The organism is Protofrankia symbiont of Coriaria ruscifolia, assembly GCF_900634745.1.
GTDB classification, from domain to species: domain Bacteria; phylum Actinomycetota; class Actinomycetes; order Frankiales; family Frankiaceae; genus Protofrankia; species Protofrankia californiensis.
On record NZ_CAAAFR010000184.1, the window covers coordinates 1 to 51,181 of the forward strand.

Sequence of the window (51,181 nt, forward strand, 5' to 3'; positions counted from 1 at the left end):
CATCCCAAAAAGGATCATTACCTTGGGGAGGCGCGCCGACCTTTTCAGCGGTCTCCTAGGGATCGCTCTTTGAGCGTACAGCGTCTGACCACGTCGTGGCGCCTTCCGCACCTGATGTTGGTGCGTCTCCCGGCCGGGTGCCGGGGGACCGGAGGAAGGACGCGCTGTGACGCTTCCTGCACTGGCGGCCCCGGGCTCGCCGGACGACAACCCGCACGACCTCTACGACCTCGTCCAGATCGCCCCGGCCGAGGGCCGGCCGGCGGAGACGGTGACCACGGCGGAGGACACCGCTGATGAGGTGTTGGCGGTCTGGGCGGCGGCCGGGGACGCCGCGGCGTTCGCGGAGCTGTACCGCCGGTACACCCGGATGATCGCCTCGCACCTGTACCGCCGCCGTGTCGACCCCGGTGACGTGGACGACCTCATCCAGGAGGTGTTCACCACCGCGCTGGAGCTGCTCCACGGCGGGTCGTTCCCCGACGGCTCGTTCCGCTACCGGCTGCTCGGCTATGTGATGGTCCGGGTGCTCAACGGCTACTTCGGCAAGCGGTGGCGGCACGAGGAGACCGTGGGCAAGGCGACGCTCGCCGCGAGCATGCCTCGCCCCGACAGCACCCCGCCGCCCGGCCTGTCCGCAACGTTCGTCGCGGCGCTGGCCACATTGACGCCGCAGTGCCGGCAGGTCACCAAGCTGCGCTACCTCGAAGGCCAGTCGGTCGCGACCACGGCACTGGTCGTCGGCATCGAGGAGCGCCGGGTGGCGGATGTGACCCGGATCGCCGTGCGGGACCTGCACCGGGCGCTGACCGGCACCGACCGGCCCCGTCGGCCCAAAGCGGCACCGCTCGCCGAGCTGCTGCCGATCGCGCTGGAGGTCGCCACCGAGACCCTGGCCGCCGGGGACCGGTGGGGGCTGCGAACGCTCAAGGCCGGTTTCCAGGCCCGGAAGATCCCGCTGAGCACGACCCGCGCGCAGGAACTGACCCGCGCGGTTCGTGCGGTCATGCCGGAGACCGGGACCGGTCGGCCGACCGACCGGTCTGGTCCGCCGCAAGGCGAAGGGCGGTGCCCGCTGATGTCGCACGCCCCGACGATCGAGGCCCGTTCCTCCTCGCAGCGTCAGACCGCCGCCCTTCGGGCCGGGATCACCCTGCTCGCCATGGTCGGTGAGGCCCTGGACGCCACCGGCGCGCACCTGTACCTGGCCGCTTCCGGCGTCGGCGACCGCCCCACGCTCACCGCCGACGTGTTCGGCCCCGGTAATCCCTCCGACCCCGGCGAGGCGCCGGTGATCCGGGCCGGTCTCGTCGCGGTGGTCGGCGCGCTCGGGCTGCCGCTGACCGTCGACTACGACCGCCCGAACTCTCTCGGGTTGTCCGTGGAAGCCACCTTCTCCGGGGTCCGGGTCCAGGTCTTCGCCCGGTTCACCGCCCCCGACACCATCGCCGCCGCCCGCAACCTTCTCACCCCGGTCCGAACAGGAGTCTCCCGATGACCACGCCCACCGCGGCCGGCACCGCGACCACCGGCCCGCACCTCGACCCCGCCACCCCGGCCGACCCGTTGGCCGGGCTCACCCCGCTGATCTCGGTCGAGACGGCCGCGGAGGTTCTCGGGTTCTCCCGGGCGTCGGCGTACCGGTACGCCAAGGCCGGGCAGCTCCCGGTCCGGCGGATCGGGGGGCGGGTGTACGTGGTGACCGCCGAGCTGCGTGCCCTGCTCACCCCGGACAGCCCGACAGCGGGAGGTGGGGTGTGAGCCGCGAGGACCGTCATCCCCGCCGGCTGGGTCGGGCGTTGGATGCCGGTCTGTGGTTGGTGGCCGGGCTGGTCGCGGTGTACAGCCTGGCCAACGTCCACCAGGTCGTCCGCGGGCACGGCACCGCCGACCCCCAGGCGTGGCTACTCGCACCGATCGTGGACATCGCCCTGTTCGTATCGATCACCGCGGACAGTGCGCTGTCCCGCTACCCAGGGGTGCGCCCATCCGGCTGGGGCACCGGGTTGCGCTGGTTCTGCGGGATCGCGACCTGGACGCTGAACGTGTGGGCCCCGCTGGTCGGTGTCACGCCGTCGACCGTTCGTAACCATCTGTCAGCGCTGCGGCGGGCGGAGGTGACCCCGCGATGAAACCCGACATCCGCGCCGAACTCCGCGTGCTGCCCCTGTGGGCGGCCGCCGCCGTGGTCGCGGTGGCCGTCGTCGTCCTGGTCCTGCGCATCACCGGTCTGATCGTCGTGGCGATCGTCGACGCGGCCGAACGGGTCGACGTGGCCGTGTCCACGACGCTCGGGATATCCCCGCTGGGCGCCTCGACTCTCCTGCTCCCGGCCGACTGGACGCCTGGCGGGGGGTGGGAGCGGTGACCGCGCCCGTGCGCCTGAGCAAGGAGAACCCCGACGTGGGTGATGTTGTCCCGCTCCGGCCGTGGACTCCGGCGGTACCGGCAGCCGGTGGCGATGACGCGGTCATCAACCCGAGCCAGAGCCGGAGCCGGAGCGTACGTGGTTGGAGCACGCACGCGACTTCGCCGACCTGAAGTGGTGGAGCGCGGCGCCGAAGTCGCGGGCCACGATCGCCGACGCGCTGACGACCGTCACCCCGGCGCTCCTGACCGCCGACCCGTCGGCCGTGCATGCCGAACTCGTCCGGGAAGCGCTCTACGCGTTGGTGTTCCGCACCGGGACACGGACTGCGGATGCCGGCCCGCATCGCCCCCGGGTCGAGCTGGAGCCACCCGAGCACCTGGCCGCCACGCTCGCATGGCTCGCTGAGCACTCTCGGCCGCTCACCGACTTGGCCGAACCGGACATCGCCCGCAGTGCGTTGGATCGGATAGCCCGGAAGCTGGACGGTCGGCCGGCCGCCGCGAACACAGTGATGCGCAAACGCGCGGTGTTCTTCGGCGCGCTCGACTACGCGGTGGAACGGCGCGACCTGGACGTCAACCCGCTCCCCGGGTTGACGTGGACAGTGCCGAAGCAGGTGGAACAAGGTCGACCGCCGGGTGGTGTGCAACCACCAGCAGGCCCGGGCGCTACTGGATGCGGTCAGCCGGCAGGGGGATGTCGGTCGACGCCTGGTCGCCTACTACGCCGTGGCCTACTACGCCGGGCTCCGCCCGGGGGAGATCAACGCCCTGGACGAAGACACCGTGGAGCTTCCCGGCGAGGACGCGGAAGACCAGTGGGGGGCGCTCCGGCTGGCGACATCCCGGCCTGGGACCGGCGCCGGCTGGCTCGACGAACAGCTGCCTGACGGTCAGGAGATCGCGCCGGCCCGGCAGTTGAAGCACCGGGCGATCGGGGACACCCGCCCCGTCCCCACCTGCCCGCCGCTGGTCGCGATCCTCCGCCGGCACATCGCCGATTTCGGGTTCGCCGCCGACGGCCGTCTGTTCACCGGGATGCGGGGAGGTGAGGTCAGCGATTCGGTGGTCGGGCGGGTGTGGGCCGCCGCGCGGGCCGACGCCCTTACCTCGGCGCAGGCGGCAGGGCCGCTCGCCCGTCGGGTCTATGACTTGCGTCATGCCTGCCTGTCGGGGTGGTTGAACGCCGGAGTCTCGTCGCAGCAGGTAGCCGAGTGGACCGGGCACAGCGTGGCCGTCCTGCTGAAGGTCTACGCCAAGTGCGTGGATGGCGACGACATCGCGGCCCGCAAGCGGATTGAGGCGGCACTGACCCTCGGCGTCGACCGATGATCGTGTCCACGTATTGTCCACGGCCAGCCGGCAGAAGCCGGGACCGACCGCGGGCATGAGAAAGGCCCCGGAGCGCCTCCAGGGCCTTTGCCGCAGCATGTTCCGGGTGAACCCGGGGGGCGGTGGCAGGTGTTGGGTTCGAACCAACGTAGGCTGAGCCGGCGGTTTTACAGACCGCTCCCTTTGGCCACTCGGGCAACCTGCCGTTGGTGGACAGCATACGGGATGGAGCACGTGCTTCGACGCACCCTCCCGTCTACGGACGCTCCCTTCCAACCCACGTGGCGCCTCGGGGATCTGGACCTCTGTGGAGAAGCATGATCGCTCTGCCTTTGGCCCTCGGGCCACAGATATGCCCCACGCTGGAGTCTGGGCAGACTCGGGGGCGGGCGTCGCAGGCACGCGCGACGCACGGATACGAAGATCTGCGCCAGGTGCGCGGGCAACCGAGACAACAAGGAGGCGCTTCGTCGTGGCGGACCCGTCGTTCGACATCGTGAGCAAGGTCGACCGTCAGGAGATCGACAACGCGATCAACCAGACCGCCAAGGAGGTGCGGACCCGCTTCGACTTCCGCGACACGGGAGCGTCGGCAGCGTGGTCAGGTGAGTCCATCCTGCTCACCGCGAGTACCGAGGAACGGGTCAAGGCGGTGCTGGACGTGCTGCAGGAGAAGTGGGTCAAGCGCGGCATCTCGCTCAAGGCCCTGCAGCATGACGAGCCCACGCAGGCCGGCAAGGAACACAAACTGGTCGTGACCGTCCAGCAGGGCATCGCCGACGACAAGGCCAAGGCGATCTCCAAGAAGATCCGGACCGACGGCCCGAAAGGCATCCAGGCCCAGATCCAGGGAGACCAGCTCCGCGTCACCGGCAAGAAGCGGGACGATCTCCAGCGGATTATCCAGATACTCAAGGAGGACGACTTCGGGCTGCCTCTCCAGTTCGTCAATTACCGCTAGTAGCGTCAGAGGACCGGCCAGGTACTCACGCGTCCTGTTTCGATCAAGAGATTCTGATCAAGAGATGAGTGCGAAAACGGCTGCTGTCACGACCGTCCACTCCTCATTTTCGTGATTCGACGATTTTTGATCATGAATTCTTGGTCGACTTCGAAATGGATCTGCGCTGCTTGACCGACGCTCCACGAGCGGATGTCCCGCCAGGGCGGACGCCGGACCGGTGGCGTCAGGCCCGGCCGCAGGTACTGGACGGGTACCGGAAGCGATGGGTACGCCGGCGGCCGACCCAGGCGGTCGGCGCAGCAGCGTAGCCACTTCCCTCCCAGCCGGCCAAAGGACCAAAGGACCAAAGGACCGGGATCATGCTTCTCCCGTCGGCGGAGGCCCAGGTCCCCGGGTCGCGGCCGGGCACAGGGTGGCCCGGCCGCCTGGAACATATTCCACAAAAAGGGTGCACCCCGCCCGATGGGGGGTTTCGGGCGGGGTGCCGCACGGCGAGGCCTGGGGGTTTGCCCCGCCGCGAGTCTGAGGTTCCGCGGCCGCGAGGTCTGAGCCTGAGGTTCTGGGCCTGCGGCTCAGGCCTTTTCAGAATACGACTTCCTCGCGAGGATTCAACGGTAAGGGTCGATCCGGGCCATCCCCTCCAGCCGCTCGATCCGGCGCTCCATCGGCGGGTGTGTGCTGAACATCTGGCCGACGCCACCACCCCGGAACGGATTGGCAATCATGAGCGCGGACACGGGCGCCAACTGGGAGCTCTGCGGCAGCGGCCGGGCAGTCGCGGCGGCCTGAAGCTTGCGCAGCGCGAGCGCAAGGCCCAGGGGGTCGCCGGTCAACGTGGCGCCGGAGGAATCGGCCTGGTACTCCCGGGCCCGGCTGATGGCGAGCTGGATGATCGCCGCCGCGATCGGCCCCAGCACGATGAACAGCATGATCTCCAGGATGCCCGGACCGTCGTCGTCGTCCCCGCGGCCTATCCCGAAGATGGCCGCGAACTGGGCGAAGTGCGCCAGGTAGACGATGACGCTCGCGAGCGCGCCGGCGACGGAGGCGATGAGGATGTCCCGGTTGTGGACGTGGCTGAGCTCATGGCCCAGGACCCCGCGCAGCTCACGATCATCCATGATTTCCAGGATTCCCGCGGTACAGCACACCGCGGCGTTGCGCGGGTTACGGCCGGTCGCGAATGCGTTGGGCGCCGCGGTCGGGCTGATGTAGAGCCGCGGCATCGGCATCCGCGCCCGGGTCGCGAGCTCGTGGACGATCGCGTACAGACGTGGCTGTTGGATCTGGCTGACGGGATAAGCCCGCATCGCGCGCAGGGCCAGCTTGTCCGAAAAGAAGTATGAGACCCCGTTGATACCGAGGGCGAAAATGAGAGCGATTAGCAGGCCACGGCTCCCGAACAGGGAACCGACAAACAGAATCACCGCGGACAGTACGCCCAGCAGGACCGCGGTCTTGAGCCCGTTGAGGTAGCGGTGGGACATGGCGTCGGTGTCCTGTCGTCTCGAGGGTTGCGCCTGTAGCAACGCCCGGATCGACCGGGAGCGTTCCCGCCCCATATGGTCACCGATTGCAACAGCATACTCACTTGACGACTGAGGCTCCGCTGATCCAGCGGGGATCCCCATCAGTGATCCCTACCGGCGATCCTCGGCCGGACCGTTGACCAGGGCCCCTATCCGCCGGCTGTGCCGAGAACGTCCCGGATGCCCGCGGCCAGTTCGACACCGGCCAGTCCTGCCCGCTCGAGCTGGTCGACGGTGAGGGCCGCCAGGGCCGCATACGCCGACGCCGCACTCTGATCAAGCGCCGCGAGAGCACCCAGATGCGCCCGCACGGTCTCGGTGTCCCCGCGCCGGACCGGACCGGTCAGCGCCGCCGGACCACGCTCAAGGGCGTTGCGCAGCGACTGCTCCAGCAGCGGCGCGACAGCGTCCGCCGGCTGCCCGACGCCGAGGGTTTCCAGCAGCTCGAGGGTGGCTGTGACCAGCGTCGCCAAGTAGTTGGCTCCCAGGACGACGGCGGCGTGGTAGGCCGTCCGTGCCTGCTCGGGCACCGAAACGACCCGGCCGCCGACAGCGGTCACGAGCGCGTTGACGACCGGCTGCGCGCCCGGGTCGGCGGTCACCCCGAACCCGGCTCCCGCCAGCCGGCCCGCGTCGTCGGCGGCACCGCTCAACGTCATGATCGGATGTACTGCCGCACGGAACGCCCCACTGGCGAGAACGGGATGCAGGACGTCCGTACCGTGCCGTCCGCTGGCATGCACGACAACCTGCCCTGCCCGCAGGGCACCGGCACTCGCGATGTCGCCGGCGACGTCCCGAATCATATCATCGGAAACTGTGAGAATAGCCACATCGGATGCTTCGGCCACCGCCGCCGGCGTCCCGACCCACGCTGCTGGGAAGCGGACACGAGCACGCTCCAATGCTGTGACGGAGCGCGCATGCACCGCCACCACCGGATAGCCGGCGTCCGACAGCGCCGTCCCGAGTGCGCTCCCCGCCCGTCCGAGGCCGACGATCCCGACTCGCGGCTTCCCTCCCGCGCACGCCGTCCGGACCACAGGTCGTTGCGCGGCGGCGTCGACGCCTTTGGCAGTATCCGCGTCCCCGGCCACCAGGCCATGGTCTCACCGGAGGTCCCGCCCAACCCCACCGGCTGTAAGGTCCCCACCGGCCGTACACCTCTTTGTCCCCACCGGCCGTAAAGCCCCCACCGGCCGCGGGACTCTTTCTCCTCCGCGCGTTCCCCACACGACCGGCACGGCACGGACTCCTGGTAGCATTCAGGAAGCTGACGGACACGTCTGATCACGCAATGTTTACGCAATGTTTGCGGGTATTCTGGTGAGAATCCTCGCTTTTTACCGCATGCGCCGGAAGATGCCCGCGCGTTTACCGCCGGTCCCCACTCGACGACCGGCGAGCCGCTCCGGTCAGCACGTGTCATATTCATCACACAGACCTGACCCCGTCGGGACGTTGCGCCCCACGCCAATAGTCCGACCGGTACGCTCAAGTGGTACCCGAGGAGGTCACACAACGTGTCAGGCCAGGTCAGGGACCGTCAAATCCATCGACTCGACCGGGTTGTCATCCGGTTCGCCGGTGACTCAGGCGACGGGATGCAGCTCACCGGGGAGCAGTTCACCAGCGAGACAGCGGCGTTCGGCAACGACTTGTCCACCCTGCCGGACTTTCCGGCGGAAATCCGCGCCCCAGCCGGCACACCGGCCGGCGTGTCAGGATTTCAGCTGCATTTCTCCGATCACGATATTCTGACGCCCGGGGACGCCCCGAACATGCTGGTGGCGATGAATCCGGCAGCGCTGAAATCGAATCTGAAGGACCTGCCGAACGGCTCCGACCTCGTCATCAACACCGATGCCTTCACCGGCGCCAACCTGAAAAAGGCTGGATATTCCTCCGACCCTCTCACCGACGGCACGCTGGACGAGTACCGAGTGCACCGGGTGCCCCTGTCGTCGATGACCATCGACGCGGTGAACGCGCTGGAGAGCAGCGCCGGAACCGTCAACAAGAAAGAGGCCGAGCGGGCAAAGAACATGTTCGCCCTCGGCCTCATGAGCTGGCTCTACCAGCGGCCCACCGACGGCGTCGTCGCATTTCTTGAGAAGAAGTTCGCAAAACGCCCCGAGATCGCCGCCGCGAACATCGCGGCGCTGCGCGCCGGCTACAACTACGGTGAGACGACCGAGGCCTTCGCCGTCGTCTACGAGGTTGCGCCGGCCCGGATGAAGCCGGGCAAATACCGTCGCGTCTCCGGGAACCTCGCGCTGTCCTACGGGCTGATCGCCGCCGCCGAGCTCACCGAACTGCCGCTGTTCCTGGGCTCCTACCCGATCACCCCGGCCTCCGACATCCTGCACGAGCTGAGCAAGCACAAGCGCTTCGGGGTGCGGACCTTCCAGGCCGAGGACGAGATCGCCGGTGTCGGTGCCGCCCTCGGAGCCTCCTTCGGTGGTTCGCTCGGTGTCACCACGACGTCAGGACCTGGCCTGGCCCTGAAGACCGAGACCATCGGCCTCGCGGTGGCCCTCGAGCTCCCGCTGGTCATCGTCGACATCCAGCGAGGTGGACCGTCCACCGGGCTGCCGACCAAGACCGAGCAGGCAGACCTCAGCATGGCCGTGTACGGCCGTAACGGCGAGGCGCCGCTGCCCGTGATCGCCCCCCGCTCCCCGACGGACTGTTTCGACGCCGCCATCGAGGCCGTACGCCTGGCGACGAAGTACCGGACACCCGTCATCCTGCTGTCGGACGGCTATCTCGCCAACGGGTCCGAACCGTGGCTGCTGCCTGACCGTGCCGACCTGCCCGACCTTCAGGTGGCGTTCGCGACCGGGCCGAACCACACCGGCGACAACGGTCCGGAGTTCTGGCCATACCTTCGCGACAGCGAGACGCTCGCCCGGCCGTGGGCAGTGCCCGGCACCCCCGGGCTGGAGCACCGCATCGGCGGTCTGGAAAAGGCCGACGGCTCCGGTGGCATCTCCTACGACCCGGCGAACCACGACCGCATGGTGCGCCTGCGCCAGGCGAAGATCGAGGGTATCGCGCGCGACATCGCCGCCCTTGAGGTGGACGATCCCTCCGGTCAGGCTCGGGTGCTCGTCCTCGGCTGGGGTTCGACCTACGGGCCGATCGCGGCCGGATGCCGGCGCGTCCGCGCGAAGGGCCTGCATGTCGCCCACGCACACCTGCGCCACCTTTTCCCGTTTCCCGAGAACACCGGCGAAGTGCTGCGCGCCTATGACAAGGTCCTCGTTCCCGAGATGAACCTCGGTCAGCTCAGGGCCATGGTCCGAGCGGAATTCCTGGTCGACGCCATCGGCTACAACCAGGTCCGCGGGCTTCCGTTCAAGGCCGCCGAACTGGCGGGTGTCCTGGAGGACGTGATTAACCAGTGACCGTCACGACGAACCAGGCCGGTATCACCAACCGGCTGCTCGATCTCATCCCCGTCGCGGACCGACCGCAGACCCGCAAGGATTTCACCTCCGACCAGGAGGTCCGCTGGTGCCCCGGTTGCGGTGATTACGCCATCCTGGCCACCGTCCAGGGATTCCTGCCGGAGCTCGGGATCGCCCGCGAGAACATTGCGTTCATCTCCGGCATCGGCTGTTCCTCCCGTTTTCCGTACTACCTGAAGACCTATGGGATGCACTCCATCCACGGTCGGGCCCCGGCCATCGCCACCGGTCTCGCGGTCTCGCGGCCGGACCTGTCGGTCTGGGTTGTCACCGGAGACGGTGACGCACTGTCAATCGGTGGCAACCACCTGCTCCACGCGCTCCGCCGCAACGTCAACATCAAGATTCTGATGTTCAACAACCAGATCTACGGGTTGACCAAGGGGCAGTACTCACCCACATCAGAAGTGGGAAAAATCACAAAGTCGACCCCGTACGGCTCGCTGGACCGGCCTTACAACCCGATCTCGCTGGTGCTCGGCGCCGAGGCGTCCTTCGTCGCCCGGTCGATCGACTCCGAACGCGCGCACCTGACCTCGGTGCTGCGTGCGGCCGCCGCCCACCCCGGCTCGGCCTTCGTGGAGATCTTCCAGAACTGCAACATCTTCAACGACGGAGCGTTCGACAGTCTGAAGGACCGCTCGTCCAAGGACGACGCGACCCTGCGTCTCAACCACGGCGAGCCGCTGGTGTTCGGCGCGGAGAGCGACAAGGGCATCCGCCGTGGCCCCACGGGCGAGCTGGAGGTGTGCGCCGCGACCGATGACGGTGTACTGGTCCACGACGCCCACGCGACCGAGCCGAGCCTGGCGTTCGCGCTGTCGCGGGTCACCGGCAGCTCCACCGGAGTCACGCCGATCGGGGTCTTCCGGGACGTGGACGTCCCCACCTATGACGAGCAGCTCAACAGCCAGATCGCCGACGCACAGACCCGCCAGGGCAAAAGTGACCTGATGCAGCTGCTGGGCAGCGGCGACACCTGGACGGTTTCCTAGAACGCCGGTCGATTCCCAGCGGGGCCGAAGAGCGCGCGATCGTGACTTCTCGCGCGCTCGCAGGCCCCGGGAGCCCAGCCGGCCGAAGAGCACGTGACCGTGGTTTTGCGCACACTCGGAGACTTCAGGGAACTCCGCGGGCCGAAGATTGCGTAGCCATGATTTTTCACGTCCGGGTCGCCTGAAGGTCGCCCTGCGGTCGAATAGCACCTTTGACGGAGCGTTGTCTGCATATCGTCGGAATATCCGCGACTCGTACGTTAGGATCCGTACCACGTCTGGCATCCCGAATCCGCCTTTCTGGATCTCCGTACCGGTCGGGCGGGTGCTGGGGCTCGGGGGCTACCGTGAGCTACCGATCCGGAGGAACAGTGCAGGACAGATCGTCCCATTGCCGGCAGACCCGACGGACTTCTCCCCGGGTATCACTTCCCACGGCAGGCGAGGTGGGCCGTGGGTAACCATTCCGCCGGCCGGCACTCACGGAAGCAGGCGGCAGCCGACCCACACCGAACCGGTTTCGACCGTGCGCCCGCAGTCGCCAGCGCACCGAGCAGCAGGCGGGCGGCTGTCAGTGAAATGGCCCCCGACAGCTCCACGGTGACCGAACCCGTCAGATCGCCACGAATCTTCCGGAAACGCGACGCCCGTCCGAAATCGCAACCGGTCACACCGACGTTCCCCGAGCCGGTGCCGCCACGGCCGGGAGCGATGTTCATCCCTCGTCAGCAGCTGAGGAACTCCGGCGAACTGGACACGCTGAGCGGGCCGATCCCGTTCAGCGCCTCGGCGCGGCGCAGTGACTGGACCACGGGGCGCACCACGTCCGGCATCCAGAGGATCGGGGGGCGTGAGGCGCGGACGGCGATCCGCTCCGTGGGACGCACGACGGGCACGCCGGTGCCGGAGACATTCGACTCTGGCACCGGCGGAACGCAGTCGGATAACAGGCGCTCGTCTGGCACGCGCCGTGGCGCACATCGGGACGTCGCCGCCAGGCAGGGTCGCAGCCGCTTAGTCGTCACGGGTACCGCTTCCATCGCCGGGATCTCCGCCCTGCTGACCGGCATGGCCCTGGCCAGCAGCCATGATGAGCAAACCGTCGAGCTCGGGGCAGCCGCCGCGGCACCGTCCGTCGGGCTGGGGGACACACCGTCGGCTTTCAGGCCGACGGCTATCAGGACTCCTCGTGACGCTCACAGGCCGTGGGCACGGCTGGCTGCTCCGCCGCAGACCGCCGCCACGCCCAACTCGGGCATCCCTGAAACAGGCTCCACCGGGAACGATCTACTCTGGGCAGCCGGTGTTCTCGACTCCACCGGGATGGATCTCCCGCAGGCTTCCAGCACCTATCCCGGCACCACCACCAGTGGGATCGACCCGCCGGCCCGCCCGCTCGCGCCGTCGACACAACCCGGCGTCGATCAGCCGCCGTCCACGGGTGGGGCGGCAGCGGAGCCGGTCGACAACGGTCAGGTCGGCGAACCGGCCGGTGAACCGAGCGTGACAACGTCGAGGGAGCCCGGGGCAGGTCAGACGCCCTCAGCGGAGGTGCCTGCCAGCACCCCGGCAACCACCAGTCTGGCAACCACCACCCCGCCGGCGACCCCGCTACCGGCCCCGTCGGCGACCGGCGGGGGCAGCGCGCCAGCCAGGCAGCTGCCGGAGAATGCCGCGGCTGCAGGCGCGGCAAACTCGGGCACGGCCGCTGCGCCGGCTGCCCCGGAGCCCTCCGCCGGAGAGGCCAGGGCAGCCACCGACAATCCCACCAAGCTGGTCGAGTTCTACGATCCCCCACCGGTCTCGCCACTGAGCAGGTAGCAAGTAGCAGATAGGGACGGACCGGGAACAGCCCAGGTGCACACGGAGTAGGAGCTGCGCGAGCAGTGCGGCTCCCAGGGCCTGTCTGATGGATAGTTGAAGATTCACCAGACAGGCCCTGGCACCGGTTATCCGGTGCGATCGATCACGTAGTCGGCGAGCGCCTCCAGCGCGGTCCTGGCTGGACCCTTCTCCAACGAGGTCAGGCAGTTGCGCGCCTGCCCCGCCCAGCGCGCCACCTCACGACGGGCACGTCCCATGGCCGGGTGACCGCGCAGCAGGTCCAGCGCCTCGGCGAGCGCTCCTTCCACGGCGAAGCCGTCCCGCATGAGGCTGCGCAGCCGGGCTGCGGCAGCATCGTCCTCCTGGAGCGCGTAGAGCACCGGCAGCGTGGGAATTCCCTCGAGCAGATCGGTGCCGGGTGTCTTACCGGATGCGGACGGGTCGGAGGCGACGTCGATGAGATCGTCGGAAAGCTGGAAGGCCACCCCGAACCGTTCACCGAAAGTAGCAAGGGTGTCCACGGTGAAGGGATCGGCACCGGCGAGCATCGCACCGAGCCGGCCTGACGTGGCAATCAGTGACGCGGTCTTTTCGCTGATCACACGAAGGTAGTGGTCGACGGGGTCCTGTCCCGGCACCGGCCCGACGGTTTCCCGGATCTGACCCTCGCACAGGGTCGCGATCGTGCGGGCCAGGATGCGGGTTGCCTCCGGCCCCAGATCGGCGGTGATGTCCGAGGCCCGCGCGAACAGGAAGTCGCCGGTGAGGATCGCGATCGTGTTGGTCCATCGGACGTTCGCCGAGGCCGCTCCCCGTCGCAACGGCGCTTCGTCCATGACGTCGTCGTGGTACAGCGTCGACAGATGGGTGAGTTCGATCGCCACCGCGGCCGGCAGCACGCCGATGGCGTCCGGGTCGCCGAAATGGGCCGCGAGCAGCACGACCATCGGTCGAAAGCGCTTGCCACCGGCGTCCACGAGATGCCGGGACGTCTCGGTGACGAACGGCACGTTGCTACGGACGGTGTCGCGCAGCATCCGTTCGACCTCGTCGAGGCCACGACGAATAGCCTGCTCCAGATCAGGGTCGGCCCTGATTCCCGCAAGATCCAGCCCCGTTGTGCTCATGTAGGTTCCTTGGGGCCTCCGAGCGCGCGAAACAACCATGATCGCGCACTCTTCGGCCAGCTAGGCGTCAGCGTACGAAGCCGGACGTGGCCGCGGTACCGGCAAGCTCGAGTAGAGGCTGTGGTGCAACTCCCAGCAGGAGCGTCATGATCGCGCCGATACCGACAGCCGCATAGGTAAGTGTCGGACGAGTGACAATTATGGGGCCGTCCGCACCCGGTTCCTGGAAGAACATCAGAACGATCACCCGAACGTAGAAGAAGGCGGCGATCGCGCTGGTGATCAGCGCGACGACCACCAACGGAGTCGCGTCACCGGCGACAGCAGCCTGGAAGACGGCGAACTTCCCGGTGAATCCGCTGGTGAGCGGGATGCCGGCAAGTGCGAGGAGCAGGAAGGCGAAGATGCCCGCGAGCACCGGGGACCGCCGCCCGAGCCCCTGCCACTGGGACAGATCGCTCGCCTCGCCGTCCCCGGTACGGACCATGGTGACCAGGCCGAACGCGGCGATCGTCGTGAAGCCGTAGGCGACCAGGTAGAACAGTGATCCGCTCAGCCCGTCGCTGTTGGCCGCGGCGAGGCCGGTGAGCAGGAAGCCGGCATGAGCGACTGCCGAGTAGGCCAGCATCCGCTTGATGTCGCGCTGGGTCAGCGCCAGCACCGCACCGACGACCATGGTCAGGATCGCGATGATCCAGACCATCGGCCGCCAGTCCCAGCGCAACCCACCGAAGGACACGTAGAACACCCGCAGCAGCGCACCGAACGCCGCCACCTTCGTACCCGCGGCCATGAAAGCCGTGATCGGGGTCGGTGCGCCCTGGTAGACGTCCGGTGTCCAGGAGTGGAACGGCGCAGCACCGATCTTGAAGAACAGGCCGATGCCGAGCAGGGCCATGCCCAGGTAGAGGTAGGTGTCGTTCGCGCCGACCTTACCCGCGGCATCGGCGATCCGGCCGAGGTTGACGCTGCCGGCATAACCGTAGATAAAAGCCAGGCCATAGATAAAGAATGCTGACGAGAAGGCACCGAGCAGGAAATACTTCATCGCCGCTTCCTGCGACAGCAGGCGATGGCGGCGGGCCAGGCCGGCGAGCAGGTACAGCGGCAGGGACAGGATCTCCAACGCGATAAACATGATCAGAAGCGTGTTCGAGGAGACGAACAGCAGCATCCCGGCCACCGAGAACGCCATGAGCGGGTACACCTCGGTCTGTACCTCGGCGGAGGAGCGTTGGGCGGCCGCCCCCGGCGATCCCGGTGTGATCGCCGCCGACGCCACGATCGCGCCGCCGGAGGAATCCAGCCGCCGCTCGGCGACCAGTAGCACCGCGAGCAGGGCGAACGCCAGGATGGCGCCTTCCATGAACAGCGTGGGGCCGTCGATAGCCAGCGACCCCGCCGCCAGCACCTGTCGTCGGGTGTGCAGCAGGACGACCGCCACGAACGCGGCCACGAACCCCGCCGCGGCCAGCAACGGCTGGATCCCCCGACGGGCCTTGGCCGGCGCGAACGCGTCGATGAGAACACCCGCCAGCGCCACCCCGAAGACGATGATGATCGGGCTCAGCGCGCTGTACTGGATCGTCGGGACGTCGATCGTCCCCTGTGTGCTCTGGGCCAGGATGTGCTGGGCCAGCGCGTCCTGGCCGGCGATGGCGGATGCTGTGGCACTCACGAGTGGCCTCCGGGCTGGCTTGCGTTCACGGGGGCGGTTGGTGCGGGATCGGTATGCCCGGCGTCTTCGAACGTGGCCGTGACGGTCGGCCGGATGATGTCGATGAGCGGCTTCGGGTAGACACCGAGAGCGACGATCAGGGCAACCACCGGTGCAACCACGATCTTCTCCCGGACGCTGAGGTCGAGCACCCCACGAGCATCCTCATGTACCAGCGGACCTGTCATCGTCCGCTGGTAGAGGTAGAGGATGTAGATCGCGGCGAGCACGATGCCGCAGGTGGCCACGATGGCCAGTGCCCGGTACTGGGTGAACGTCCCGACCAGCACCAGGAACTCGCTGACGAAGCTGTTCAGGCCGGGCAGTGCCAACGACGACAAACCCGCGACGAGGAAGACACCGGCCAGTATCGGTGTGACCTGCGCCATGCCGCCGTAGGCACCCACGTCCCGGCTACCGCGCCGGGCCACCAGGAAGCCGACGACGAGGAAGAGCAGGCCCGTCGAGAGCCCGTGGTTGACCATGTAGAGGACGGCGCCGGTCCCCGCCTGCGACGTCAACGCGAAGGTTCCCATCGCGATGAAGCCGAAGTGGGCCAGCGAGGTGTACGCCACCAGGCGTTTCATGTCCCGCTGGCCGATGGCGAGCAGCGCGCCGTAGAAGATTCCGATCACCGCCAGCGCGAGCACCATGGGCGCGAAGTAGGACGAGGCGTCCGGGAACAGCGGGATGCAGTACCGGATCAGCCCGAAGGTCCCGACCTTGTCCAGGACGCCCACCAGCAGGATCGCGCCGCCTGTCGGCGACTGCGCACCCGCGTCCGGCAGCCACGTGTGGAAGGGGAACAGCGGTGCCTTGATGGCGAAGGCAATGAAAAAGCCCAGGAAGAGCAGCTTCTGGACACCAGGTGTGATGTCCATCTGGCGGAGGGTGGCGAAGTCGAAGGTGCCGGTGCCGAGCTGATCGGCTGAGACAACGTACAGACCGATCACCGCGGCGAGCATGAGCAGCCCACCGAACAGGCTGTACAGCAGGAACTTCACTGCCGCGTAGGATCGCTGCGCCTGCTCCTTCGCCAGCCCGTAGCTCCCGATCAGGAAGTACATCGGGATCAGCATCGCCTCGAAGAAGACGTAGAACAGGAAGACGTCGGTGGCGGCGAACACACCGATCATCCCCGCCTCGAGCGCGAGCAACAGGGCGAAGAACGCCGGGACGCTACGCCTGCCCGCAACGGACGTACCCGGCTGGCCGGCGTCGCTGACCTCGTCCCAGGAGGCGAGGACGACGACCGGCACCAGCAGCGTCGCGAGCAGGATCAGCACCAGCGAGATCCCGTCGGCTCCCACCGAGTAGGACACGCCGAACTGCTTGATCCAGGAATACTTCTGAGCGAACTGGAACCCGGCCCGCGACGGCTCGTACGCGATGGTCGCGAGCAGCGCCAGCACGAACTCGACGAGCGTGACCGCCAGAGTGATCTGCTTGGCCAGCGTGCCCAGCCCCCGCGGAACGGCCGCGACGACGACCGCCGCGGCAGCCGGGAGAACGAGCAGGAATGTCAACCACGGAAAACTGTTCACGTCATCCGACCCTTGCCACCAGCACCGCCGCAACCACGAGGACGGCACCTCCCAACATCGATAGCGCATAGGAGCGGACGAACCCGGTCTGGGCGCGGCGCAGCCGTCCGGACAGACCGCCGATCCCGGCGGCGGTGCCACGGACCACCCCGTCCACCCCGACCGTGTCCAGCCACACCAGGAAGCGGGTGAGGTACTGACCCGGGCGCATGAACACGGTCTCGTTGAACGTGTTGGCATAAAGATCGTGCCGCGCGGCCACGGTGACCAGCCCGACCTCGGAGTCGGGGCGGGCGACGGCATCCACCGGACGGAGCTGGTAGCGCAGATAGGCACCGGCGAAGCCCCCGGCGGCAACCAGCAGGGTCAGTGCGGTGAGGACTGCCGGGGAGATCGTGTGGACGCCTTCCTCGACGCTCTCACCGAGCACCGGTGACAGCCAGTGCTGCATGGAACCTCCAAGGACGAACAGCCCACCGGCGAACACCGAGCCCACAGCCAATACCGTCATCGGCCCGGTCATCACACTCGGGGACTCGTGGGGATGCTTGGCCTGCAGGCCCGAGGTCGACCAGCGGCGTTCACCGTGGAAGGTCATGAAGAACAGCCGAGTCATGTAGAAGGCGGTGATACCCGCGCCGAGCAGCGCGATCGACCCCAGCAGGTATCCACTGGTACCGCCCTTGTCGAAGGCCGCCTCGATAATCTTGTCCTTGGTGAAGAAGCCTGACAGCGGGGGCAGGCCGATGATGGCCAGATAGCCGAGGCCGAAAGTGACCCAGGTGATCGGCATCAACCGCCACAGACCACCGTATCTTCGCATGTCCTGCTCGTCGTCCATCGCATGGATCACCGAGCCGGATCCGAGGAACAGACCGGCCTTGAAGAACCCATGCGCCAGCAGGTGCATGATGCCGAGCGCGTAACCCGCCGGGCCGAGACCCACCGCAAGGAACATGTACCCGATCTGGCTCACCGTCGAGTAGGCGAGGACCTTCTTGATGTCGTCGTAGGCACAGCCGATGACACAGCCGATCAGGATCGTGACGGCGCCGATGATGACGACCACCGTCCGGGCGGCCTGGGTTTCGGTGAAGATCGGGCTGGCGCGGGCGATGAGATAGACCCCGGCAGTCACCATGGTGGCGGCGTGGATGAGCGCGGAAATCGGGGTCGGGCCCTCCATCGCGTCCGGCAACCACGCCTGCAGCGGAAACTGGCCGGACTTTCCGCAGGCGCCGAGCAGCAGCAGCAGGGCGATCGCGGTCAACGTGCCGTAACCGATGACATCGGCCGCGGCGGCTCCGAACACCGAGTCGTAGTTCGTGCTGCCCACCGTGGCGAACATCAGCATGATGGCCAGGGCAAGCCCCACGTCGCCGACCCGGTTCATGTAGAAGGCCTTGTTGCCCGCGGTTGCCGCGGCCGGCTTGTACTCCCAGAACTTGATCAGAAGGTAGGACGAGAGCCCGACCAGTTCCCAGCCCGCGTACAGGACGAGGAAGTTGTCACCGAGGACGAGCAGCAGCATGGACGCCAGGAACAGGTTCATGTAGGCGAAGAACCTGCGCCGTCCGGGATCATGCGCCATGTAACCGATCGAGTAAACATGGATCAGCGTCCCCACACCGGTGATCAGCAGAACGAAGACCGCTGACAACTGGTCGAACAGCAGACCGGCGTCCGCCTGGAAGCCGTTGACCGGAATCCAGGAGAACAGGTGCTGGGCGACCGCCCGGTCCTCACCGCCACGGCCGCGCAGCGCGAAGAACAGCACCAGCCCCAGGACGAAACTCGCGGCGGAGGTCGCGGTACCCAGCAGATGACCCCAGCGGTCCGTACGGCGCCCGCCCAGCAGCAGGATCGCCGCCCCCGCCAGCGGCAGCACCAACAGCAGCCACATCGCCGAGAACGAGCCGCCGGCCGTCGCGTATCCCACCTCATGCGGCATGGCGTACCTCGTCATCGAGCAGATGGTCGTCGGATGCACGGCCATCGGATGCCCTACCGCCGGATGCATCGACACTACATGCAACGACACGGTGTGCATGGCCATGGGGTATATGCGTCACTGCACTCATCGTCCGTTCTGCCGTGACCGGAGTTCCGGTCACCACGTCTCACCGGCGACTGGCGGCGGTGAGATCACCACCGGTGGTATCCGAAGAACTGGCTGTTTCCCTCGGGCCTCCGGCGATGCGCCGCACATGATCGCATCGCCTTTGGCCGTGTCACTGACGATGGCCTCCGGCGATGCGCCGCACATGATCGCATCGCCTTTGGCCGGCTAGTACTTGAGTAGGTTCACGTCGTCCACCGAGGCGGAGCGGCGAGTTCGGAAGATCGTAAGAATGATTGCCAGGCCGATGACCACCTCGGCGGCGGCCACCACCATCACGAAGAAGGCGATGATCTGACCGTCCAGGGTTCCGTTGATCCTGGAGAAGGTGACCAGGGTCAGGTTCGCCGCGTTCAGCATCAACTCGATGCACATGAAGACGACAATGGCGTTGCGACGCAGCAGGACGCCGACCGCACCGATCGTGAACAGCAGCCCGGCCAGGATCAGATAGTTTGCGGGATTCACCGGTTCGTCCCCTTCCCGGCCCCGACCGGGTGCGGATTCTTGTCGTCCTGCGCGCCGGAACCGTTGTCACCTTCGACGTCCGCGGGCTCGGCGCCCACACCGGAGTCGGGAAAACCGCCGCCGTACGGCGGTGTCTCCCCGGGCCCAGCAGAACCGCCGGGCAGTTCCGATGGAACCGATGGAACCCCGGCGGCCTGGGGCCGGGCATACACCGCGGGCCCGGGGATCGGGGTGACCCGGCCGCCCGCGGCAAACCGCCGCCGCAGCATCTCCTTCTGCGTCACCTTGCCGTCGACCCGTTCGCGGTGCCCGAGAATCATGGCCCCGACCGCGGCTATGATGAGCAGCGCGGAAACGATTTCGAACGCGAGTACGTAGTCGGTGAACAACAGGCGGGCAATCGCCTGGATGTTGCCGCCGTCATTGGCGGCCGTGAGCCCGGCGGCGGTGGTGCCTTCGATCACCCCACCGATCGGGAACACCAGCAGCCCGGCGAACCCGATCCCCAGGACGATCGCGGTCACCCGTTGGCCCCGCAGGGTCTCCACCAGGGAGTCGGAGGAGTCCACCCCGACCAGCATGAGCACGAACAGGAACAACACCATGATTGCCCCGGTGTACACGATGATCTGTACGAAACCGAGGAACGGTGCATCCTGGAGCAGGTAGAAGACGGCCAGGCAGAAAAGGTTCACGACGAGCAGCAGGGCCCCGTGCACGGCATTGCGGGCAAGTACCATACCCAGCGCGGCGAGCACCGCCACCGGGGCGAGAACCCAGAATGTCGCGGCCTCGCCGGTGGACGTCCGGGTGAACTCCCCCGCCGCCTGGACCAGGATCTGCGTGCTCATCGGACCGGCTCCGGTTCGGTGTCCCGATCGGCCACGTCGACAAAACCGGAGGCGTCGAAGGGACCCGTGCGGTTCGGGTCGAACCTGTAATAGTCCGTCTCGCTGTCACCGAGGAACAGCGGATGCGGTGGCGCCGTCATCCCGTCGCCCAGCGGGGCGAGCAGCTGCTCCTTGGTGAAGATGAGGTCGGAGCGGCTGTCGTCGGCGAGCTCGTAGTCGTTGGTCATGGTCAGCGCCCGGGTCGGGCATGCCTCGATGCACAGGCCGCACAGGATGCAGCGCAGATAGTTGATCTGGTAGACGCGTCCGTAGCGTTCTCCGGGAGAATAGCGCTCCTCGTCGGTGTTGTCCGCGCCTTCCACGTAGATCGCATCAGCCGGACAGGCCCACGCGCACAGCTCGCACCCGACGCACTTCTCCAGCCCGTCGGGATGCCGATTGAGCTGGTGCCGGCCGTGGAAGCGGGGCGCGGTCTCCTTCTTCTCCTCCGGATACTGCTCGGTCGTCGGCTTCTTGAACATGGTCGAGAAGGTGACACCGAATCCCTTGTACGGGTCGAGAATCCCCATGGCTCAGCTCTCCTGCCGCGGTCCACCCGCGACGATGACGGTGGCGGACGACGGTCGGTTCGGACCGGTGGCGGGTGACGGTCGGTTGGCCGCGCTGGCAGGCGGCGGCCACGGGATCCGGTCCAGACTGGGCGCGTTGCTTATACGCTCCCGCTCGGCGGCCTCCAGACGTTCCTGGTGTCTGCGCGCACCGGGATCGATGATCGTGATAATGAGCAGGATGCCGGTGGCGATTCCGAAACCGATCAGCCACGGCGTCCGGTCGGTCACGTTCTCCCGGTAGACCTTGAAGGTCGCCACCGCGAGCAGCCAGACCAGCCCGACCGGAATCAGGACCTTCCAGCCGAACGCCATGAACTGGTCGTACCGCAGCCGGGGCAATGTACCGCGCAGCCAGATGAAGACGAACAGGAACACCAGCAGTTTCAACACGAACCAGATCACCGGGAACCAGCCCGTGTCGAAGTGCGAGAGGAACGGGATCGGCGGCGGCTGCCATCCGCCGAGGAACAACGTCGTCGCCACCGCGGACACAGTCACGGTGTTGATGTACTCGGCGAGGAAGAAGAACGCGAACTTGATCGAACTGTATTCGGTGTGGAAACCGCCGACCAGCTCGCCTTCGGCTTCGGGCAGGTCGAACGGCGTCCGGTTCGTCTCGCCCACCATCGCGATGCAGTAAATGATGAAGGACGGCACCAGCACGATGTTCCACCAGTGGCTCTGGCCCTCGACAATGCCTGACGTGGACAGCGTCCCCGAGTTGAGGAAGACCGCGACGAAGGACAATCCCATCGCGACCTCGTAGGAGATGATCTGGGCTGCCGAACGCAACGATCCCAGCAGCGGGTAGGTCGACCCGCTCGCCCAGCCCGACAGGATCAGCCCGTACACACCCAGCGACGACGCGGCCAGCACGAACAGGACCGACACCGGCAGGTCCGCGAGCTGCAGGGTGGTGTGCTCACCGAAGATGGAGACCTCGGGCCCGAACGGGATCACCGCGAACGCGAGGAACGCCGGGATCGCCGAGACGATAGGGGCGAGGATGAAAACCGGCCGGTCGGCGAGAACCGGGATGATGTCCTCTTTGAGCATGAGCTTCACGCCGTCGGCAAGGCTTTGCAGCCAGCCCTTGGGACCGTGCCGGTTCGGGCCGACGCGCTGCTGCATCCGGGCCACGACCTTGCGTTCGAACACGATCGCAAAAAGCGTCGTGAGCAGCAGGAAGGCGAAGACGGCCACGGCCTTGAGCAGGATCAGCCAGAACGGGTCGTCACCGAAGACGGACAGGTCCGGGTCACCGGCGCTGGCCGCCAGCGCCGGTGCGAACGAGGGTGCGTAGCTCATGACCGGCCTTCCGAGGTCCGCCCACCGGCGGCGTCGACGAGATCGCGGCCGCCGCCCGGAGCGCGGACAGCCACGCTGACATTCACCACTTCGCCGGCACGCCCGGTGAGCGAAGCACGGACATGGGAGCCGGGTGAGAAGGTCGGCAGCCACACCACCCGGTCCGGCATTGAAACGATCTCCAGAGGAAGGGTGACGGTTCCGCGACCAGTGGTGACGCTGACGGGCTCGCCGTCGACAGCGCCGATCTCACCGGCTGTCACCGCGGACAGCCTGGCCCTGGGTGGGCGGGCTGTGCCGGCGAGGTAGGGCTCGCCGTCCTGCATCCGGCCATCGTCGATCAGCTGGTGCCAGCTGGCGAGCACCGCCTGGCCCGACGCCGGTTCGGGCAGCGCGGGTGGCTCGGCCGACGGCGCGGGAGCGCGGTTGACCTCGGCACCGGCACGGCCGAACCTCGACAGTTCGCGGGTGGCCGCTCCGGGGTCATCGACGCCCAGGGCAATCCCCATCCCGGCGGCCACCATGTGCAGCACCCGCAGGTCCGGCAGTGCCGGGGTGTCCAGGGCCCGCTGGAACGCGCGCAGGCGCCCTTCCCAGTTCACGAAGGATCCCGCTTTCTCCGCCACCGGCGCGACCGGCAGGACCACGTCGGCGACCTCGGAGACCGCGGACCTGCGCACCTCCAGGGACACGCAGAACGGCACCGACCCGATCGTGTCCAGGGCGGCAGCCGGGTCGGGCAGGTCCCGGACGTCCACCCCGGCGACGACAAGCCCGTCGAGCTCACCAGCGGCCGCGGCGGCGAGGATGGCCGCGGTGTCCCTGCCGGGCTCGGCCGGCAGGGCGGCACCCCAGACCTCCTCGGCCTCGGCGCGGGCCACCGGGTCCGCCACCGGGCGCCCGCCCGGCAACAGCGAGGGCAGGGCACCGGCTGCGAGCGCGCCACGCTCCCCGGCCCGGCGCGGCACCCAGGCCAGGCGCGCGCCGGTCGCCTCGGCCAGCCGCAGCGCCGCGGTCAGCGTCCCGGGAGCCTGCGCGGCACGTTCCCCCACGAGGATCACCGCCCCGGGGGTCCGCAGCGCGGTGGCGACCGGCGACTCGGCCCCGTCCCCGTTCACGTCCAGCAGAGCGGACAGGGCGGCGGCTTCGGCGCCGGGGACGACCGGCAGCAGCGTTCCAGAGATCTTCGCCAGCCCGCGGGTGGCCAGCGGCGCGAGTGAGAAAACCGCCGTGCCCTGCTTGGTCGCGCCCTTGCGCAGCCGCAGGAAGATCGTCGGCGCCTCCTCCTCGGGCTCAAGCGCGACCAGCAGGACGCCGGGCGCGGTCTCAAGGTCCGCGTGGGTCACCCCGATGCCGGTGCCGGCGACCGCGTGGGCCAGGAACGCCTCCTCCTCGGCCGAGTGCGGCCGGGCCCGGAAGTCCACGTCGTTGGTGTGCAGGGCGAGCCGGGCGAACTTGGCGTAGGCGTAGGCGTCCTCGCGGGTGAGCCGGCCGCCGGCCAGGACGCCGACACCGTGGCGGTCCCGGCACTCCGCCAGCCCTCGGGCGGCGAAAGCGAGCGCCTCGGTCCACGACGCCTCGACCAGCTCCCCGGTGGAGTCGTCACGGATCAGCGGTGTGCGCAACCGGTCGGCGCCGCCCGCGTAGGTGAAGGCGAACCGGCCCTTGTCACAGTTCCACTCCTCGTTGACGGCCGGGTCCTCGGCGGCGAGCCGACGCATCACCTTGCCGCGGCGGTGGTCGGTCCGCAGTGCGCATCCGCCCGCGCAGTGCTCGCAGGCGGTCGGGGTGGACACGAGGTCGAACGGACGGGCCCGGAAGCGGTACGCCGCGCTGGTGAGCGCCCCCACCGGGCAGATCTGCACGGTGTTGCCGGAGAAGTAGGACTGGAACGGCTCGTTCTCGCTGACCGCGACCTGCTCGTTGGAGCCACGCTCGAACAGCTCGATGAAGGGGTCGCCGGCGATCTGCGCGGAGAACCGGGTGCAGCGCGCGCAGAGCACGCAGCGTTCCCGGTCGAGCAGGATTTCGGTGGAGATGGCAACCGGCTTCGGGAACGTCCGCTTGGGCTCCCGGAACCGGGAGACGGACCCGCCGTTGGCCATCGACTGGTTCTGCAGCGGGCACTCGCCGCCCTTGTCGCAAATCGGGCAGTCCAACGGATGGTTGAGCAGCAGGAACTCCAGCGTTCCCGCCTGCGCCTTCTTCGCGACAGGTGAGGTGAGCTGGGTGCGTACGACCATGTCGGCCGTGACCGTCGTCGTGCAGGAGGCGACCGGCTTACGCTGGCCCTCGACCTCGACGATGCACTGCCGGCAGGCGCCGACGGGATCGAGCAGCGGATGGTCGCAGAACCGCGGGATCTCGATCCCGAGAAGCTCGGCCGCCCGGATGATCAACGTCCCCTTCGGGACGCTCACCGCGATGCCGTCGATGGTCAGGGTGACAAGATCCAACGGCACGGGCTCGGCCGGGGGCTGCGAGGCGCTGCTCTTCGACACGGTTGTCATAGTGATCAGTGAGCTCCCGCGAAGGCGTCCGGCGTACCGGCGACGCTGTCGGTGGCGGCGGAGTCTGCGTCGCCGGTGCGGCCGGCGGCGGTCGGGCCGGTGGAGATCAGCCCCCCCGTCGGGTCGGTGGGCGCAGCTGGGACGAACTCGTCCCGGAAGAACTTGATCCCGGAGACGATCGGCGAGGTCGCACCGTCGGCAAGCGCGCAGAAGGCCCGACCGAAGATGTTGTCGCAGGCGTCGACGAGGGTGTCGACGTCCTCGGCGTCACCGTCGCCGCGTTCGAGCCGGGAAAGGATCTGGACCATCCACGTGGTGCCCTCGCGGCACGGTGTGCACTTGCCGCAGGACTCGTGCGCGTAGAACTGGGTGAGCCGCCGGACGACCTTGAGCATGTCCACGGTTTCATCCATGATCATGATGGCGGCCGTACCGAGCAGGGAACCGGCCTCGGCGACGCCCTCGAAGTCCAGCGGGACGTCGAGATGGTCCGCGGTGAGCATCGGCGTCGAGGAACCGCCGGGTGTCCACGCCTTGAGCCGCCGTCCCCCGCGGATGCCACCGGCCATCTCCAGCAGCTCGGCAAGGGTGGTCCCCATCGGGGCCTCGTACTGCCCCGGGCGGGTCACGTGCCCGGACAGGCTGTAGATCTTCGGCCCCGGCGAACGCTCCCGGCCCATCGACCGGAACCACTCGACCCCGTGCCGGATGATGAAGGGCACGGTGGCAATGGTCTCGACGTTGTTGACCACGGTCGGGGACGCGTAGAGCCCGTGTGTCGCCGGGAACGGCGGGCGCAGCCGGGGCTGGCCGCGGCGGCCCTCCAGCGAGTCGAGCAGCGCCGTCTCCTCGCCGCAGATGTAGGCACCGGCACCGGAGTGGACGACCAGGTCCAGGTCGAAGCCGCTGCCGAGGATGTCGCGGCCCAGGTAACCGGCCTGGTACGCCTCGGCGACCGCGGCGCGCAGCCGGCGTCCGCAGTGCACCAGCTCCCCGCGCAGGTAGATGAAGGCGCGGTGGGCCCGGACCGCGTAGGAGGCGATGACGATGCCCTCCACCAGCGAATGGGGGTCGGCCATCATCAGCGGCGCGTCCTTGCAGGTGCCGGGCTCGCCTTCGTCCGCGTTGATGACCAGGTAGTGCGGTTTGTCGTCGCCCTGCGGGATGAAGCTCCACTTCATGCCGGTGGGGAAGCCCGCGCCACCGCGGCCCCGCAGCCCGGAGTCCTTGACAATCTTGATGATGTCGTCCGGGCTCATCGCGAGGGCCTGGCGCAGCGCCTGGTAGCCGTCGGTGCGCTCGTAGACGGCGAGCGTCCAGGACTCGGGGGTGTTCCACCGTCCGGTGAGGACCGGGGTAACCGGCATGATCAGCTCCCCTTCGTCGGATCGTCGGTCTGCGGGGTGGCGCCCGGGACGCCGTCGACGGGGGCTCCGTCGACCGGAACACCGTCGCTGGAGACAGCAGCCTCGGCGAGTGCGTCCGCGACCAACAACCCGGCCACGGACGGTTCGCCCACGCCTGGGCCGGCAACCGCCTCGGGCCGCGGGTCGGGGAGACCGGCGAGCTGCTGTGACGCCTCGGCGAACGTGCACAACGGCGCACCCCGGGTCGGGGCCGGTCGCTCGCCGCGCCGCAGCGCGTCCACGATCTCGCTCGCGGACTCCGGGTCCACCTGGTCGAAGAACTCGTAGTTGACGGTCATCACGGGCGCGTAGTCACACGCCGCCAGGCACTCGGCATGCTCGAGGGTGATCGTGCCGTCCGGTGTGGTCTGGTCGTGCCCGACCCCGAGACGCTGCGAGAGGCGGGCGTAGACCTCCTCGCCGCCGAGCAGCGCGCAGGAAAGGTTGGTGCACACCGACACCAGCCAGTCGCCGACGGGCCGGCGCTTGTACATCGTGTAGAAGGTCGCGACCGCGCTCACCTCCGCCTGGGTGATACCGAGTACGGAGGCGCAGAACTCCACACCCTCGGATGTGACACAGCCGTCCTCGGCCTGCACGAGGTGCAGCATGGGCAGCAGTGCCGACCGGGAGCGGCCGGGTGGGTACCGCGCGATGATGTCCGCCGCGGCGGCGCGGGTCTGTTCGGTGAGCGGCACTACCGGTCAACTCCCCCCAGGACTGGGTCGACGGAGGCCACGCCGACGATCACGTCGGCGACCTGCCCGCCTTCGGTCATTGCCGGGACCGCCTGCAGGTTGACAAAGCTGGGTTCCCGGACGTGGACGCGATACGGCCTGGTGCCGCCGTCGCTGACCACGTGGTAGGCCAGCTCCCCCCGAGGCGACTCCACGGCCGTGTACACCTGCCCGGCCGGCACCCGGAAGCCCTCGGTGACCAGCTTGAAGTGATGGATCAGGGCCTCCATCGAGGTACCCATGATCTTGCGGATGTGGTCGAGGGAGTTACCCATCCCGTCGGTGCCGATCGACAGCTGCGCCGGCCAGGCGATCTTCTTGTCCGCGACCATCACCGGGCCGGGCTTCAACCGGTCGAGGCACTGTTCAACGATCTTCAATGACTCGCCCATCTCCTCCAGCCGCACAAGATAACGGGCGTAGGAGTCGGCATCCAGCGAGGTTGGGACGTCGAACTCGTAGGTCTCGTAGCCGCAGTACGGCATGGTCTTGCGCAGGTCCCACTCGAGCCCGGCCGCACGCAGCACCGGGCCGGTCACGCCGAGTGCGATGCAGCTGGCCGCGTCGATGTAGTTGACGTCGACCATGCGCCCCTTCCAAATCGGCTGCCCCGACAACAGAGCGTGATATTCTTTGATCCTTTTGGGCATGTCGAGGAGAAACGCCCGGATGTCGGGTACGACGCCGTCGGGAAGATCCTGGGCCAGCCCACCGGGGCGGACATAGGCGTGGTTCATCCGCAGGCCAGTGATCGTTTCCAGGAGATCGAGGATCTTCTCCCGCTCACGGAAGCCGAAGATCATCCCTGTGGTGGCCCCGATCTCCATGGCTCCGGTGGCGAGCCACACCAGGTGCGAGGCGATCCGCTGCAGTTCCATCACCAACACACGGATGATCGTGGCCCGCTCGGGGATCTCATCGGTCACGCCAAGTAGTTTTTCCACCGCCAGGCAGTAGGCCGTCTCGTTGAACAGCGGCGCGAGATAGTCGGCGCGGGTGAGGAATGTGACCGCCTGTGTCCAGGTGCGGAACTCACAGCTCTTCTCGATCCCGGTGTGCAGGTAACCGATGACGACCTGGGTCCGGGTGACCGTCTCACCCTCGATCTCCAGGACGAGGCGCAGCACCCCGTGCGTGGACGGGTGCTGGGGACCCATGTTGACGGTGAGGCGCTCGGAATAGTCCTCGCCGCCCAGCACCTGCTCCCAGTCGCCGCCGGTGACCGTGTAGACCCGTCCCCCCGCCGACTCGGTGAAACCGGCTTCGTAGGCGTCGCCGTACGCGGGAACGTCGTCGACCGGTGGTCCGGCGGATGCCCTGGACCCTGCCGGAGCAGTGAATGCGGCTGACGTGTCGGACGTTTGAGTCATAACGAACCTCGTAGTGGCTCAGGAGCCTGAGCCTCCGGCAGCGCGAAAAAACCATGATCGCGCCGCCTTTGGCCATGCGACTCGAAAACCGGAGCCTCCGGCAGCGCGAAAAAACCATGATCGCGCCGCCTTTGGCCATGCGGACAAAGACGACACAGATAGGGGCGGCGCCACGGTGAGCCACCGGGCACGCCGGAAAGGCTGAGCACACCGGCCAGGCCGGTCATGAGTAGCTCCGACGCGTGTCCGGTGCCGGTACCTGAGCGCCCTTGTAGTCGACCGGCACGCCGCCGAGCGGATAGTCCTTGCGCTGCGGGTGGCCGACCCAGTCGTCCGGCATCATGATCCTCAGTAGTCCGTCACGGCCGGAGAAGACGATGCCGAACAGGTCGTAGGTCTCCCGCTCGTGCCAGTCCGCGGTCGGCCAGACGTCCATGACGCTGGGGACGACCGGGTCGTCGTCGGCAAGGGAGACCTCTACCCGGATGCGACGGCGCCAGGTCATCGACATCAGGTGGTAGACGGCGTGCAGCCGGCGCCCGGTCGGATCATCGGGATAGTCCGCGCCGGAGACCCCGGACAGCAGCTCAAAGCGCAGGCTCGGGTCGTCCCGCAGGATCTGGGCGACCGAGAGCAGATGATCGCGCCGGACGTGCAGGGTCAGCTCCCCGCGGTCGACGACCACCCGCTCGAGGGCGTCGGTGAGCTGCGGGAAGGAGCGCTCGAGGGCGTCGTAGAGGTTGTCGGCGTCGGTGTCGCCGAACGGCCGGGAGGTCGAGGCGAGGATCGGTGGGTTACGGACCAGACCGCCGAAACCGGACGTGTCACCGGAACCGGACGCGCCGAAGGCGTCATGCCGGCGCGGTCCGCCCTTGCCCGACGCCGCGCCTGATGCCGGTACGAGCTCGCTCATGACGCGGCCTCACCGGCGGGATCGACGTCCAACGGGTTCGCGGTGGGCCGGGCGGTCCCGGAGCGCGACTCGTCGGCCGGCCCGCGGTCGACCGGTCCGCCGTCAGCCGGCGGCCTGCCATCGACCGGCCCGGAAGCCGGTGGCAGGCGCTTGGTCCGGCTGAAGACCGAGTCCGGGGCGATGGCAGCCGGTCGCCGGTCGTCCAGTGACGGCTCGACCGCTCCGGCCCCGGCCGGCGCCGGAGCACCCGCGGGAAGGCGGAACCGCTTGCGGTCGTTGACCGACAGCGTGCTGGTGTCGATGGCGCCTGCCGGCAGACCGGCCCGCGCCGTGGCCACCTCGATCGGCTTCGGATAGGGCGACTCGCCGATCTTCGTGTACGCGACCTTACCGGTGACCGTGCCAGCCAGGATCTTCTCGTGCAGCTTCAGGATCGCGTCCATAAGCATCTCCGGACGCGGCGGGCATCCCGGCAGGTACATGTCCACCGGGACGATGTGGTCGACGCCCTGCACGATGGCGTAGTTGTTGAACATCCCACCGCTGCTCGCGCAGACGCCCATGGACAGGACCCACTTGGGTTCGGGCATCTGGTCGTAGATCTGGCGCAGCACCGGAGCCATCTTCTGGCTCACCCGACCCGCAACGATCATGAGATCGGCCTGCCGGGGGCTGGCCCGGAACACCTCCATCCCGAACCGGGCGAGGTCGTAACGGCCGGCACCGGTCGACATCATCTCGATCGCGCAGCAGGCCAGGCCGAACGTGGCCGGCCACAGGGAGGACCGCCGTGACCAGTTGGCCATCTTCTCGACGGTGGTGAGCAGCAGGCCGCCGGGTAGCTTCTCTTCTAGTCCCATTCAAGGCCTCCCCGCCGCCACACGTAGGCGTAGGCGACGAAAACGGTCGCGACGAACAGCACCATCTCGACAAGCCCGAAGATCCCCAGACTGCCGAACGCGACCGCCCACGGATACAGAAAAATGATCTCGATGTCGAAGACGATGAACAGCATCGCCGTCAGGTAGAACTTCACCGGAAAGCGGTGTGGACCAACAGGCTCGCGCGACGGCTCGATTCCGCACTCGTATGCGTCGAGCTTGGCGCGGTTGTACCTCTTCGGGCCGACCAGCGCGCCTATGATCACAGATCCGATCGCGAACGCCGACGCGATCACTAAAAGTACGAGGATCGGCACGTAGTTCGACAGCATGCCGAGCTCCTCTCTGCAGGTCTGGTGCGGGACGTGGCAGTTTTCGGTTGGCAGTTAGCAGCTATCGGTTCGCGGTCGGAGTTGACCGTCGGCTACCGGTTCACGGTTGACCGCCGGTTCACGACTGGCCGCCGGTACGCGGTTGGCACGGCAGGGACGACCGGATCACGCCGTCGATGCCGGCCGCGGTCACCGGTTATGCCGAATCCGGCGCCGGTGACGCCAGGGAGCCTACGCGACGTCCGACCCGGAAGTTCGAACCGGTTTCCCGGTGGTGGTCCGGGGGCGGAAAAGGCATGATCACGTAGCCCTTGGTCCTCCAGAACGAACGGGCGTCCACGCACACCCGCCGCATGTTTCAGCCCAAGCCGATGCCGTCGACACGTCCGCCAGTTGGTTCACCGAGCGGAACCCGCATTCCGGAAAACCCGTGACCCCGCTTTCGCCAGTGCCGCCACCGCATGCTCAGGTTGCGGGCGCGAGCCGGGACATAGCGTTGATCAGGCGGTCCAGCGCATCACCTCCCCGTGGATCGGTGAGATTCGCCAGCAGCTTCAGAGTGAAGCGCATGAGCGTCGGCCGTGGCAGCCCGTAACGAGTCACCGTCCGCATCACGGTCGGGTTTCCGATCAGTTCGACGAACACCCGCCCGAGCGTGTAGTAGCCGCCGTACCGCTGGCGAAGGACGTTCGGGTATGCCTGCAACGCCCGTTCCCGCGACGGTCCCTGGGACCGGGCCAGTGCCTGTACGGTCACTTCGGCCGCAAGCCGTCCAGACTCCATCGCATAGGCGATTCCCTCGCCGTTGAACGGATTGACCACGCCACCGGCGTCCCCGACCAGCAGCAGACCGTCACGGTAGTGCGGTGCGCGGTTGAAGGCCATCGGCAGAGCGCCGCCGCGAACAGGCCCGGTGGCGTTCTCCTCGGTGTAACCCCACTCCGGCGGGAGCCCGTTGAGCCAACGCCGCAGCAGATCCTTGTAGTCGGTGTTCTGGAAGGCGCTGGTGGTGTTGAGCATGCCGAGCCCGACGTTGCTCGTTCCGTCACCCACACCGAAGATCCACCCGTAGCCGGGGAGCAGCCGGGACGCGCCGGGCTTGCCTTCCCACAGTTCCAGGTGGGATTCCAGGTAGTTGTCATGTGTGCGGGGACTGCGGTAGTACTGGCGCACCGCGACGCCCAGCGGCCGGTCCTCCCGGCGGCGAATGTTGAGCGACAACGCCATCCGCGCGCTGTTCCCGTCCGCGGCGATCACCAGTGGGGCGTGGAACACCAGCGGCTGCCCGCCGCGTCCGGCCTTGGCCTGGACACCGGTGACCCGTCCGGTGCGCTCGTCGAGGATCGGGCCGGTGACGGTGGTCTCCTCCCGCAGCCGGGCACCGGCCTTCTCGGCGTGCCGGGCAAGCAGCTCGTCGAAGTCGAGGCGGGGACGGACCAGACCGTAATCCGGCCAGTTCGCCAGCTCCGGCCAGGGTAGTTCGAGGCGGAGCCCACCACCGATGACACGCAGACCGCGGTTTCGAGCCCATCCGGAGCCGTCGCGGGCCTCGCCGACCGCACGGGCCTCGCCGGCCTCGGCGAGCGATCCGGCATGCCCCGGATGACCAGGCGGATCATCCCTGTCGTGGATGCCGGTGCTGTTGTCGGTGCCGGCGCCCACGTCCGCTCCGGTGCCGGTGTCAATGCCCATCTCGATGAGACTGCGGACGGCGCGGGGGGTCAGCCCGTCACCGCAGACTTTCTCCCGCGGGAAGCGGGTCTTTTCCAGCAGGACGACATCAAGCCCGGTCCGGGCCAGGTGACAGGCGGCCGTCGACCCACCGGGCCCGGCGCCGACAACTATGACATCGGCATGCTCGGCCTGGACCGCTGTCATGATCACACGTCTCCGGATCGCCGGTTGTATTCCCATTTGCCGCACTGCTGCCGCTCGTGAACATTTTCACGAGCGCAACGGCGAGTCTAGGCCCTGCGCCCGCCGTTGGCACAGGCGCCGGGATCGCGCCGGCTTCCGCGTCGCGCCAACCGGCCGGCGCATACCGGCGGCGTCGCACCGAGCGACAACCAGCAACGATCAACTATGATCAACAAAGCCACGAAAAGCGGCCCCAGCGGCCCCGGTGAGCCGCCGGACTCGCGGACCCACCGATCCACCGTGCCTGCCGGCGTACCCCCGAGCCTCCTCCAGAGGCTTCAAAGGGCCAAAGGCAACGCGATCATGCTTATTCCACGCTGCCAGAAGCCAAAATCCCCAGGCCATTCGCTGGATACTGGACGACGCACCGAAACACAGTGATTGATCCCGCACGCTGGGGTAGTGCGGAGCATGGGTCGCTCCGTCTCTGATGCGATCCCCTCATAGGGTTGCATCCAAGCTTGGTGCGCCGGACAGGAGCAGAGATGAGCCGCGAGACCGTGACGCTGTCCACCGCGGACGGACCCATGGAGGCCTTCGTCGCCCACCCGGTCGGCAGACCTCGAGGTGGGGTCGTCGTCGCCCAGGAGGCGTTCGGGCTCACCGACTACATCGTGGACGTGTGCGACCGGTTCGCCACCGCCGGCTGGCGCGCCATCGCACCGGCCCTCTTCCACCGCGCCGGCTCACCGGTCTTCCCCTACGACGGAGACTTCACCGCGATCCGGCCGACCATGCAGACGCTCAACAGCCTCGACATCCTGGAGGACGTCGACGCGAGCATGGCCCTGCTCGCCGACGAGGGGACCGCCGTCGGCCGTATAGCGGTGGTCGGCTTCTGCATGGGCGGGACGGTCGCGACCATCGCGGCCGTCCACCGCCCGCTGGGGGCCGCCGTCAGCTTCTACGGCGGAGGGCTCGCCGAAGGCAGGTTCGGCGAGGCACCCCTGATCGAGATCGCGCCCCGGCTCCAGGCCCCGTGGCTGGGCCTGTTCGGCGACCGTGACCAGAGCATCCCGGTGGAGCAGGTCGAGGCCATCCGATCGGCCGCACAGGACGCGCCCGCGCCCACGAAGATCGTCCGCTATCCGGACGCCGGCCACGGGTTTCACTGCGACGCTCGACCCGCCGCGTACAACGCCGCCGCGGCCGAGGATGCCTGGGCCCGCACGCTGACCTGGTTGGAGGCCCACATCCCGACCTGATCATCAAACTGATCACCGGCGCCCGGGGCGGCGCACGGTCCGGCTGTTTCCACGGCCTTCCACGGCCTTCCACGGCCCAGGCTGTCCGAGTGTCCGCGGCCCGGCCTACCCCGGCGCACCTGGTGTGTGACGACACCTGATGTCTGACGACCACACGCCGTCTGACCGCCTGGCGTCCGGCCCGCCCGGCCCGGTCAGGCTGGACGCCAGGCCCGGTGCAGGGCCACGATGCCGCCGGTGAGGTTGCGCCAGCCCACCTGAGTCCAGCCGGCACCGGCAATGTGACCGGCGAGGGCCGGCTGATCCGGCCAGGCCCGGATCGACTCGGCCAGATAGACGTAGGCGTCCGGGCTGCTGCTGACCACCCGGGCGAGGCCGGGCAGCGCTCGCATCAGGTACTCCATGTAGACCGTGCGCCCCGGCGCCCAGGTCGGACGGCTGAACTCGCAGACCACCAGGCGTCCGCCGGGACGGGTCACCCGCGCCAGTTCTGCCAGGCACGCCTCGACGTCGACCACGTTACGCAGGCCGAACGAGATCGTCACGCGGTCGAAGGAGGCCTCCGCGAACGGCAGCGCGAGTCCGTCCCCGGCGACCGGTGCGACCGTGCCGCCACCGGAGGCAGCCGGGCGGTGACGCAGGCGCCTGCGCCCGACCCTGAGCATGCCCAGGGAGAAGTCGCAGGCCACGACCGAGGCTCCGTGGGCTGCGAACGCCCACGACGAGGTACCGGTGCCAGCGGCCAGATCCAGCACCCGAAGTCCTGGACGCAGCTCCAGCGCATCTGCGGTGGCGCTGCGCCAGGTCCGGTCCAGACCGGCCGAGAGCACCGCGTTGGTGAGGTCGTAACGACGCGCGACACCATCGAACATGGCCGCGACCTCCTCCGGCCGCTTCTCCGGTCCGGCCACGCGCACCGGGGCCACGCTTCCCGTACCTCCTCTGCTTCCCGGGCTTCCCGTCCTTCCTGCCGGGCCTCCCGTACCTCCAGAGCTTCCCGGGACGGCGTTCACTGCGGCACCACCGCGGTTCCGGCACCGCCGACGGACCCGGACCCGACCGGGGGTGCGGACCCGGACCCGGACGCGGTGACGGGCAGGGAGCCGGGTGTGGTGACACCGGCGGCCAGCGGATCCGTCCGGGCGGCCGTGGCCAGCGCCACCTGCACGGCGTCCCAGTCGGTCCCGGCCCCGATCGCCGCCAGCCGCTGTCGCGTCGGGGAGTCACACAGCGCACCGGCGGCTCCGGCCTCGTACAGGTCACGGGCGGATACGCCCAAGGCCGCGGCCACCGCGTGCTCACGGCCGAGATCGGTGTCGAACATGGCCGGATCGTCGGTAGCCAGCGAGCAGCGCACCCCCGCGTCGACCAGCGCGGGCAGGGGATGCAGAGAAAGATCCGTCACCGAACGTGTCCGCAGATTGGACACCGGACACACGTCCAGGACGACGTCCCGCTCGACCAGTTCGGCCACGAGATCGGGATCGTCCAGGGCACGGATGCCGTGGCGGATGCGGCGCGCGCCCAGGGCGTCCAGCGCACCACGGATCGAGGCCGGCCCGCTGCTCTCACCCGCGTGGGGGACGGCGGCCAGACCACCGTCGGCGGCGATGGCGAACGCCCGTGCGTACGGTTCGGGCGGATGGTTGGCCTCCGGTCCGCCCAGCCCCAGGCCGACGATCCCCCGGTCGCGGAACCGGACCGCCTGGCGCGCCACCTCGCAGGCGGCCTCCGGCGGCAGGACACGGTCGACGTCAGGGGTGAGGTTCATGTGCAGGCCGAACCGTTCGCGGGCCTCGGCCACCCCGTCGGCATATCCGTTGAAGATCTCCTCCCAGGAGATCCCGCGCTGGACGCGGAACCACGGGGAGAAGATCCCCTCGACGTAGACCGCACCGTGCGCGGACGCCTCGGCCGCGTAGTCGACGACAACCTGATGGAAGTCCTCGGCGGTGCGCATCACGTGCGTGGTGAGGACCCAGATCTCGATGAAGTGGTCGAAGTCCCGAAAACGGTACAGCTCGGTGAGGCTCTCGACCGTCGTCGCCGGCAACGACTCCCCGTTACGCCGGGCCATCGCCAGCAATGTCGCCGGGCGGACGGTGCCCTCCAGGTGAACATGAAGTTCGATCTTCGGTCCAGTGGGCACGGTCACCCCGACAGGCTAGCCGGCACCTCGCGCACGGGCTCATGGGCGGCGAGGCGGTAACCCGGTCACACCGGCCAGTGGCGCCGCTGCATGCCTGAACGCCCTACATAGCTGGATACCCTACGTAGCGGAGACGATCGGCAGAGCGGTCGAGGAGAAGTGTGAGACCACCCGGTCGTCCATGGGGTCCTGCGCCGGATCACGGTGTACGACCAGATGCCGGTAGAGGGTGTCGCGCTGCGCCGGGATCCGGTCGGCCGCGCGGATCAGGTGGATGAGCTCGGCCCGGTTGGTCCGGTGCCGGGCGCCGGCAGAGGACACCACGTTCTCCTCCAGCATGACCGAGCCCAGGTCGTCCGCGCCCATGTGCAGGGTGAGCTGGCCGACCTCCTTGCCGGTCGTCAACCAGGAGCCCTGCAGGTGCGCGACATTGTCGAAGAACAGCCGGGCCACCGCCACCAGCCGCAGGTACTCGATGGTCGACGCCTGCGTGCGTCCACGCAGGTGGTTGTTTTCCGGCTGGTAGGTCCAGGGGATGAAGGACCGGAAGCCACCGGTGCGGTCCTGCACGTCACGGATCATCCGCAGATGTTCGATGCGCTCGGCGTTGGTCTCCCCGGTGCCCATCATGAACGTCGCGGTCGATTCAAGACCGAGGCCGTGGGCGGTCTCCATCACCGACAGCCACACATGTCCGGGCTCCTTCAGGGGTGCGATCGCATGCCGGGGACGCTCGGTGAGGATCTCCGCGCCCGCTCCGGCGAAGCTGTCGAGCCCCGCGTCACGCAGCCGGATGATGACGTCGGCAAAGCTCAGCCCGGACGTCCGGGCGATGTGGACGACCTCGCTGGCGCCCAGCGAATGGAGGGTCAGCTGGGGATAGGCACGTTTGATCGCCGTGAAGGTGCCCTCGTACCACTCGATACCGAAGTCGGGATGATGGCCGCCCTGGAGCATGATCTGGGTCGCGCCCAACTCGACGGCCTCGCCGCATCTGGCGACGATGTCGTCGACGTCGCGGACCCACCCCTCCTTGTGCCCGGGCGCGCGGTAGAACGCGCAGAACCGGCACGCGGTCACGCACACGTTCGTGTAGTTGATGTTCCTGTCGATGATGTACGTGGCAACGTCGTCCGGGAAACGATGGCGGCGGACGGTGTCCGCGGCTCGGCCGAGAGCGTGCAGCGGAGCCCTCATGTACAGCAACAGCGCCTCTTCGGCGGTGATTCGCCCGCCGTCCGCGGCGCGCGCGAGCACGGACGAAATCTCCGAGTCACCGGTCACCGGTGTTCTCGGAGTTGACGGATCCGCCTGCACTGACGGAAAACCACTGCCGGCATCCACAAGGCTCACCCTGTGATGGTACGGCGGGTCGCCTCGTTCTCACCGCCCTCTACGACTCACCTCCACCACATCAGCTCCGATCAGCTCCGATCGGATCCGTCGCGGATGTCGTCGACGGTGTTACGCACGCGGTCGACGACCTCGTGCTGGAAACCGTCCTCCAGGTGGGTCCAGACCTGTTCCCACAGCCGGCCCCGCTGATCGTCCCAGATACGCCCCAGCTGGTCGATGCCGGACATCACCAGAAAGATCAGCAAAAGAAGAACGATCAGCCGCTTTCCCGGTATTCGCGGCCGCAGGGGACGACGAGGACGACGGGCGCGGCGCGGCGCGAGGGGCGCCTGGGGTCGTGCACGGTCGCCCTCTCCCCAGGCGTGCGGTGGCGGCCCGGCAGCCTGCCCGCGCCCGGGGTGAACCGGTCCGCCCTGGCCAGCGGGTCGGGGGGCGCTCCCCCCGCCACCGGCCGCACCGCCACCGGCCACACCGCCACCAGAGGCCGCCGGACGGACTGCGCCACCGACAGCCGGCCGGACCGCGCCATCGGCACGGGCATACCGGCCGTCCGGCCGCGTGTCACCAGAGATCCACGTATCGCCGAGGACCTGGGTGACGGCCGCACGGGTGTCGCCCCCGGAACGCCCCCGGTCACCGAGCAACACCAGGACGAGGCGCTCGGCGGACGGACGGGCGTGCGGATCGCGGGCGAGCGTCGAGGCGACCAGTGGACGCAGGCCAGCGGGAAGATCCTCCAGGGTCGGCCGCTCGACGGCCATCCGCTGCGCCACCTCCAGCGGCGCACCACCGCCGAAGGGATGGCGACCGGTCGCGGCATATGCGATCAGCAGACCCCAGGCGAAGACGTCGGCGGGCGGGCCGACCGGCACTCCCTCCATCTGCTCGGGCGCCATCCAGCCTGCCGATCCCAGCACCAGGCCGGACCGGGTGCGCCCAACTGCCGCGTCCGCTGCCCTGGCGATACCGAAATCGATGACCCGCGGACCCGAGTAGGACAGCAGGACGTTGCTCGGCTTCAGATCGCGGTGCACGATCCCGGCGCCGTGGATGGCGGTCAGCGCGGACGCCACCCCGACCGCGACGCCCTGCAACGTCGACAGCGACAGCGGCCCGCGGCTGGTGACGACGTCGTCGAGGCGGACCCCGTCGATGTACTCGGTCACCAGGTAGGGCAGTCGAGCTCCGGGATCGGCGTCCAGGACCTGCGCGGTGCAGAAAGGCGCGACCCGCCGGGCGGCCGCCACCTCGTCGGCGAACCGTGCCCTGAACTCCGGATCGGCGGCCAGATCCGCCCTGATCACCTTCACCGCCGCTGGACGGCCGGCGGTGTCCAGGCCCAGGTAGACCACGCCCATGCCGCCCGCCCCGAGTCGACCGGTGATCCGGTACCGGCCGACCGCACCGGGGTCGTCGCGCTGGAGGGGCATGACGGCTCTCGGGTGCTCCCATCCCGGTGCCAGCCTCACGCCCGCGCCCCCGTCTGCCGTGTTTCCTCGATCATCGGCCTCCCGATCACCATCCCGGCCACGCGTCATAATCACCAACTCGCACAGGCCGACGGCTTCGACGGTAACTGTCTACTAGAGCCGAAGGCAGCGCGATCATATTTCTCTCGCGCTGCCAGGAGGCCCAAGTCCCCAGGTCACGGCCAGGGACTCGAGCCGCTGCACATGTTCGCGCGGCGCGCTGACGTCAGCGCGCGGGTTGCGACGCATCGCTGTTCGATGCGGCAGGATGAGTGAAAAAGTCTTCCGGTGGCTCCACCCGGCCCCTGCATATCTGGTCCGGCCGAGCCACATGGCAACAGGAGTCGCGTGTGGACGCACTGATCACTACTGGTCCCGACGGCTCGACATCGGCGGATGTCGACACCGACATGTTGATCATTGGTGCTGGCCCGGCCGGGCTCTTCGGTGCCTACTACGCCGGATTCCGCGGGATGTCCGTAACGTTGATGGACTCGCTTCCCGAAGCGGGCGGTCAGGTCACCGCAATGTACCCGGAAAAAATAATCTATGATGTGGCCGGGTTTCCCGCGGTACGGGGCCGGGATCTCATCACCGCCCTTGTCGCCCAGGCCGGCGCGTTCTCGCCCACCTACCTGCTCGGCCAGCAGGCAACCGAACTGACCCACGAGGCCGACGCCGTCGTGGTCACCAGCGCGCAGGGGACGCGGGTCCGGGCCAAGGCCGTCGTCATCACCGGTGGGCTCGGGACGTTCACGCCACGCCCGCTCCCCGTCGGCAGCGATCACCTCGGCCGTGGCCTGGTGTACTTCGTCCCGAAACTGGACGTCTACGCCAACGCGGACGTCGTCATCGTCGGCGGGGGCGACAGCGCCTTCGACTGGGCGCTCGCCCTGGAGCCGCTGGCACGATCGGTGGCCCTGGTCCACCGGCGGGACCGGTTCCGTGCGCACGCGCACACCATCGAGAAGGTGCTGTCCTCCAGTGTCGAGGTGCTGACGTACACCGAGGTCGCGGCCATCCACGGTGACAACCAGGTGGAAAAGGTCGAACTGGTGAACAACAAGTCCGGCGACCGTCAGGTCCGCCCGGCCCAGGCAGTCGTCGCGGCCCTCGGGTTCACCGCCGATCTGGGGCCCCTGACCCGCTGGAACCTGACCATCAACAAGCGCCACATCGTGGTGGACTCGACCATGGCGACCGGGATCGAACGAATCTTCGCCGCCGGCGACATCACCGAATACCCGGGCAAGGTACGCTTGATCGCGACCGGTTTCGGTGAGGTCGCGACCGCTGTGAACAACGCGGCCCCGATCATCGACCCGTCCGCCAAGGTCTTCCCCGGTCACAGCTCCGACGACGGCGCCGCCGCCGCCTGACGGCCCAAATACCACCACCTGACAATCACCACCCGACAACACCTGACAATTCGACAGTCAATACCTGGCGATCACCACTGGCATCTGACGGCCGGACACCGCTGTCACCGTCGATGCACCATCCGACGAACACCGTCGTTACCCGATGAACACGCCACTGGCGCAGACTGGTGGACATGCGGGGTCTACTGGTGATCGGGCACGGCTCACGGCGGGACGAGGCGAACGCGACCGTCCGCGAGGTAGCACGCCTGCTCACCACGCCTGGCCGGGCTACAACCCCCACACCCGGCCAGGCCACAACCCCTACGCCCGACCGAGTAGTAACAAGCAGTCACCCCCAGGTCCGCTGGCACGCGGTGCAACCGGCGTTCCTGGAAGTGGTCCAGCCTGACATTATCGCCGGCTACGGCAACCTGGCCGCCGCCGGCTGCACCGAGATCGTGGCCCACCCGTTCTTCCTGTTCGACGGCAACCACACGTCGCAGGACATCCCGGCTGCTCTCGTCCAGGCTCAGGAGCGCTTCCCTCACACCCGCTGGACGCTGACCGCACCGCTCGGGCTGCATCCCGGCGTGCTGACCGCTGTCACCGCCCGCATCGACGACGCTCTCACCGGCCGTTCCCTCGCCCCGAGCGGGCCCTGGTAACGGTGACGGCGGCGGTGACCGCCACAGCCAGCGGGTGGATGCCGGGTTCGGTTGCCACCGCGTCCACCCGGATGCCGGCGTGCCGGCAGGCCGCGGCGGTCCGCCGGCCCATCGCGGCCACCATGATCCCGGCTGGTAGAGGGCCGTACAGTGCAACGGTCGCACGAGCCGCGGTGGACGACGCGAACGCCGCCGCGTGCAGATCGCCGTGTCGTATCTCCTCAATGATCCGCGGATCAGGCTCGGCGACGATGTCGGTCAGGAGGCTGATCCTGCGCACCGTTTCCACTCCGGCGGGCGGCAGCGCGGATGCGCACACCGCCACTCGGGGAGTGCCGCTCGCCGAACCGGGGACGAGCAGCGGCCGGTATACGCCCTGCACGCCAACAGGCTCTGCGCCCTGCACGCCAAAAGATTCCGTGGCCTGCTCCGTCCCCTGCGGCTTTGTGCCCTGCACGCTGACGAGCGACCGGACACAGGACAGCCCGAGGGCCTCCAGCGCGACCTCCGCTTCGGGATCGGCGGCCACCAGCACGAGCCCGGCAAGCGCACGGGTGTCGCGGCCGGCCCGGCGCAGCAGCGCGACAACCGCCCCGACCTCCGCGACACCCGCCAGCACCAACGCATCCGCGCCGGCAAGCGCTGACAGCATCGGTGCCGGGTCGGTCACCGGCCCGGGACGCGAGACGGTGGTCTCCACGGCGTCCGCGCCGAGCGCGCGCAGCCGGGCGGCCAACAGACCGGGACGCGGTCTCGTCCGTGGAACAAGGACCCGGACCCCCGCCAGGGGACGGTCGGCATCGGCGCCCGCGGTTGGCGGGTCGGCGGCAGACCCCCGCATGTCACCGTCACCATTCCCGCCGTCGGAGCGGAGGAAGATCCGCGGTACCGCGTCGCGGCGGGCCGCGACGTCGCCGACCACCACGACAGCCGGTGATCGCACACCCTGCGCGACCGCGTCGACCGCGACCGCGTCGAGGGTGCCGCGCACGACCCGTTGCGCCGGTGTCGTGGCACGTTCGATCACCGCGACAGGCGTGTCGGGCGACCGTCCGCCGTCGATGAGGGCCGCGGTGACGTCGGTGAGCCGGGCGATCCCCATCAGCACGACGATGGTCATCCGGGACGCACCGAGCGCCGCCCAGTCGACGGTGGAGTCGGGATGGCCGGGTGGCAGATGACCGGAGACGACCGCGACATCCTGAGCGATACCACGGTGGGTGACCGGGATGCCGGCGTACGCGGGGGCGGCGAATGCCGCGGTCACCCCCGGGACAACCGTGCACCGCACGCCGGCGAGCCGGCACGCCTCCGCCTCCTCGCCGCCGCGGCCGAGCAGGAACGGGTCCCCGCCCTTGAGCCGGACGACCATGCAACCCTCAAGCGCCCGTTCGACCAGCAACGCGTTGACGCTGTCCTGCGTACGGGTAAGCGCGCCAGCGCTCTTGCCACTGTGGATGATCTCTGCTCCGGGCCGGACATACCCGAGAACGTCAGCCGACACCAGGCGGTCGGTGACGACGACATCGGCCACACCAAGCAGTTCCCGACCACGAACGGTGAGTAACCCCGGATCACCGGGCCCGGCCCCGACCAACCAGACCTCTCCCGAAGCCTGCGCCGACCCGTCCGCCGTCCCGGTTCCTTGGCCCTCGCTCATCCTTGCGACGCTACCGCCGCGCAGCAGCACGTCTCGGACGAACCTCAGCCGCGAGATCATATGCCAGTGACCGCGACGCCCGCCCTCCTCCTCTGGGACATCGACCGCACCCTCGTCAACATCGGCCCGGTCAGCCGGGAGATCTACGCCGTGGCGTTCCAGATCGTGACCGGCAAGCCCCTCGGCGAGCTGGCCGACATGACGGGCCGCACTGAGCGGGCTATCCTGCTCGACACGCTGCGACTCAACGGCATCTCGGACGACGAGCCGATGTTCAACGCCTTCTACGAGGCGCTGAGCGACGCCGCCCGCCAGCCTGAAGGACGGATGCGGGAGGCCGGCGCGCGGTAGCCGGGTACCCGCGAGGCGATCGCTGCTCTGGTGGCCGATGGCACCGTGCAGTCGGTGGTGACCGGCGACATCCGCTCTGTCGTGTCCACGAAACTCAACGTCTTCGGCCTGACGGTGCACCTCGACCTTGAGGTCGGCGGTTACGGGGATGACGACGGCGATCGAGCCGTGCTGGTACGGCTGGCGATCAAGCGGGCCGAGGTCAGGTACGGCGTGGCGTTCGCACCGGGTCGTGTGGTGGTCATCGGGGACACGCCGCACGGCATCGAGGGCGCCCACGGCGCCGGAGTCCGGGCGGTTGGCGTGGCCACGGGTGCGAGCAACGCCGCAGAGCTGGCGGCGACGGGAGCGGACGCCGTGCTGCCCGACCTGACCGACGTGGCGGCCGTGCGGATGGCGGTGTTCGGCGAGCTAACGGCCGACCGCTGACTTACGGCCCGACTGTGGCCAGGCGGAACCGCTCCTGGAAGTCGCGTGCCGTGGCCACGCCATCAAACTTGGGCTGGAAGCCGCCCTGGCATGAACAGAAGAAGCCGAAGTCAACGTCGCGTACAACACCGACGAACTGCCGACCGTGCCGCTCGAACAAGCCGCTCCGGAGCAAGTCAGCTCAATGATGGCTGGCAAGGTGCCGTCAGCTGCGGAGCGAACTACCTACGGGTACGCGTGGCTCACGTCCCGTAGGCCGCTCTCACACAGGCTCACCGGTCTTCCGACGCTCTCTCCAACGCACCCCGATTTCAATCATGGGTGAACCATGCATGATCAGATGGACCAACCGTGGGCACGGTCAGGGACGCCCCGTCTCTTCAGGGGGCGCATCTTCCACCGTTCCGACGAACGCTACACGGCGATCTTCATCTGTGCGGCTAGATCAGCCAAGCCCGAGTTCCGAGCCCATCGAACCCCTCGCGAGTCGAGAAGGTCGCGAACAAGGCGACGGGCCAGCCGCTGGTTCACCAGCCATTCGGGCGCGGCCTTCCGGGCCTTCATGATTGTTTCGTTGGCATCCGCATACCGCCGGTTCTCAAGTTCAGCCTCAGCGACTGTCAGCAGATGCCGTTCCCAGGTAGCCCCCCAATTCCATTTTCTTATCATTGTGGATGCTGCGAGGTTAAGTGCTCGATCGGACTCACCGACTACCATTGCGGACTCAATCTCGATTGCGGACGCCATGCTCGAGCTGAACATCGTCTGGTAGGGTTCCAGACTCATTTGACTATCCCCGAGCCTTACGGCGGCAGCGCGCGCCAGCGACAGATGCTCCGCGGCATAGGTCGGCCGGTTATTTACGCGCTGCCGCGGAAGACGCCTGCAGGTGAAGGCGTCCCCAAGTCCCTAGCCGGACGCGGTCCACAGTACTCATTCTCGGTTCTATGGACGACGCGAGCCTGGCAGCGGTTTGTTCCGCCTCAACGAAACGTGCTTGTCGTATCAGAATCCAGTTCAGGCTGTCGCCGCACGTGACATAGAGGACTTCGTCTCCCGTTTTCTCTGCGTACAGGAGTGATCGGCGGACGGCTTCATAAGCCAGATCTTCATGGCGAAGCTGGATGAGAGTACGCGCCGCCGTGGATGCTGACGTGCCGCGTCCGGTGAGCGCGACGGGTACACCGTCATCGCTGGGTCAGTGACCAGCGTTCACGTCGCCCGGCGAACGCTGCGCCTGCGACGTCCAACTCGTCCTCGCCCTCGCTCGAACACAGCCACCTTCGTAGTTGGGGCCGGGTTCCACACCGCGTGGCACCGGCAGGAACGGCTCAGCTGTCCCGCCGCGTACGCCAGTGCCTCGCTACACTGTCTGCCCTGTGGACGACGCGGCGGAGCTGAACCGGGCGCGGTGGGACGAGCTGGCGCGCCTGCACGGGCAGGACGACTACTACGACGTCGCGGGCTTTCTCGCCGGTCGTTGCATGCTGAGCGCACGGGAGCGGGAGGAGATGGCCGCGGCGGTAGGGTCCGTCTCCGGTGTCGATCTCCTGCACGTGCAGTGCCATTTCGGGTTGGGGACGCTGTCGTGGGCCCGGCTCGGCGCGCGGGTCACCGGTCTGGACTTCTCGCCCGTTGCGGTGGAACGTGCCCGATCGCTCGCCACCACCGCGGGGATCGACGCGCGGTTCGTCCAGGCGGACGCGCAGCGGCTGCCGGCGGACCTGGCTGGCTCGTTCGACGTCGTCTTCGCCTCCTACGGTGTGCTGTCCTGGATCGCCGACGTGACGGCCTGGATGTCCGCTGCGGCCACGGCGCTGCGTTCCGGCGGTGTCCTGGTGCTGGTGGACGGGCACCCGCTGACACAGATGATCGACTCGGTCGACCCCGTCAGGTTCGACTTCCCCCACCAAGGAGGCGCCGCCCATCGTCTCCGGTCGACGGCGTTCTACGCGAGCAGCGCCACTCGTCTGGAGACGACGGAGACCGTGCAGTACCCCCACGGCCTAGGCGAGATCGTGACCGCCGCGGCAGACGCCGGATTGCGCGTCGAGGCGCTCACCGAGTACCTCGATGCCGACGGCCCGGAGGGGCGCGAGGAGCAGATGGTGCGTGGGCAGGACGACCGTTGGCGGCTGATCCTCACCGGTCAACCTGTCCCGGTGCAGTACTCGCTGCGCGCCACGTTGAAAGATGAACACGTCCAGTAGCTGACCGTCGGGCTCCGCTCCCGCCAGCAACAGCAAAAACTGCTCAACCGTCCCCGCCGCGCGGCTCACAGTTCTGCTCACATGGCTGCCGTGGGCGGCCGATACCGCCCCGGCAACCGCATCAGGAATCCACAGTGTTAATGAACGGTCGCACCAAGGACCGTTGGCCGAGTACGGTTACCACCGGATCCACGGGACAAGAATCGACCGACAGGGGTCAAACGAAAAGGAGCCGGGCGAAAAGGTCAGTGGATGCCGCATTCGGTCTTGGTCGAGCCGATCCAGCGGCCTGCGCGCCCCTGGCCGCGTTCGGTGCACGGCCAGCAGCCGACCGAGTCGTAGCCGTCGGACAGCAGCGGGTTGACGATGACCCCATGCTCCTGAACGTAGCGGTCGACGTCCTCGTCCCTCCATGCCGCCAACGGGTGGACCTTCACCTTGCCGCGGCGTTCGTCCCACCCCACGACCGGCAGGTTCTTGCGCCCGGCGCTCTCGGCCCGCCGCGAACCCGCCGCCCATGCCCGGTACGGCGCGAGCGCCCGGTCCAGGGGCACGACCTTACGCATCCGGCAGCACTGGTCCGGGTCACGCTCGAAAAGCTTCGGCCCGTACACGGCGTCCTGACCGGCTACGGTCAGCTGTGGGCCAATGCTGACCAGTGGCAGATCGTAACGGTGTGCGACCGCGTCCCGGGTGCCGACCGTCTCGGCAAAATGGTAGCCGGTGTCGATGAACACTACCGGGACGTCCGAGCGGATCCGGGAGAGCATGTCGACGAGCACCGCCTCGGCCATGGACGCGGCGACAGCGAACTTCGTACCGAACTGCTCCACCGCCCAGCTCAGGATCTCCTCGGCCTGCGCGCCCTCCAGTTCGTCACCGGCACGTAGGGCCCGAGCCTTCAACGCGGTATCCATCAGCGCCTCTCCTCCGTTGCTGCGACGACTCCCTGTTCAAAGGACGGGACGGCGTGGGCTGCGGCCGGCGTCACCGCAACCGCAAGCGCGGTCAGACTCAGTCGGAACGCCCGCCGGCAGCTACCACACGACCACTGGCCATGACCCGACCCGGCGGACACATCCCCGACCGGCAGGTAGGGGACGAGGTCCTCCTCGCCGCAGTACGGGCAGTAGAACGGGACCGAATGAGCGCTAGCCATCGCCGCCTCCGAGCCGCCCGTTGCCCAGCGCATCGGTACCCGCCGCCGAACCGGCTCCGCCGGACGTATCACCGCCGGACGCGCGAACCCCGCCAGCAGTGCCATCACCGGAGCCGCCGCCGCGGGATCCGGTGCCACCGGAGCCGCCGCCGCGGGACGCACGGCCCTCGCTGGACGAAACGGCGAGCACGGACTCGTCCACCCGTTCCACCCAGTCCGCGAAGGACTCACCCTCGCCACGGCCGACGGAATAGGCGCGGAGCAGTCCGTCGACGTAGTCGACGACCCCGGCAGAGGTGACCTTCAACCCCCGGGACTTCCGGCCGAGCCGTGACCGGGTGCCGAGGTGACCGCCGAGATGGACCTGGAACCCCTCGACGAGTTCCCCGGAGGCGTCCGGGACCAGGGAACCCTTGAGCCCGATGTCGGCGACCTGGAAACGCGCGCAGGCATTGGGGCATCCGTTGACGTGGATACCGATCGGCTCGGTGAAATCCGGCAGGCGGCGTTCAAGTTCGTCGATCAACGAACCGGCCTTCGCCTTGGTCTCGACGATAGCGAGTTTGCAGAACTCGATACCGGTGCAGGCCATGGTGCCGCGCCGGAACACACTCGGCCGCACGACCAGGTCGAGCGCGGTGAGTTCGGCCTCCAGCTCGTCGGCCCTGGCCGGGTCGACGTCGAGGATGACCAGCTTCTGCGTGGTCGTCGCCCGGATGCGACCGGCGGCGAAACGGTCGGAGAGATCCGCGACCGCGGTGAGCGCGGTACCGGTGAGCCGCCCGGCGCGGGGGGCGAACCCGACCGCGAGGCGGCCATCGGTCTGCTGGTGGACGCCTATGTGGTCGCGCCCCTCGTTGCGTGGCGGCGCCGGCGGCGGGCCGTCGGGCAGCGGCGCGGTCAGATACTCCTTCTCCAGGGTGGCTCGGACCCATTCGGGCCCCATGTCGGCCACCAGGAACTTCAGCCGGGCCCGGGTACGCATCCGCCGGTAGCCGTAGTCCCGGAACAGGCTGGCCACGCCATGCCAGACCTCGGCGACCCGGCCGGGGGTCACAAAGGTGCCGAGCCTGACCCCGAGCTTGGGGTTCGTCGACAGGCCGCCACCGACCCACAGGTCGTAGCCGGCGCCGAGTTCGGGGTGGACGGCCCCGACGAACGCGATGTCGTTGATCTCGTGCAGTGTGCAGTGGTCGGCACAGCCGGAGATGGCGCTTTTGAACTTGCGCGGCAGATTGCTCAGGGACGTGTCGCCCACATAGCGCCGGACCGTCTCCTCGATCACCGGGGTGGCGTCGATGACCTCGTCGCCGTCGACGCCGGCCAACGGGCATCCCAGGATGACGCGGGGAGTGTCACCGCACGCCTCGGCCGTCGTCATCCCGGCGCCCTCGAGCGCCGCCCAGATCGCCGGAACGTCCTCGATGCGGATCCAATGGAGCTGGATGTTCTGACGGTCGGTGACGTCGGCGACGTCCCGCCCGTAGCGGGTGGAGATCCCGGCGATGACGCGGAGCTGATCGCTGGTCAGCCGGCCGCCGTCGAGGCGGATGCGCTGCATGAAGAACGGGGCGTCGAGCTCCTCGGGCTCGAGGACGGCCGTCTTGCCGCCGTCGATGCCCTCCCTGCGCTGGGTGTACAGCCCCCACCAGCGGAACCGCCCCCGAAGGTCCTGGGGGTCGATACCGGCGAAGCCCGTGTAGGGGTAGCGGTTGAGGATCCGGTCCCGGACGGCGAGGCCGTCCTGGTCCTTCTTCATCCGCTCGTTGGGATTGAGGGGTTCCAGGTGACCGAGCGCCCACTGACCCTGTCCCTTCGGGCGGGACGGACGCGCGGAACGGGAACGTGCAGGGGTGGTCATCAAATCTCTCGCAGCCGGGTGCAGGATGCGCCGACAACGGTGGCGCGGCGGGAAGGTCAGATGTGACGCGGACAGACCGCGCTCGCGACCCTGAGCAGGTCGACGTGCAGTCGCGCAACCAGTCCGAAGTCCACCAGCGCACAGTCTGCGCGCACAAGGCCCGCCCGACGGACATCCGGGCCGAAGTCCGTCATGCCTGAACTGGGCAGACGGAGATCCGGGCGCGCGGTCACACGCCCTATGCTTTCACATCGGGCACCCACAAGACAGCTACTGCACCCAAAATCAGGATAAGGCTACGGAGCGTCGAAAATCCGGGGTGGCCGCCTGCCGGCAACCCGCACCGCACGATTTCATTGTTCAGCGGATCGGTGGGTAAAGGGGTCAACGGCGGTAAACGGGTCAACGGTTGAGTGATTCAGCGGTTCAGCGCCGGGTGGACCGGCTTACGGCGACCGGGGCGGGAGCACGTCCACACACCTCCCGCAGGCGGTCGACCAGGCTGTCCACGGCAAGGCCCTTCTCGATCAGGGCATGCGCGCCGAGTGCCGAAGCCTGTTCGCCGAGAGCCTGCTCGGAGAATCCGGTGAAGATGACCACTCGAGCCCGGGGGGCGACCCGGCGAACCGCGGGCAACGCAGCAAGGCCGTCCATGACGGGCATGGCGACGTCGAGCAGGACCAGGTCGGGTTCGGTACACGAAACGATCTCAATTGCTTCGGCCCCGTCCCTGGCCTGGCCGACGACCACGAAGTCGGGCTCCATGTCCAACAGGAGACAAACGAGATCGCGCACACCATCGGCATCGTCGGCCACCACGACGCGGACGGCATCCTGCGCACCTGGCTCTCCGTCCATATCCGACGTTCTACGCCGCGCCGGCACCACCCGCCCATCGTCATTCAGGATGGTTTCCGGAGCTAGCCCCTATCGAATCCCACGGCGGCGGGGCACCCGCCGGCACAAGACGTCCCACAATCACGAGACATCCCGCAATCGCCCCTGTTCACAATTGCGAAACGATGTGAAACGGTTCCTTGCGGATTGTCATCGATGTCCGGCGGGCCGGCAACACCGATGATGGTTGCCGGCAACTTCCAACACACCCGTACCGGCAGCACCCACAGCAGCGTCCGGGCAACGGGTTCCCGCGAGATTCCGCATGTGACTATCAGCATGACCACCCGCGCGAAGAGGGCGTACCGCCGCGGACAACAGGGCGCGCCGACACGAACAACAGGCCGTATCACCGCGGACAACAACCGGCGGCCGTGCGTATACCTATACCCGTTCGCCTGTTCCTACCCGCTCGTACCTACTCGCCGGCGAATATCACGTTCACGCCCGGTGGGACAGCATCTCGCGCCGCCGCCTGCCGGGCGAAAGCCATTATTCCCTCGAGCTGACGCTCCCCCAACGAAAAGTCCAAAGTCGTGAAGTACCGCGTCAACGTCGCCACGTCGAACACCTCCCAGCGCGCCGCATGCCGGGCTACGACGTCCACCTGGCGTAACGCGAGATCAAGACTGCCGCGAAAGGCGTCGTGAACCTCCTTGACCACCCCCGGGCGGACCTGGGCGAAGTCACGGCGTGCCGCCCATACCGCGAACACCATCGGCAACCCCGACCAGTCCCGCCAGGCCGCACCCAGATCGACGATGTGCAGCGGATGCGCATCCCCGGCGCGCTCGGCGTCATAGGTGGCCCGCAATGCCACGTCACCGATCAGTACGGCTGCGTCGGCCTCGCGCAACATCAGGGGGAGGTCGGGCGGCATGCTCGTGTAGGTCGGGTGCAGCCCCAGCCGATCCTCCAGCAGCATCTGCGCGAGCAGCACACTCGTCCGCGACGTGGAACCCAGTGCGACCGATCGGATCCGGTCCAACGGTACGGAGCTCACGAGCACCACCGACAGCACCGGACCGTCGGAACCGACCGCGATGTCCGGCAGGACGACGAGGTCGTCGGCGTGCCGCAGATACTCGACCAGGCTGATCGGGCCTATATCGAGATCGCCCGCCACCAGCGCCTCATTGAGCCGGTCGGGGGTGTTCTTGGTCAGTTCGACGTCCAGCACCGCCCCGGAATGCACCAGACCCCAGTAGAGCGGGAGACAGTTGAGAAACTGGATGTGGCCGACCCGCGGGCGCATCGGTACGGGCGCCTGTGCGGGCGACCGGCTCTGGGCCGGCAGCGACGACACCGCCGCGTGCGCCCCCGCCTGGTCGGTCGCCTGTGCGACTTCGCGCTGTCGTGCGACGTCGTGATGTGCGACGTCATGATGCGCGACGTCATGACGTCGAGGGGGCTCGCCGGTCAACGCAGCCAACCGCGTCGTTGCGCGAGGGCACCGAGCACCGCCCGGCGCTGGCGAATCGCCAGCGGATAGCTCACGAGCCCACTGAGGACCACCGCAACGGCAAAGCCCAGCAGCCAGTGCGCTCCCAGGGCCAGCACGGCCGTCAGCACGGCGGCGAAGATGACGGCCCGCAACGCGAAGTAGCGGGCGTTGATGGCGAGCAGACCCGGCCTCGACGACGACCCGGACGATGACGGCGACGGCCCGGACAGTTCCTGGGGCAGCGCCCGCCCCGAGCTGTCCGCCATCCTCTTATGAAGATTCACGAATCCTCCCGGTTCCCGGCGTCCGGACACACGCGGCCGGTTCATCCCATCTCACTGTCATCTCGGCCGGCGGGCACGCCGGGGCACCCAGCCCAGACGTTGCAGCAGGGACGGATACAGCCCCAGACAGACAAACATCAGCAGCAGGCCGAGCAGGCCGGACGGGCCGATCGCCAGACCGGCGAGCCGCAGCAGGGCATACCCAGCCACACCCGGCAGGAGAATCACCAGGAAGGCCAGCGTGAAGATGGAGCCGATCCCCACGGATCCCTTCGGCCGGGCACGGCGCCCCGGCGGGGCCGATTGTGACGTCCGCTCATCTCGGTCGTCCAGCTGGTCACTATCCATGATCGCGCCGCCTTTGGCTAGCAATCTTCCCA

At 68.3% G+C, this 51,181-nt stretch carries 45 protein-coding genes, 1 tRNA gene and 1 pseudogene; 15 read left to right on the top strand and 32 right to left on the bottom strand.

The genetic code is table 11. From position 1 onward, the window contains the following. Positions 1-166 precede the first annotated feature (166 nt). The 5 genes from CV1CTNOD_RS20970 (at position 167) to CV1CTNOD_RS27025 (ending at position 3,702) form a co-directional block, all read left to right on the top strand. Positions 167-1,498: a sigma-70 family RNA polymerase sigma factor gene (locus CV1CTNOD_RS20970; RefSeq protein ID WP_131787692.1), complete on the top strand. Its 1,332-nt coding sequence runs from the start codon at positions 167-169 to the stop codon at positions 1,496-1,498. Next, complete coding sequence (locus CV1CTNOD_RS20975) at positions 1,495-1,761, top strand: helix-turn-helix domain-containing protein (RefSeq protein WP_131787693.1); 267 nt, start codon at positions 1,495-1,497, stop codon at positions 1,759-1,761. The genes CV1CTNOD_RS20970 and CV1CTNOD_RS20975 overlap by 4 nt, the downstream gene beginning before the upstream one ends. Next, positions 1,758-2,132 carry a hypothetical protein gene (locus tag CV1CTNOD_RS20980; protein WP_242606887.1) on the top strand — a complete coding sequence of 125 codons (375 nt, stop codon included), beginning with the start codon at positions 1,758-1,760 and terminating at the stop codon, positions 2,130-2,132. The genes CV1CTNOD_RS20975 and CV1CTNOD_RS20980 overlap by 4 nt, the downstream gene beginning before the upstream one ends. Next, entirely contained in the window at positions 2,129-2,368 is a 240-nt protein-coding gene (locus tag CV1CTNOD_RS25065) for a hypothetical protein (protein WP_165485654.1), read from the top strand. The genes CV1CTNOD_RS20980 and CV1CTNOD_RS25065 overlap by 4 nt, the downstream gene beginning before the upstream one ends. 641 nt (positions 2,369-3,009) lie before the next feature. Continuing rightward, the gene (locus tag CV1CTNOD_RS27025) at positions 3,010-3,702 is read left to right on the top strand and encodes a tyrosine-type recombinase/integrase (RefSeq protein WP_131787695.1); all 693 of its coding nucleotides are present in this window, start codon (positions 3,010-3,012) and stop codon (positions 3,700-3,702) included. 123 nt (positions 3,703-3,825) lie between these two features. Here CV1CTNOD_RS27025 and CV1CTNOD_RS20995 read toward each other — a convergent pair. Continuing rightward, positions 3,826-3,907, bottom strand: a tRNA-Tyr gene (locus CV1CTNOD_RS20995). Positions 3,908-4,174: 267 nt separating this feature from the next. Between CV1CTNOD_RS20995 and CV1CTNOD_RS21000 the strand changes: the two genes are divergently transcribed. Next, positions 4,175-4,663: a YajQ family cyclic di-GMP-binding protein gene (locus CV1CTNOD_RS21000; protein ID WP_131787696.1), complete on the top strand. Its 489-nt coding sequence runs from the start codon at positions 4,175-4,177 to the stop codon at positions 4,661-4,663. Between the two features lie 611 nt (positions 4,664-5,274). On the opposite strand, the gene htpX is transcribed toward CV1CTNOD_RS21000, so the two are convergent. Further along, entirely contained in the window at positions 5,275-6,153 is an 879-nt protein-coding gene (gene htpX, locus CV1CTNOD_RS21005) for a zinc metalloprotease HtpX (RefSeq protein ID WP_131787778.1), read from the bottom strand. 191 nt (positions 6,154-6,344) lie between these two features. Then, complete coding sequence (locus CV1CTNOD_RS21010) at positions 6,345-7,292, bottom strand: Rossmann-like and DUF2520 domain-containing protein (protein WP_165485656.1); 948 nt, start codon at positions 7,290-7,292, stop codon at positions 6,345-6,347. 426 nt (positions 7,293-7,718) lie between these two features. Here CV1CTNOD_RS21010 and CV1CTNOD_RS21015 point away from each other — a divergent pair, with 426 nt between their 5' ends. The 3 genes from CV1CTNOD_RS21015 (at position 7,719) to CV1CTNOD_RS21025 (ending at position 12,484) form a co-directional block, all read left to right on the top strand. Then, complete coding sequence (locus CV1CTNOD_RS21015; RefSeq protein WP_131787697.1) at positions 7,719-9,605, top strand: 2-oxoacid:acceptor oxidoreductase subunit alpha; 1,887 nt, start codon at positions 7,719-7,721, stop codon at positions 9,603-9,605. Next, the gene (locus tag CV1CTNOD_RS21020) at positions 9,602-10,663 is read left to right on the top strand and encodes a 2-oxoacid:ferredoxin oxidoreductase subunit beta (protein ID WP_131787698.1); all 1,062 of its coding nucleotides are present in this window, start codon (positions 9,602-9,604) and stop codon (positions 10,661-10,663) included. The genes CV1CTNOD_RS21015 and CV1CTNOD_RS21020 overlap by 4 nt, the downstream gene beginning before the upstream one ends. 453 nt (positions 10,664-11,116) lie before the next feature. After that, positions 11,117-12,484, top strand: coding sequence for a hypothetical protein (locus tag CV1CTNOD_RS21025; protein WP_131787699.1), 1,368 nt, complete (start codon positions 11,117-11,119; stop codon positions 12,482-12,484). Between the two features lie 128 nt (positions 12,485-12,612). On the opposite strand, the gene CV1CTNOD_RS21030 is transcribed toward CV1CTNOD_RS21025, so the two are convergent. The 16 genes from CV1CTNOD_RS21030 to CV1CTNOD_RS21105 all read right to left on the bottom strand — a co-directional run bounded on the left by CV1CTNOD_RS21030 (position 12,613) and on the right by CV1CTNOD_RS21105 (position 32,259). Then, positions 12,613-13,614, bottom strand: a complete 1,002-nt coding sequence (locus tag CV1CTNOD_RS21030) for a polyprenyl synthetase family protein (protein ID WP_131787700.1) — start codon at positions 13,612-13,614, stop codon at positions 12,613-12,615. 67 nt (positions 13,615-13,681) lie between these two features. Beyond that, positions 13,682-15,253: an NADH-quinone oxidoreductase subunit NuoN gene (nuoN, locus tag CV1CTNOD_RS21035; RefSeq protein ID WP_131787780.1), complete on the bottom strand. Its 1,572-nt coding sequence runs from the start codon at positions 15,251-15,253 to the stop codon at positions 13,682-13,684. Between the two features lie 35 nt (positions 15,254-15,288). Beyond that, complete coding sequence (locus tag CV1CTNOD_RS21040) at positions 15,289-16,875, bottom strand: NADH-quinone oxidoreductase subunit M (protein WP_131787701.1); 1,587 nt, start codon at positions 16,873-16,875, stop codon at positions 15,289-15,291. A 1-nt stretch (position 16,876) separates the two neighbouring features. Next, the gene (gene nuoL, locus CV1CTNOD_RS21045; protein ID WP_242606888.1) at positions 16,877-18,826 is read right to left on the bottom strand and encodes an NADH-quinone oxidoreductase subunit L; all 1,950 of its coding nucleotides are present in this window, start codon (positions 18,824-18,826) and stop codon (positions 16,877-16,879) included. 336 nt (positions 18,827-19,162) lie between these two features. After that, the gene (gene nuoK, locus CV1CTNOD_RS21050) at positions 19,163-19,462 is read right to left on the bottom strand and encodes an NADH-quinone oxidoreductase subunit NuoK (protein ID WP_131768564.1); all 300 of its coding nucleotides are present in this window, start codon (positions 19,460-19,462) and stop codon (positions 19,163-19,165) included. Next, the gene (locus CV1CTNOD_RS21055; RefSeq protein ID WP_242606889.1) at positions 19,459-20,313 is read right to left on the bottom strand and encodes an NADH-quinone oxidoreductase subunit J; all 855 of its coding nucleotides are present in this window, start codon (positions 20,311-20,313) and stop codon (positions 19,459-19,461) included. Before CV1CTNOD_RS21055 ends, nuoK begins: the two co-directional genes overlap by 4 nt. Beyond that, positions 20,310-20,882, bottom strand: coding sequence for an NADH-quinone oxidoreductase subunit NuoI (nuoI, locus tag CV1CTNOD_RS21060; protein ID WP_131787702.1), 573 nt, complete (start codon positions 20,880-20,882; stop codon positions 20,310-20,312). Before nuoI ends, CV1CTNOD_RS21055 begins: the two co-directional genes overlap by 4 nt. Before the next feature lie 3 nt (positions 20,883-20,885). After that, positions 20,886-22,232 carry an NADH-quinone oxidoreductase subunit NuoH gene (gene nuoH / locus CV1CTNOD_RS21065; RefSeq protein WP_131787703.1) on the bottom strand — a complete coding sequence of 449 codons (1,347 nt, stop codon included), beginning with the start codon at positions 22,230-22,232 and terminating at the stop codon, positions 20,886-20,888. Next, a complete protein-coding gene (locus CV1CTNOD_RS21070; RefSeq protein ID WP_131787704.1) occupies positions 22,229-24,742 on the bottom strand; it encodes an NADH-quinone oxidoreductase subunit G in 2,514 nt (837 codons plus the stop codon). The genes nuoH and CV1CTNOD_RS21070 overlap by 4 nt, the downstream gene beginning before the upstream one ends. A gap of 5 nt (positions 24,743-24,747) precedes the next feature. Then, complete coding sequence (gene nuoF / locus CV1CTNOD_RS21075) at positions 24,748-26,109, bottom strand: NADH-quinone oxidoreductase subunit NuoF (protein ID WP_131787705.1); 1,362 nt, start codon at positions 26,107-26,109, stop codon at positions 24,748-24,750. 2 nt (positions 26,110-26,111) lie between these two features. Further along, a complete protein-coding gene (gene nuoE / locus CV1CTNOD_RS21080; RefSeq protein WP_242606890.1) occupies positions 26,112-26,846 on the bottom strand; it encodes an NADH-quinone oxidoreductase subunit NuoE in 735 nt (244 codons plus the stop codon). Next, positions 26,846-28,255, bottom strand: a complete 1,410-nt coding sequence (locus CV1CTNOD_RS21085; protein ID WP_131787706.1) for an NADH-quinone oxidoreductase subunit D — start codon at positions 28,253-28,255, stop codon at positions 26,846-26,848. The genes nuoE and CV1CTNOD_RS21085 overlap by 1 nt, the downstream gene beginning before the upstream one ends. Positions 28,256-28,478: 223 nt before the next feature. Then, positions 28,479-29,168, bottom strand: a complete 690-nt coding sequence (locus CV1CTNOD_RS21090) for an NADH-quinone oxidoreductase subunit C (protein WP_131787707.1) — start codon at positions 29,166-29,168, stop codon at positions 28,479-28,481. Next, positions 29,165-30,028 (bottom strand): NuoB/complex I 20 kDa subunit family protein, encoded by an 864-nt coding sequence (locus CV1CTNOD_RS27980; protein WP_347402967.1) that lies wholly within the window; start codon positions 30,026-30,028, stop codon positions 29,165-29,167. The genes CV1CTNOD_RS21090 and CV1CTNOD_RS27980 overlap by 4 nt, the downstream gene beginning before the upstream one ends. After that, positions 30,019-30,378 carry an NADH-quinone oxidoreductase subunit A gene (locus CV1CTNOD_RS21100; protein ID WP_131768660.1) on the bottom strand — a complete coding sequence of 120 codons (360 nt, stop codon included), beginning with the start codon at positions 30,376-30,378 and terminating at the stop codon, positions 30,019-30,021. Before CV1CTNOD_RS21100 ends, CV1CTNOD_RS27980 begins: the two co-directional genes overlap by 10 nt. A gap of 468 nt (positions 30,379-30,846) precedes the next feature. Beyond that, positions 30,847-32,259, bottom strand: a complete 1,413-nt coding sequence (locus tag CV1CTNOD_RS21105) for a geranylgeranyl reductase family protein (RefSeq protein ID WP_131787708.1) — start codon at positions 32,257-32,259, stop codon at positions 30,847-30,849. Positions 32,260-32,783: 524 nt separating this feature from the next. Here CV1CTNOD_RS21105 and CV1CTNOD_RS21110 point away from each other — a divergent pair. Continuing rightward, entirely contained in the window at positions 32,784-33,503 is a 720-nt protein-coding gene (locus CV1CTNOD_RS21110; RefSeq protein WP_131787709.1) for a dienelactone hydrolase family protein, read from the top strand. Positions 33,504-33,697: 194 nt separating this feature from the next. Here the strand turns inward: CV1CTNOD_RS21110 and CV1CTNOD_RS21115 are convergent, their stop codons facing one another. The 4 genes from CV1CTNOD_RS21115 to CV1CTNOD_RS21130 form a co-directional block, all read right to left on the bottom strand. Further along, the gene (locus tag CV1CTNOD_RS21115) at positions 33,698-34,375 is read right to left on the bottom strand and encodes a demethylmenaquinone methyltransferase (RefSeq protein WP_431607166.1); all 678 of its coding nucleotides are present in this window, start codon (positions 34,373-34,375) and stop codon (positions 33,698-33,700) included. A gap of 137 nt (positions 34,376-34,512) precedes the next feature. Continuing rightward, a complete protein-coding gene (gene add, locus CV1CTNOD_RS21120; RefSeq protein ID WP_431607165.1) occupies positions 34,513-35,658 on the bottom strand; it encodes an adenosine deaminase in 1,146 nt (381 codons plus the stop codon). Between the two features lie 114 nt (positions 35,659-35,772). Continuing rightward, entirely contained in the window at positions 35,773-36,936 is a 1,164-nt protein-coding gene (mqnC, locus tag CV1CTNOD_RS21125; protein WP_278043962.1) for a cyclic dehypoxanthinyl futalosine synthase, read from the bottom strand. 140 nt (positions 36,937-37,076) lie between these two features. Beyond that, entirely contained in the window at positions 37,077-38,438 is a 1,362-nt protein-coding gene (locus CV1CTNOD_RS21130; protein WP_131787710.1) for a serine/threonine-protein kinase, read from the bottom strand. A 449-nt stretch (positions 38,439-38,887) separates the two neighbouring features. Here CV1CTNOD_RS21130 and CV1CTNOD_RS21135 point away from each other — a divergent pair, with 449 nt between their 5' ends. Both CV1CTNOD_RS21135 and CV1CTNOD_RS21140 read left to right on the top strand, forming a co-directional pair. After that, a complete protein-coding gene (locus CV1CTNOD_RS21135) occupies positions 38,888-39,856 on the top strand; it encodes an FAD-dependent oxidoreductase (protein ID WP_131787784.1) in 969 nt (322 codons plus the stop codon). A gap of 176 nt (positions 39,857-40,032) precedes the next feature. Further along, on the top strand, positions 40,033-40,506 hold the full coding sequence (locus CV1CTNOD_RS21140) for a sirohydrochlorin chelatase (RefSeq protein ID WP_131787711.1): 474 nt from the start codon (positions 40,033-40,035) through the stop codon (positions 40,504-40,506). Here the strand turns inward: CV1CTNOD_RS21140 and cobA are convergent. Next, the gene (gene cobA, locus CV1CTNOD_RS21145; protein ID WP_131787712.1) at positions 40,469-42,166 is read right to left on the bottom strand and encodes a uroporphyrinogen-III C-methyltransferase; all 1,698 of its coding nucleotides are present in this window, start codon (positions 42,164-42,166) and stop codon (positions 40,469-40,471) included. The two genes, CV1CTNOD_RS21140 and cobA, sit on opposite strands and share 38 nt — an antisense overlap. 66 nt (positions 42,167-42,232) lie before the next feature. Here cobA and CV1CTNOD_RS27985 point away from each other — a divergent pair, with 66 nt between their 5' ends. The 3 genes and pseudogenes from CV1CTNOD_RS27985 (at position 42,233) to CV1CTNOD_RS21155 (ending at position 45,156) form a co-directional block, all read left to right on the top strand. After that, on the top strand, positions 42,233-42,517 hold the full coding sequence (locus tag CV1CTNOD_RS27985) for a hypothetical protein (RefSeq protein WP_347402968.1): 285 nt from the start codon (positions 42,233-42,235) through the stop codon (positions 42,515-42,517). Positions 42,518-42,529: 12 nt separating this feature from the next. After that, a pseudogene (locus tag CV1CTNOD_RS27990) lies at positions 42,530-42,946 on the top strand (HAD family hydrolase); the annotation flags it as partial. A gap of 1,379 nt (positions 42,947-44,325) precedes the next feature. Then, complete coding sequence (locus tag CV1CTNOD_RS21155; RefSeq protein WP_131787713.1) at positions 44,326-45,156, top strand: class I SAM-dependent methyltransferase; 831 nt, start codon at positions 44,326-44,328, stop codon at positions 45,154-45,156. A gap of 245 nt (positions 45,157-45,401) precedes the next feature. Here the strand turns inward: CV1CTNOD_RS21155 and CV1CTNOD_RS21160 are convergent, their stop codons facing one another. The 8 genes from CV1CTNOD_RS21160 to CV1CTNOD_RS21190 form a co-directional block, all read right to left on the bottom strand. After that, positions 45,402-46,073, bottom strand: coding sequence for a phosphoadenylyl-sulfate reductase (locus tag CV1CTNOD_RS21160; protein ID WP_131787714.1), 672 nt, complete (start codon positions 46,071-46,073; stop codon positions 45,402-45,404). Next, on the bottom strand, positions 46,073-46,315 hold the full coding sequence (locus CV1CTNOD_RS21165) for a hypothetical protein (RefSeq protein ID WP_131787715.1): 243 nt from the start codon (positions 46,313-46,315) through the stop codon (positions 46,073-46,075). Before CV1CTNOD_RS21165 ends, CV1CTNOD_RS21160 begins: the two co-directional genes overlap by 1 nt. Continuing rightward, entirely contained in the window at positions 46,308-48,176 is a 1,869-nt protein-coding gene (locus tag CV1CTNOD_RS21170) for a nitrite/sulfite reductase (RefSeq protein ID WP_131787716.1), read from the bottom strand. Before CV1CTNOD_RS21170 ends, CV1CTNOD_RS21165 begins: the two co-directional genes overlap by 8 nt. Positions 48,177-48,232: 56 nt before the next feature. Then, the gene (locus tag CV1CTNOD_RS25070) at positions 48,233-48,409 is read right to left on the bottom strand and encodes a putative leader peptide (protein ID WP_165485655.1); all 177 of its coding nucleotides are present in this window, start codon (positions 48,407-48,409) and stop codon (positions 48,233-48,235) included. A 193-nt stretch (positions 48,410-48,602) separates the two neighbouring features. Continuing rightward, on the bottom strand, positions 48,603-49,034 hold the full coding sequence (locus tag CV1CTNOD_RS21175; RefSeq protein WP_131787717.1) for a response regulator transcription factor: 432 nt from the start codon (positions 49,032-49,034) through the stop codon (positions 48,603-48,605). Between the two features lie 457 nt (positions 49,035-49,491). Continuing rightward, positions 49,492-50,328 carry a menaquinone biosynthetic enzyme MqnA/MqnD family protein gene (locus tag CV1CTNOD_RS21180; protein WP_131787785.1) on the bottom strand — a complete coding sequence of 279 codons (837 nt, stop codon included), beginning with the start codon at positions 50,326-50,328 and terminating at the stop codon, positions 49,492-49,494. Positions 50,329-50,492: 164 nt separating this feature from the next. Next, complete coding sequence (locus tag CV1CTNOD_RS21185; protein WP_242606892.1) at positions 50,493-50,801, bottom strand: hypothetical protein; 309 nt, start codon at positions 50,799-50,801, stop codon at positions 50,493-50,495. 57 nt (positions 50,802-50,858) lie between these two features. Then, positions 50,859-51,149, bottom strand: a complete 291-nt coding sequence (locus tag CV1CTNOD_RS21190; protein ID WP_242606907.1) for a hypothetical protein — start codon at positions 51,147-51,149, stop codon at positions 50,859-50,861. Positions 51,150-51,181: the final 32 nt, after the last annotated feature.

What these genes read in the sequence shown, in the direction of transcription:
- CV1CTNOD_RS21165 (WP_131787715.1), bottom strand. Translation starts at nt 46,315, where the DNA reads ATGGCTAGCGCTCATTCGGTCCCGTTCTACTGCCCGTACTGCGGCGAG.
- CV1CTNOD_RS21055 (WP_242606889.1), bottom strand. Translation starts at nt 20,313, where the DNA reads ATGAGCACGCAGATCCTGGTCCAGGCGGCGGGGGAGTTCACCCGGACG.
- cobA (WP_131787712.1), bottom strand. Translation starts at nt 42,166, where the DNA reads ATGAGCGAGGGCCAAGGAACCGGGACGGCGGACGGGTCGGCGCAGGCT.
- CV1CTNOD_RS21135 (WP_131787784.1), top strand. Translation starts at nt 38,888, where the DNA reads ATGTTGATCATTGGTGCTGGCCCGGCCGGGCTCTTCGGTGCCTACTAC.
- nuoF (WP_131787705.1), bottom strand. Translation starts at nt 26,109, where the DNA reads ATGCCGGTTACCCCGGTCCTCACCGGACGGTGGAACACCCCCGAGTCC.
- CV1CTNOD_RS21180 (WP_131787785.1), bottom strand. Translation starts at nt 50,328, where the DNA reads ATGCGCCCGCGGGTCGGCCACATCCAGTTTCTCAACTGTCTCCCGCTC.
- CV1CTNOD_RS27980 (WP_347402967.1), bottom strand. Translation starts at nt 30,028, where the DNA reads ATGGGACTAGAAGAGAAGCTACCCGGCGGCCTGCTGCTCACCACCGTC.
- CV1CTNOD_RS21140 (WP_131787711.1), top strand. Translation starts at nt 40,033, where the DNA reads ATGCGGGGTCTACTGGTGATCGGGCACGGCTCACGGCGGGACGAGGCG.
- CV1CTNOD_RS21090 (WP_131787707.1), bottom strand. Translation starts at nt 29,168, where the DNA reads ATGAGCGAGCTCGTACCGGCATCAGGCGCGGCGTCGGGCAAGGGCGGA.
- CV1CTNOD_RS21190 (WP_242606907.1), bottom strand. Translation starts at nt 51,149, where the DNA reads ATGGATAGTGACCAGCTGGACGACCGAGATGAGCGGACGTCACAATCG.
- CV1CTNOD_RS21175 (WP_131787717.1), bottom strand. Translation starts at nt 49,034, where the DNA reads ATGGACGGAGAGCCAGGTGCGCAGGATGCCGTCCGCGTCGTGGTGGCC.
- CV1CTNOD_RS21110 (WP_131787709.1), top strand. Translation starts at nt 32,784, where the DNA reads ATGAGCCGCGAGACCGTGACGCTGTCCACCGCGGACGGACCCATGGAG.
- CV1CTNOD_RS21130 (WP_131787710.1), bottom strand. Translation starts at nt 38,438, where the DNA reads ATGCCCCTCCAGCGCGACGACCCCGGTGCGGTCGGCCGGTACCGGATC.
- nuoI (WP_131787702.1), bottom strand. Translation starts at nt 20,882, where the DNA reads ATGGGGATTCTCGACCCGTACAAGGGATTCGGTGTCACCTTCTCGACC.
- CV1CTNOD_RS21085 (WP_131787706.1), bottom strand. Translation starts at nt 28,255, where the DNA reads ATGACTCAAACGTCCGACACGTCAGCCGCATTCACTGCTCCGGCAGGG.
- CV1CTNOD_RS21030 (WP_131787700.1), bottom strand. Translation starts at nt 13,614, where the DNA reads ATGAGCACAACGGGGCTGGATCTTGCGGGAATCAGGGCCGACCCTGAT.
- nuoH (WP_131787703.1), bottom strand. Translation starts at nt 22,232, where the DNA reads ATGAGCTACGCACCCTCGTTCGCACCGGCGCTGGCGGCCAGCGCCGGT.
- CV1CTNOD_RS21170 (WP_131787716.1), bottom strand. Translation starts at nt 48,176, where the DNA reads ATGACCACCCCTGCACGTTCCCGTTCCGCGCGTCCGTCCCGCCCGAAG.
- CV1CTNOD_RS21160 (WP_131787714.1), bottom strand. Translation starts at nt 46,073, where the DNA reads ATGGATACCGCGTTGAAGGCTCGGGCCCTACGTGCCGGTGACGAACTG.
- CV1CTNOD_RS21105 (WP_131787708.1), bottom strand. Translation starts at nt 32,259, where the DNA reads ATGACAGCGGTCCAGGCCGAGCATGCCGATGTCATAGTTGTCGGCGCC.
- CV1CTNOD_RS25065 (WP_165485654.1), top strand. Translation starts at nt 2,129, where the DNA reads ATGAAACCCGACATCCGCGCCGAACTCCGCGTGCTGCCCCTGTGGGCG.
- CV1CTNOD_RS20975 (WP_131787693.1), top strand. Translation starts at nt 1,495, where the DNA reads ATGACCACGCCCACCGCGGCCGGCACCGCGACCACCGGCCCGCACCTC.
- CV1CTNOD_RS21070 (WP_131787704.1), bottom strand. Translation starts at nt 24,742, where the DNA reads ATGACAACCGTGTCGAAGAGCAGCGCCTCGCAGCCCCCGGCCGAGCCC.
- nuoL (WP_242606888.1), bottom strand. Translation starts at nt 18,826, where the DNA reads ATGCCGCATGAGGTGGGATACGCGACGGCCGGCGGCTCGTTCTCGGCG.
- CV1CTNOD_RS21115 (WP_431607166.1), bottom strand. Translation starts at nt 34,375, where the DNA reads ATGTTCGATGGTGTCGCGCGTCGTTACGACCTCACCAACGCGGTGCTC.
- htpX (WP_131787778.1), bottom strand. Translation starts at nt 6,153, where the DNA reads ATGTCCCACCGCTACCTCAACGGGCTCAAGACCGCGGTCCTGCTGGGC.